This window comes from Kitasatospora sp. NPDC041988 (assembly GCF_055588525.1).
Map to the genome: position 1 here is coordinate 65000 of NZ_JBVJCO010000003.1, position 54780 is coordinate 119779.

The 54780-nt window shown below is 73.9% G+C and carries 54 protein-coding genes, 2 pseudogenes and 1 riboswitch (1 of these 57 running past the window's edge); of the genes and pseudogenes, 20 read left to right on the forward strand and 36 right to left on the reverse strand.

From position 1 onward, the window contains the following. Nucleotides 1–184 precede the first annotated feature (184 nt). Complete coding sequence (locus tag ACZ6NC_RS04975) at nt 185–2284, reverse strand: transglycosylase domain-containing protein (RefSeq protein ID WP_465729059.1); 2100 nt, start codon at nt 2282–2284, stop codon at nt 185–187. An 863-nt stretch (nt 2285–3147) separates the two neighbouring features. Next, on the reverse strand, nt 3148–3885 hold the full coding sequence (locus ACZ6NC_RS04980) for a dienelactone hydrolase family protein (protein ID WP_465729061.1): 738 nt from the start codon (nt 3883–3885) through the stop codon (nt 3148–3150). A 438-nt stretch (nt 3886–4323) separates the two neighbouring features. On the opposite strand from ACZ6NC_RS04980, the gene ACZ6NC_RS04985 reads away from it, so the two are divergent. After that, entirely contained in the window at nt 4324–5154 is an 831-nt protein-coding gene (locus tag ACZ6NC_RS04985; protein ID WP_465729063.1) for a helix-turn-helix transcriptional regulator, read from the forward strand. Here the strand turns inward: ACZ6NC_RS04985 and ACZ6NC_RS04990 are convergent. The 3 genes from ACZ6NC_RS04990 to ACZ6NC_RS05000 form a co-directional block, all read right to left on the reverse strand. Further along, nucleotides 5141–6727 carry an MFS transporter gene (locus ACZ6NC_RS04990; protein WP_465729065.1) on the reverse strand — a complete coding sequence of 529 codons (1587 nt, stop codon included), beginning with the start codon at nt 6725–6727 and terminating at the stop codon, nt 5141–5143. The genes ACZ6NC_RS04985 and ACZ6NC_RS04990 overlap by 14 nt on opposite strands. Before the next feature lie 313 nt (nt 6728–7040). After that, on the reverse strand, nt 7041–8294 hold the full coding sequence (locus ACZ6NC_RS04995; RefSeq protein ID WP_465729067.1) for a glycosyltransferase 87 family protein: 1254 nt from the start codon (nt 8292–8294) through the stop codon (nt 7041–7043). 451 nt (nt 8295–8745) lie between these two features. Further along, nucleotides 8746–9141: a RidA family protein gene (locus ACZ6NC_RS05000; RefSeq protein WP_465729069.1), complete on the reverse strand. Its 396-nt coding sequence runs from the start codon at nt 9139–9141 to the stop codon at nt 8746–8748. Nucleotides 9142–9213: 72 nt separating this feature from the next. Between ACZ6NC_RS05000 and ACZ6NC_RS05005 the strand changes: the two genes are divergently transcribed. Together ACZ6NC_RS05005 and ACZ6NC_RS05010 are read left to right on the forward strand one after the other, a co-directional pair. Further along, on the forward strand, nt 9214–10137 hold the full coding sequence (locus ACZ6NC_RS05005) for a LysR family transcriptional regulator (protein ID WP_465729071.1): 924 nt from the start codon (nt 9214–9216) through the stop codon (nt 10135–10137). Nucleotides 10138–10457: 320 nt separating this feature from the next. Next, nucleotides 10458–12788 carry a calcium-binding protein gene (locus ACZ6NC_RS05010; RefSeq protein WP_465729073.1) on the forward strand — a complete coding sequence of 777 codons (2331 nt, stop codon included), beginning with the start codon at nt 10458–10460 and terminating at the stop codon, nt 12786–12788. Nucleotides 12789–12911: 123 nt separating this feature from the next. On the opposite strand, the gene ACZ6NC_RS05015 is transcribed toward ACZ6NC_RS05010, so the two are convergent. Together ACZ6NC_RS05015 and ACZ6NC_RS05020 are read right to left on the reverse strand one after the other, a co-directional pair. Continuing rightward, a complete protein-coding gene (locus ACZ6NC_RS05015) occupies nt 12912–14123 on the reverse strand; it encodes an ROK family transcriptional regulator (RefSeq protein ID WP_465729075.1) in 1212 nt (403 codons plus the stop codon). A 302-nt stretch (nt 14124–14425) separates the two neighbouring features. After that, entirely contained in the window at nt 14426–15271 is an 846-nt protein-coding gene (locus ACZ6NC_RS05020) for an SDR family NAD(P)-dependent oxidoreductase (protein WP_465729077.1), read from the reverse strand. Between the two features lie 88 nt (nt 15272–15359). On the opposite strand from ACZ6NC_RS05020, the gene ACZ6NC_RS05025 reads away from it, so the two are divergent. Then, nucleotides 15360–15830, forward strand: a complete 471-nt coding sequence (locus ACZ6NC_RS05025) for a MarR family winged helix-turn-helix transcriptional regulator (RefSeq protein WP_465729079.1) — start codon at nt 15360–15362, stop codon at nt 15828–15830. Nucleotides 15831–15957: 127 nt separating this feature from the next. After that, the gene (locus tag ACZ6NC_RS05030) at nt 15958–17772 is read left to right on the forward strand and encodes a SpoIIE family protein phosphatase (protein WP_465729081.1); all 1815 of its coding nucleotides are present in this window, start codon (nt 15958–15960) and stop codon (nt 17770–17772) included. Between the two features lie 44 nt (nt 17773–17816). Here ACZ6NC_RS05030 and ACZ6NC_RS05035 read toward each other — a convergent pair whose 3' ends face one another. After that, entirely contained in the window at nt 17817–18281 is a 465-nt protein-coding gene (locus tag ACZ6NC_RS05035) for a cupin domain-containing protein (protein ID WP_465729083.1), read from the reverse strand. Between the two features lie 77 nt (nt 18282–18358). Here ACZ6NC_RS05035 and ACZ6NC_RS05040 point away from each other — a divergent pair, with 77 nt between their 5' ends. Further along, nucleotides 18359–18949, forward strand: a complete 591-nt coding sequence (locus ACZ6NC_RS05040; protein ID WP_465729085.1) for a TetR/AcrR family transcriptional regulator — start codon at nt 18359–18361, stop codon at nt 18947–18949. A 121-nt stretch (nt 18950–19070) separates the two neighbouring features. Here ACZ6NC_RS05040 and ACZ6NC_RS05045 read toward each other — a convergent pair whose 3' ends face one another. Then, nucleotides 19071–20264: a trans-sulfuration enzyme family protein gene (locus ACZ6NC_RS05045; RefSeq protein WP_465729087.1), complete on the reverse strand. Its 1194-nt coding sequence runs from the start codon at nt 20262–20264 to the stop codon at nt 19071–19073. A gap of 152 nt (nt 20265–20416) precedes the next feature. Here ACZ6NC_RS05045 and ACZ6NC_RS05050 point away from each other — a divergent pair, with 152 nt between their 5' ends. After that, nucleotides 20417–20851, forward strand: a complete 435-nt coding sequence (locus tag ACZ6NC_RS05050; protein ID WP_465729089.1) for a VOC family protein — start codon at nt 20417–20419, stop codon at nt 20849–20851. Nucleotides 20852–21030: 179 nt separating this feature from the next. On the opposite strand, the gene lepB is transcribed toward ACZ6NC_RS05050, so the two are convergent. After that, nucleotides 21031–22089: a signal peptidase I gene (gene lepB, locus ACZ6NC_RS05055; RefSeq protein WP_465729091.1), complete on the reverse strand. Its 1059-nt coding sequence runs from the start codon at nt 22087–22089 to the stop codon at nt 21031–21033. Between the two features lie 52 nt (nt 22090–22141). Continuing rightward, nucleotides 22142–22780, reverse strand: coding sequence for a helix-turn-helix domain-containing protein (locus ACZ6NC_RS05060; protein WP_465729093.1), 639 nt, complete (start codon nt 22778–22780; stop codon nt 22142–22144). A gap of 168 nt (nt 22781–22948) precedes the next feature. On the opposite strand from ACZ6NC_RS05060, the gene ACZ6NC_RS05065 reads away from it, so the two are divergent. Beyond that, on the forward strand, nt 22949–23311 hold the full coding sequence (locus ACZ6NC_RS05065; RefSeq protein WP_465729095.1) for a hypothetical protein: 363 nt from the start codon (nt 22949–22951) through the stop codon (nt 23309–23311). Between the two features lie 209 nt (nt 23312–23520). On the opposite strand, the gene ACZ6NC_RS05070 is transcribed toward ACZ6NC_RS05065, so the two are convergent. From ACZ6NC_RS05070 to ACZ6NC_RS05120, 11 genes are all read right to left on the reverse strand, one after another. Beyond that, nucleotides 23521–24129 carry a TetR/AcrR family transcriptional regulator gene (locus ACZ6NC_RS05070; protein WP_465729097.1) on the reverse strand — a complete coding sequence of 203 codons (609 nt, stop codon included), beginning with the start codon at nt 24127–24129 and terminating at the stop codon, nt 23521–23523. Nucleotides 24130–24262: 133 nt separating this feature from the next. Continuing rightward, on the reverse strand, nt 24263–25615 hold the full coding sequence (locus tag ACZ6NC_RS05075; protein WP_465729099.1) for an MFS transporter: 1353 nt from the start codon (nt 25613–25615) through the stop codon (nt 24263–24265). 240 nt (nt 25616–25855) lie between these two features. Continuing rightward, nucleotides 25856–27325, reverse strand: a complete 1470-nt coding sequence (locus tag ACZ6NC_RS05080) for a hypothetical protein (protein ID WP_465729101.1) — start codon at nt 27323–27325, stop codon at nt 25856–25858. Between the two features lie 262 nt (nt 27326–27587). Next, a complete protein-coding gene (locus ACZ6NC_RS05085) occupies nt 27588–28760 on the reverse strand; it encodes a magnesium and cobalt transport protein CorA (RefSeq protein WP_465729103.1) in 1173 nt (390 codons plus the stop codon). A 375-nt stretch (nt 28761–29135) separates the two neighbouring features. Further along, nucleotides 29136–29309, reverse strand: a riboswitch (M-box (ykoK) riboswitch). Nucleotides 29310–29456: 147 nt separating this feature from the next. Further along, nucleotides 29457–30488: an ATP-grasp domain-containing protein gene (locus ACZ6NC_RS05090; RefSeq protein ID WP_465729105.1), complete on the reverse strand. Its 1032-nt coding sequence runs from the start codon at nt 30486–30488 to the stop codon at nt 29457–29459. Between the two features lie 183 nt (nt 30489–30671). Further along, entirely contained in the window at nt 30672–32285 is a 1614-nt protein-coding gene (locus tag ACZ6NC_RS05095) for an MFS transporter (protein WP_465729107.1), read from the reverse strand. 149 nt (nt 32286–32434) lie between these two features. Then, complete coding sequence (locus ACZ6NC_RS05100) at nt 32435–32719, reverse strand: SHOCT domain-containing protein (RefSeq protein ID WP_465729109.1); 285 nt, start codon at nt 32717–32719, stop codon at nt 32435–32437. 62 nt (nt 32720–32781) lie between these two features. After that, on the reverse strand, nt 32782–33243 hold the full coding sequence (locus ACZ6NC_RS05105; protein WP_465729111.1) for a DUF6325 family protein: 462 nt from the start codon (nt 33241–33243) through the stop codon (nt 32782–32784). 334 nt (nt 33244–33577) lie between these two features. Then, entirely contained in the window at nt 33578–34336 is a 759-nt protein-coding gene (locus ACZ6NC_RS05110) for a class I SAM-dependent methyltransferase (RefSeq protein WP_465729113.1), read from the reverse strand. Nucleotides 34337–34401: 65 nt separating this feature from the next. After that, nucleotides 34402–34611 (reverse strand): hypothetical protein, encoded by a 210-nt coding sequence (locus tag ACZ6NC_RS05115; protein ID WP_465729115.1) that lies wholly within the window; start codon nt 34609–34611, stop codon nt 34402–34404. 23 nt (nt 34612–34634) lie between these two features. Beyond that, nucleotides 34635–35279 carry a lysophospholipid acyltransferase family protein gene (locus ACZ6NC_RS05120; RefSeq protein ID WP_465729117.1) on the reverse strand — a complete coding sequence of 215 codons (645 nt, stop codon included), beginning with the start codon at nt 35277–35279 and terminating at the stop codon, nt 34635–34637. 443 nt (nt 35280–35722) lie between these two features. On the opposite strand from ACZ6NC_RS05120, the pseudogene ACZ6NC_RS05125 reads away from it, so the two are divergent. From ACZ6NC_RS05125 to ACZ6NC_RS05135, 3 genes and pseudogenes are all read left to right on the forward strand, one after another. Continuing rightward, a pseudogene (locus ACZ6NC_RS05125) lies at nt 35723–35986 on the forward strand (phosphatase PAP2 family protein); the annotation flags it as partial. A gap of 457 nt (nt 35987–36443) precedes the next feature. Further along, nucleotides 36444–37001, forward strand: coding sequence for a diacylglycerol/lipid kinase family protein (locus ACZ6NC_RS05130; protein ID WP_465729119.1), 558 nt, complete (start codon nt 36444–36446; stop codon nt 36999–37001). Between the two features lie 260 nt (nt 37002–37261). After that, nucleotides 37262–37471 (forward strand): hypothetical protein, encoded by a 210-nt coding sequence (locus ACZ6NC_RS05135; protein WP_465729121.1) that lies wholly within the window; start codon nt 37262–37264, stop codon nt 37469–37471. Nucleotides 37472–37575: 104 nt separating this feature from the next. Here the strand turns inward: ACZ6NC_RS05135 and ACZ6NC_RS05140 are convergent, their stop codons facing one another. Together ACZ6NC_RS05140 and ACZ6NC_RS05145 are read right to left on the reverse strand one after the other, a co-directional pair. Further along, nucleotides 37576–38802 carry a glycosyltransferase gene (locus ACZ6NC_RS05140; RefSeq protein ID WP_465729123.1) on the reverse strand — a complete coding sequence of 409 codons (1227 nt, stop codon included), beginning with the start codon at nt 38800–38802 and terminating at the stop codon, nt 37576–37578. Continuing rightward, nucleotides 38799–39605 (reverse strand): MerR family transcriptional regulator, encoded by an 807-nt coding sequence (locus ACZ6NC_RS05145; protein ID WP_465729125.1) that lies wholly within the window; start codon nt 39603–39605, stop codon nt 38799–38801. The genes ACZ6NC_RS05140 and ACZ6NC_RS05145 overlap by 4 nt, the downstream gene beginning before the upstream one ends. 256 nt (nt 39606–39861) lie before the next feature. On the opposite strand from ACZ6NC_RS05145, the gene ACZ6NC_RS05150 reads away from it, so the two are divergent. The 4 genes from ACZ6NC_RS05150 to ACZ6NC_RS05165 all read left to right on the forward strand — a co-directional run bounded on the left by ACZ6NC_RS05150 (nt 39862) and on the right by ACZ6NC_RS05165 (nt 42592). After that, on the forward strand, nt 39862–40008 hold the full coding sequence (locus ACZ6NC_RS05150) for a hypothetical protein (protein WP_465729127.1): 147 nt from the start codon (nt 39862–39864) through the stop codon (nt 40006–40008). 106 nt (nt 40009–40114) lie between these two features. Continuing rightward, entirely contained in the window at nt 40115–40501 is a 387-nt protein-coding gene (locus tag ACZ6NC_RS05155; RefSeq protein ID WP_465729129.1) for a VOC family protein, read from the forward strand. Between the two features lie 178 nt (nt 40502–40679). Beyond that, on the forward strand, nt 40680–41723 hold the full coding sequence (locus ACZ6NC_RS05160; protein WP_465729131.1) for a hypothetical protein: 1044 nt from the start codon (nt 40680–40682) through the stop codon (nt 41721–41723). Nucleotides 41724–42025: 302 nt separating this feature from the next. Further along, on the forward strand, nt 42026–42592 hold the full coding sequence (locus ACZ6NC_RS05165) for a DinB family protein (RefSeq protein ID WP_465729133.1): 567 nt from the start codon (nt 42026–42028) through the stop codon (nt 42590–42592). A gap of 115 nt (nt 42593–42707) precedes the next feature. On the opposite strand, the gene ACZ6NC_RS05170 is transcribed toward ACZ6NC_RS05165, so the two are convergent. From ACZ6NC_RS05170 to ACZ6NC_RS05185, 4 genes and pseudogenes are all read right to left on the reverse strand, one after another. After that, nucleotides 42708–43550, reverse strand: coding sequence for a class I SAM-dependent methyltransferase (locus ACZ6NC_RS05170; protein WP_465729135.1), 843 nt, complete (start codon nt 43548–43550; stop codon nt 42708–42710). A gap of 189 nt (nt 43551–43739) precedes the next feature. After that, nucleotides 43740–44360, reverse strand: coding sequence for a 2'-5' RNA ligase family protein (locus tag ACZ6NC_RS05175; protein ID WP_465729137.1), 621 nt, complete (start codon nt 44358–44360; stop codon nt 43740–43742). A gap of 97 nt (nt 44361–44457) precedes the next feature. Next, a complete protein-coding gene (locus tag ACZ6NC_RS05180; RefSeq protein ID WP_465729139.1) occupies nt 44458–45159 on the reverse strand; it encodes a sensor histidine kinase in 702 nt (233 codons plus the stop codon). 39 nt (nt 45160–45198) lie between these two features. Next, nucleotides 45199–45264, reverse strand: a pseudogene (locus tag ACZ6NC_RS05185) (hypothetical protein); the annotation flags it as partial. Between ACZ6NC_RS05185 and ACZ6NC_RS05190 the strand changes: the two are divergent. After that, complete coding sequence (locus tag ACZ6NC_RS05190; RefSeq protein ID WP_465729141.1) at nt 45242–45409, forward strand: hypothetical protein; 168 nt, start codon at nt 45242–45244, stop codon at nt 45407–45409. The pseudogene ACZ6NC_RS05185 and the gene ACZ6NC_RS05190 sit on opposite strands and share 23 nt — an antisense overlap. Before the next feature lie 40 nt (nt 45410–45449). On the opposite strand, the gene ACZ6NC_RS05195 is transcribed toward ACZ6NC_RS05190, so the two are convergent. Together ACZ6NC_RS05195 and ACZ6NC_RS05200 are read right to left on the reverse strand one after the other, a co-directional pair. Further along, the gene (locus tag ACZ6NC_RS05195; protein WP_465729143.1) at nt 45450–45962 is read right to left on the reverse strand and encodes a hypothetical protein; all 513 of its coding nucleotides are present in this window, start codon (nt 45960–45962) and stop codon (nt 45450–45452) included. 2 nt (nt 45963–45964) lie between these two features. After that, nucleotides 45965–46639 carry a response regulator transcription factor gene (locus tag ACZ6NC_RS05200; protein ID WP_465729145.1) on the reverse strand — a complete coding sequence of 225 codons (675 nt, stop codon included), beginning with the start codon at nt 46637–46639 and terminating at the stop codon, nt 45965–45967. Nucleotides 46640–46766: 127 nt separating this feature from the next. Here ACZ6NC_RS05200 and ACZ6NC_RS05205 point away from each other — a divergent pair, with 127 nt between their 5' ends. Next, a complete protein-coding gene (locus ACZ6NC_RS05205; protein WP_465729147.1) occupies nt 46767–47462 on the forward strand; it encodes a hypothetical protein in 696 nt (231 codons plus the stop codon). A gap of 138 nt (nt 47463–47600) precedes the next feature. On the opposite strand, the gene ACZ6NC_RS05210 is transcribed toward ACZ6NC_RS05205, so the two are convergent. Both ACZ6NC_RS05210 and ACZ6NC_RS05215 read right to left on the reverse strand, forming a co-directional pair. Beyond that, nucleotides 47601–50315, reverse strand: a complete 2715-nt coding sequence (locus tag ACZ6NC_RS05210) for a M4 family metallopeptidase (protein ID WP_465729149.1) — start codon at nt 50313–50315, stop codon at nt 47601–47603. A 461-nt stretch (nt 50316–50776) separates the two neighbouring features. Then, nucleotides 50777–50968 carry a hypothetical protein gene (locus ACZ6NC_RS05215; RefSeq protein ID WP_148640780.1) on the reverse strand — a complete coding sequence of 64 codons (192 nt, stop codon included), beginning with the start codon at nt 50966–50968 and terminating at the stop codon, nt 50777–50779. 398 nt (nt 50969–51366) lie between these two features. Between ACZ6NC_RS05215 and ACZ6NC_RS05220 the strand changes: the two genes are divergently transcribed. Beyond that, the gene (locus tag ACZ6NC_RS05220) at nt 51367–51726 is read left to right on the forward strand and encodes a UBP-type zinc finger domain-containing protein (protein WP_465729150.1); all 360 of its coding nucleotides are present in this window, start codon (nt 51367–51369) and stop codon (nt 51724–51726) included. 123 nt (nt 51727–51849) lie between these two features. On the opposite strand, the gene ACZ6NC_RS05225 is transcribed toward ACZ6NC_RS05220, so the two are convergent. After that, on the reverse strand, nt 51850–52362 hold the full coding sequence (locus tag ACZ6NC_RS05225; protein WP_465729151.1) for a MarR family winged helix-turn-helix transcriptional regulator: 513 nt from the start codon (nt 52360–52362) through the stop codon (nt 51850–51852). A gap of 137 nt (nt 52363–52499) precedes the next feature. On the opposite strand from ACZ6NC_RS05225, the gene ACZ6NC_RS05230 reads away from it, so the two are divergent. Continuing rightward, nucleotides 52500–52910: an organic hydroperoxide resistance protein gene (locus ACZ6NC_RS05230; protein ID WP_465729153.1), complete on the forward strand. Its 411-nt coding sequence runs from the start codon at nt 52500–52502 to the stop codon at nt 52908–52910. Nucleotides 52911–52968: 58 nt separating this feature from the next. On the opposite strand, the gene ACZ6NC_RS05235 is transcribed toward ACZ6NC_RS05230, so the two are convergent. Next, nucleotides 52969–53322 carry an SHOCT domain-containing protein gene (locus tag ACZ6NC_RS05235; RefSeq protein WP_465729155.1) on the reverse strand — a complete coding sequence of 118 codons (354 nt, stop codon included), beginning with the start codon at nt 53320–53322 and terminating at the stop codon, nt 52969–52971. A gap of 182 nt (nt 53323–53504) precedes the next feature. Here ACZ6NC_RS05235 and ACZ6NC_RS05240 point away from each other — a divergent pair, with 182 nt between their 5' ends. Next, entirely contained in the window at nt 53505–53876 is a 372-nt protein-coding gene (locus ACZ6NC_RS05240) for a hypothetical protein (RefSeq protein WP_465729157.1), read from the forward strand. 45 nt (nt 53877–53921) lie between these two features. On the opposite strand, the gene ACZ6NC_RS05245 is transcribed toward ACZ6NC_RS05240, so the two are convergent. Further along, entirely contained in the window at nt 53922–54572 is a 651-nt protein-coding gene (locus ACZ6NC_RS05245) for a LamG domain-containing protein (protein WP_465729159.1), read from the reverse strand. Between the two features lie 126 nt (nt 54573–54698). Continuing rightward, a protein-coding gene (locus ACZ6NC_RS05250; RefSeq protein WP_465729161.1) for a CBS domain-containing protein crosses the window boundary here: on the reverse strand, nt 54699–54780 show its end. Its footprint extends 578 nt past the window's final position; only the last 82 of its 660 coding nucleotides appear in the window; its start codon lies beyond the right edge, outside the window; it ends in the stop codon at nt 54699–54701.

The following is a 54780-nucleotide window of genomic DNA, read 5'->3' on the forward strand; positions in this document are numbered from 1 at the left end:
GGGCACTTCAGTGGGCGCCTTCAGGAAGGCCTTGTCCTTGGCTTGTGTGCCCCCCCCCCCCCTCCCCTCCCAGCGGGGGGCCGGGCCCCCGGGGCCTGGCGGGGACAGCCCGCGCGGGACCGGTCCCCGGACCCCGGACCGCGGACAGCGGCGCCGCCGCCGGCGGCCCCGGGGGTCACCGCTGTCAGTGCTGCGTGGCGGGCGGGGTGGTGGGCGGGGTGGTGGCCGGCGAGCCCGTACCGGTCTCGGTGGAGGTCGGGTCGGTCTTGGGGGCCGGGTCGGGGATGTCGGCCATCGGCAGGGACTGCTGGGGCGTGCCTCGCAGGGCCTTGTTCATGGCGTCCCGCCAGATCGGTCCGGGGCCGTCGGCGCCGAACACCTCGGTGCGGTACTTCCCGTTGATGGTGATGCCGCGCATCTCGACGCCGCCGTCGGGGCCGCCGAGCCAGACGGCGGTGGCGAGTTGCGGGGTGTAGCCGTTGAACCAGGCGGCCTTCTTGTGGTCCGAGGTGCCGGTCTTGCCGGCGATCTGTCGGCCGCCCTCCAGGCTGAGCGCCGCGCCGGTGCCGTTGTTCTCGGTCACGCCGTTCAGGATCGTGTTGATCGCTTGCGCCGTCTGCTCGGAGAACGCCTTCTCGCAGCGGCCGGCCGGGGTGGGGACGTCCTTGCCGTCCACCGTGGTGATCTTGTTGATAGCGATCGGGGCGCAGTGCGTGCCTTGGGCGGCGAAGGTCGCGTAGACGTTGGCCATGGTCAGCGGGCTCATCTCCTCGACGCCCAGGGCCATCGCGGGGACCTCCTCCAGGGGCTTGCCGCTGGCCTTGGCGGTGACGCCGAGCTTGTTGGCCATCTGCTTGACCGAGCAGAGGCCGATCTCCTGCTCCATCTGCACGAAGTAGGTGTTGACCGAGAGCGCCATCGCCTGCTTCAGCTGGTACGGGCCCTTCTCGTTCGCGGATTCGTTGGGCACCACCGCCTTGGGCCTGGCCTCGTTCCTCCAGGTCCCCTCGCAGGTCTTCATCGTCGGGTACTCGAGCCTGTTCGGGGACGAGTACTCCCGGGTCGCCGGCAGCCCCGCCTCCAGCGCCGCGGCCGCGACGACCGGCTTGAACGTGGACCCGGGCTGGAAGCCGTTGCCGCCGCCCATCGCCGCGTCGACGTTGAGGTTGACGACGGTCTCGTTCTTGCTCGTCGCAAGGCCGTACGGGCGGGTCTGGGCCATCGCCAATATCTTGCCGCTGCCCGGCTCGACCATGGTGGCGGCGGCCGAGACGCTGTCGGTGATCCGCACGTTGTCGCTCACAGCGCTCTGGGCGGCGGCCTGCTTGGCGGGGTCGAGGGTGGTGTAGATGTTCAAGCCGCCCTGGTCCCAGAACTTCTTCCGGTCGGCGGCGGTCTTGCCGAACACCGGGTCCTGCTTGACCACATGGCGCACGTAGTCGCAGAAGAAGCCCATCCCGGCGTTGGCGGTGATGCAGCCGTGCTGCGGCTCCTTGTACTTCAGGCCCAGCGGGGCGGCCTTGGCCTCCTTGGCCTGGTCCGCGGTGATGTGCTTGTTCTCCAGCAGCTTGTCGATCACCACGTCACGGCGGTTCTGCGCGGCCTGCGGGTGCAGCTTCGGATCGTAGGCCGACGGGTTCTGCACCAGCCCGGCCAGCGTGGCGGCCTCGGCGATGGTCAGATCCTTGTTGCTCTTGCTGAAGTACCGCTGGGAGGCGGCCTCCACGCCGTAGGCGCCGTTCCCGTAGTACGTGATGTTGAGGTAGTTGGTGAGGATCTGCTCCTTGGTCAGCTCCTCCTCCAGCTTGATCGAGACCTTCAGCTCCTGGATCTTGCGACCGAGGGTCTTGCGCTGGGCCTCGCGGACGGCGGCCTGGTCCTCGCCGGCCTGCTCGACGTTGACGTTCTTCACGTACTGCTGGGTCAGCGTCGAGGCGCCCTGCGAGGCGGTGCCGCTCTCCGCGTTCTTGCCGATCGCGCGGAGCACGCCCTTGAGGTCGACGGCGCCGTGCTCGTAGAAGCGGGCGTCCTCGATGTCGACCTGCGCCTGCCGCATGAACGGCGACATCTGGTCGGCGGCGAGCACCGTGCGGTCGCGCTCGTAGACCTTGGCGATCAGCCCGCCCTTGGCGTCGAAGATCTGGGTGGCCTGGGTCAGCGGCGGGGTCTTGAAGTCGTCCGGAATGTCGTCGAACCCCTCCGCGGTCTCCTTCGCGGCCAGTCCGAGCGCCCCGGCGGCGGGCAGGGCCATGCCGGCGAGCAGTGCGCCGGACACCACGCTCACACCCAGGAAGGTCGCCCCGTAGCGGGCCAGCCGAAGCGGCGAATTGCGAGACGGGCGGGGAGCCGCGCTATCGGATGAATTCCATATCGGGGGGAGATTCGATTCCATGTCGAAATGCTAGCCTTCGCACCCCGCGGATCGAACGGTTTGTCACACGGGGCTGTCACAGCTGTGCAACAGACATGGGAAGTCGATCCCGGAACATCAAGTCGTATACGTACTCAATGGACGTGCCGGAAATGCGGGCTGCCTGCAACCAATTCATCCCCGGTCAGCGACATGGACCCGGAGGAATCCTGTGGAGGAATCCGTCGACGGCGAATGCACGCCGGCCCCTGCTGCTCACCTGCTGCTCACCCGTGCGTCCGTGGCTTCGCGTACGGCGTCCCTCCCTCTCACGGCCCTGACATCACTTGGATGCCGCGAGTGGGGCGAAAGGTTGCGTACGCCCGGGAATCCCCGCGGCCGACTTCGGGCGGCCCGTCGCCCACCCGCTCCGCCGGGGCGCTCGACGCGTCCTTGAGACCGAGGCAGCGCCCCGTCGTTCGCCCTTGTCCGGCCGATGGCGCCAACTGTCCTGCCGGGCGCGGGCCCGGGGTCGGGCGGGGCAAACCCGGACCGACCGGGGCGGGTGGTGGAAATCACCCGCGAATTTGTCCGGCCGGGCCGCGCGATTATCCTGCTGCCCCCTCCGACGCCGGGTCGACGACATGCCGCCATGACGACTCCAGTTCGCGCCGGAACAGCCCGAAGGGGCAATCCGAAGTGCCCCGCGGGGCCACTGTCGCAGTGCGACGTCCGGCTGCCCCCCGCCGCATCGGCGCGGGGCAGCCGGGTGCCCCGGTCACCGTGGGGCCGCGGCCCTAACCGAGCTGCCGTGCGAAGAACTGCAGCGAGCTGTCCGTCTCGAACGCGGGGATCTCCCCGTGCTTGCCGGGGTTGGCGTGCAGTGTCTTCTCGGTCGACGCCAGGGCGTCGAACAGAGCCAGGCCCTGGGCCCGCGGGACCAGGTGGTCGTCCCACTGGAGCAGAAACTGCACCGGGGCGGTGACCTTGGCTGCGGTGTCGGCCAGCCCGTGTACGCCGAGCAGGCCCAGGACGGCCGCGCGGATCCGGGGTTCCGCGGCGAGCAGCGGCAGACCGAGGCCGCAGCCCATCGACATGCCCCAGTAGCCGACCGGGCCGGCTCCCACGTGGTCGAGTTCCTGGACCGCGGTGATGACCGCCTGCCAGTCGGCGACGACCTGGCCGGCCAGGAGGTCGTGCAGGCCGGCGACCAGCGCGGTCGGGTCCTCGCCGGCGACCATCCGGGCCCGCATCTCGGTCGTGACCCGGACGAACTCCTCGCCCTTCGGCCGGTCGCCGTGGTTCGGCGCGTCGATCGCGGCGACGGCATAGCCGCCTTCGGTGACGAAGTGGGCCGCGCGGGCCTGGATACCGGGGGCCTTCTTGTGCTGCCCGCCGCCGTGCCCCATCAGGATCAGGGGGCGGGGGTCCACTGCGTGTTCCGGCGTCCACAGCACACCGGGAATCTCACCGATGGTGAACAGCTGCTCGGTGACGCCGTCCGACGACGTCTCGGAGATGGAGGTGAAGCGCATAGCGTTGCAAAGCCTTTCGGGATGCCTTTGCGGGCGCTCCCTAGACCATGCAAGGGAGGGAGCCCCGACCTGTGACAGCGTTGATCGGTCTCACCTCCTTGGGTATGCAGTAGTGCACGGCGACGCCGAAGGTATCACACAGACATCGCAGGGCAAACGTCGTTTGACGTGGCACCAGCTCGCCGGGCCGACCGCGAAGTTACCGAACCGGACGATCAACCGGACGTTTCGGACCGGACGGTCTCCGACACGTCGGCGGGCAGCCCGCATTCAGCGGCCAGGGGCCGGACGTTGGCGTCATTGCGCATCCTGAAGAGGCGTCCGAACACGTCGTGGTTCCTGGTGATGTCGAGGAGGAAGAGGGAGATGATCGCCCTCCTCGTGGAAGTGTTCCCACCGCCGGCGGTCATCCGTTGAGCCACAAGTAGAGTTGGGGCTGTGATCGGTGAAACGCACTTCACTGTCGATTGTCCGGCCTTCGCCGTCGCGAGCATGGTCGTCGCGCTCGAGCCGGGAACCAACATCCCCGCCCATGAACACCCTCAGCATCAGCTGACTTGGGCGCCGAGCGGCCCGCTCACGATCGAGGTCGACAACTTGCGCTGGGTGGTCCAGCGTTCGCGCGCATTGTGGATACCCGGCGGTGTGGACCACGCCGTCGTCCCAAGCTCCTCCTCCGCGATGTTTTCGCTGTACTTCGAGCCGGACGACTGCCCGCTGCGCTGGAAAGCCCCGACCGTCATCGACGCCACCGGACTGGTCGGACCGCTGCTGTCCCACCTCGTGGAACTCGGCGGAGGCGCCGTGGAGCATCGTGCCCGGGTCACGGCCGTGCTGTGGGACCTGATGAAGCCCATGTCGGTCGCCACGATCCCGACCATCCTCCCCACCGATCCCCTGGCCCTCCGGGTCGCGCTCGCCATCAAGCAGGACCCCGCCGACCCCCGGGATCTGGAGGAGTGGGGCCGGGAGGTCGGCGCGTCGCCGCGCACCCTCTCGCGCCGGTTCCGCGCCGAGACCGGGGTGAGCTTCAGCAGTTGGCGGACCAACGAACGGCTCAACGCGGCGCTGCCCATGCTGGGCATGGGACAGCCGATCTCCCGGGTCGCCCGCGCGGTCGGCTACCAGAGCGCCAGCGCCTTCATCACCGCGTTCCGACGGGAAGTGGGCACCACTCCCGCCGCGTACTTCAGCGGGAGTGGTGCCACATCCGCGATCACACAGGCGCCGGCTCCGACTCCTGTTCAGACGCCTGCTACTGCCGGCTGACCCGGCCGCGGTCGATGGCGAAGGCGATTGCCGCGATCACCACGGAGACCGCACCGATGACCGCGCCCAGGGTCGTCATGGAGTTCAGCGCGTCGATCGATGCGCTGTCGGCGACGCGGGTCAGCGCGGGCACGGCGTCGTGGAACTGCGACGGCACCGCCTCGACCACCTCATGTCCGGCCCCGGACCCGACCTGGTGGACGAACTGTTCCTTCAGCTCCTGCGGCACCGCGCCGACCCCGGGGACCGCCGCGAGCCCGGACTCCGCCTTGTCCTCGGCGACGTGGCTGAAGATCGCACCGAGCCCGGCAATACCCATGGCCATGCCGACCTGCCGCAGGGTGCCGAAGGTGGCACTGGCCATACCCGCGTTCTCCTGCGAGGCGAAGGTCAGCGACGCGGCCTGGTTGAGCGCGGTGAGCGCGCCGATGCCCACACCACCGATGATCATGCCGGGCAGGAAGTGGATCCAGCTGTCGTCGTGACCGAAGTTGCCCAACAGGTACATGCCCGCGGTCACCAACACCATCGTGCCCGTCAGCCCGACCCCGATCGACACACGCTTGGCGAAGATGGCGGTCACGGGTGCGGCGATCATCGCGCAGAGGCTGATCGGCAGCAACCGCAGGCCCATCTCCAACGGCGTGCAGCCGAGCGCGCCCATCAGGAACAGCGCCAGGTAGGTGGCCGCGGCCATCAGTGTGGCCATGTGCGCGATCGACACGATCGCGGTGCCGGTGAAGCCGGGCTTCTTCGCCATCGAGATGTCGAAGAGCGGGTACTTGGCCCGCGTCTGCCAGACCAGGAATGCGATCAGCAGGACGACCCCGATGACGATCAGGGAGATGACCGTCCCCGACGTCCAGCCGAGCGCGTGACTCCGCGTCAGGGCGAACACGCCGGCCACGAGGCCCCCGGTGAGCAGCAGCGAACCCAGCCAGTCGGCGCGGTGGTCCGGGGTACTCGCCGTCTCGGGCATCTTCAGCGCGGCCAGCACGGTGATGGCGATGCCGATCGGCACGTTGATGAGGAAGATCGAGCGCCAGCCGAACTGAGTGACCAGCGCACCGCCGATGACCGGGCCGAGGACGGTCGCGCTCGCCATGACGGCCCCGTAGATGCCGATCGCCTTCGCCCGGGCCCCGGTCTCGGGGAACGCGACCGCCAGCAGCGGCAGCGCGGTGGCGAACAGCATGGCGGCGCCGATGCCCTGCACCACCCGTAGGACGTCGAGCTGCACGATGCTGCCCGCCAGCGTCATCGCCAGCGACGAAGCGGTGAACACGAGCATGCCGGCCACGTACATACGCCTGCGTCCGAACCGGTCGCCGAGCGTGGCGAAGGTCAGCAGAACGCCGGCCAGCGGGATCGAGTAGGCGTCGACAACCCACTGCAGCCCGTCGATGGAGGCGTCGAAGTCCGAGCGGATCTCGCCGAGCGCGGCGGAGACGACCATTGCGTCGAGCATCAGCATGAAGATCGCGACGCAGACCATGAACAGCACCAGCCCGGGTCGGCGTGGCGCGACGTCGACCGGCGTTGAACCGCGCGCAGTCGTCGCAGTCGAGGACATGAGGACTCCCTGGAATCAGGCATGGATGTCAGCTGCGGAGAAAGCACCTGTGCACCGGGGCTGCCGCCCTGATCACGCTAGATCCTCAAGAGGTCTGACAGGAACGGCGTATGAGGACAGCCGATTTCGCGTAGCGGACACCTTCAGCCCGGGAGAGCTGGGCGATTTCGCGTAGCGGACACGCGGCGACACCGTCGTCAGCTGCCCGTGGCGACGACCCGTCCCTCGCCCGGTGAACGTCCGCGTCCCGGCCGGCACCCTTCGCGAGGGGCCGGCCGGGACGGCCGCGATGACGCCGGGGAGGCGTTGAGGGTCAGCTCTGGGCCCACTCCTGGGCGCGGCCGACGGGCGACGCGGGCGAGCCCCTGAACTCCACGGCCGTGGCCCGGAGTACGGCCATCAATGCCAGCAGCATCAGCACGCCGTGAGCCGGCATCGACAGGTAGGGCGACACGTCGGGGGCGATGAACTTGAGGTAGCTGCCGAGGGACGACAACTGCACCAGGACCGGCACGTACCAGAGTTGCCGGGGCCGCTGGAAGGCGACGATCACACTGAGCACGTCGGCGACGTAGAAGTAGCGCTCGTGCATGGACGGCAGCAGGAACGGCACCGCGATCGCGGAGGCGGTGGCCAGCAGCAGGACCTTGGTGTCCGTGAGCGCCGGCCTCCCGTCCCGGCCCGCCGCACCGCCGGCCCGCCGGACGGACCACACCGCCAGCCCGACCAGTACCAGCACCACCGCGCCCGCGACCAGGACGCCGGCGCCCCGAACGGCATCCTCATCAGCCTGCGGCACGGAGACGAACTGGTAGACGGACGGCGCGTTGAGCGTGAGCTGCTTGTACGTGTCCGGCTGCCGGGTGTACACCGTCAGCAGCTGCCACGGGTCGGCGCCGAGCAGGAAGGCGGGGACGTCGAGCGCCACATACGCCGCCGGGACGGCCAGCAGGCTCGACCAGGGGATCCGCTTCACCAGGACCAGCACCAGCAGGAGCGGGAAAAGGAAGACCGCCTGGAGCTTGAACGCCAGCGCGATCCCGAAGAACGCGCACGCCCACCAGGGCCGGTCGCGGAGCACGTGGTAGACGCCGCCGACCAGGAAGGTCGTGAAGATCGCGTCGGCCTGGCCCCACCAGCCGCTGTTGGTCACGACCGTGGGCAGGAAGAGGACGACCACCGCCGCACCGACGGCGTACCCGGGCCGCTGCGGCCGCCGCAGGGCGACGATGCGGAACGCGTAGGACGCCAGCGCCAGGTCGAACAGGATCGAGATCCACTTGATGCCCGCCAGCGCCGGCACCGGCAGGTAGGTGAGCGCGGCCATGAGGTAGAGGTACGGGACGTTGTAGTCCGAGAAATCCGCGTTGCTGAGGGCGCCGAACCCGCCGTGATCCGCGATGTACTGGTACCAGGGGCCGAGGAAGTAGTAGTAGTCCGACGACTCGCTGTCCAGCAGGAGGATTCTGACCAAGAGCGCGGCCATCACTGCGGATATCGCGGTCAGAGCCAAGACCGTCGGGTCGGCCGCACCTCGGCGCGGCTCCTCGGCGGTTATGTCGGACATCGGACTCCATTCGGGTCGGCGCGACGCCCCCTGTGGTGCGCGCTGGAAAAGGGGAAGGGCTCGTCGCGAATCCGGCCACCGCCTCGCAGAGAGTCTGCGGGCTGTCGCACGGCCTTTCGGGCCGAGGCCCCCGTCCCCAGGACAACCGGACCTGGCCCACCGGTTCCCACCTCGATCGCGGCGTCCGGCGGGTGCCACCGCATGGCGGTGTCCTCAGGCCGGCCCAAGGATGCATGTCTACCGGCGCCGCCGCGGTCCCGGGAGGTCCACAAGGGCAGGGAAGAGGGCACCACTTCGCACCCGATCGGGCACTTCCTTCCGATCGCCGGCCCGCCTCGTCCGACCTTACCCGGCCTCACAGGGGCTTTCTGACGGTCCGGACGGCTTGGTGGGGCGGGCACGATCAGAGGGCCGGTGGTCAAATGCCGGGCGCGGATACTCCTGCGGAGTTTCAGGCCTTCCGGAGGGCACGCCGGGCGTACACCTCGATCTCGATCCTCATGCGGGGATCGGCGAGGCCGCACACGAGCATCGTCGCCGCCGGCCTGATGTCTCCGAAACAGCGGCGCAGGACCGGCCAGCAGGGCTCGAAGTCCTCCCGCTCGGGCAGCAGATACCGCACCCGCACGACATCGGCGAATCCGCACCCCGCTTCGGCGAGTGCCGCTCCGATGTTGCGCAGGCACTGCTCGGCCTGCTCCACCACCTCGTCGGAGATCGTCATGGTGGCGTAGTCGAATCCGGTGGTGCCGGACACGTGCACCCAGTCGCCGTCGACCACGGCGCGGGCGTAGCCGATCTGTTCCTCGAAGGTCGAACCGCTGAGGATCGCACGTCGCTCTGTCATGCGCCGAACGCTAGGAGGCCTGCACTGATACGTCCAATACACCCACGGCCATCGTCTGATATCCCTGGGCGTATGGAGCGCCCCGAACTTCCCCTGCCGCAGCTGCACGCCTTCACCGTTCTCGCCGAGGAACTCCACTTCGGCCATGCGGCCGCGCGCCTGGGCATCGCGCAGCCGCCCCTGAGCCAGCAGATCCGCCGTCTTGAGGACAAGGTCGGCCACCCGCTGTTCAGCCGGGAACCGGGGCGCATCGCCCTCACCGCGGCGGGCCGTCAACTCCTGCCCGCCGCCCAGCGGGCCCTCACGGACCTCGCCGACGGGCTGGCGGCGGCGCGGGCCGCCGGCAGCGGGAAGGCCGGCCTGCTCCGGATCGGCTTCGCCGCCTCCCTCGCCCTCACCGTCCTGCCCGGCCTGCTGCGCACCTACCGGGAGCGGTTCCCCGGTGTGCACCTGGACATCCGCGAGATGACCACCGCGCCGCAGATCCGCGCCCTGCACGAGGGGAGCATCGACATCGGACTGCTGCGCGAACCACCTGACGAGGAGCGAGAGTTGGGCTTCGAGACCGTCCTGACGGAGAGCTTCGTGGCCGTCCTGCCCTCCGCGCACCCCCTGGCGTCCCAGCGAACCGTCCGCGTCGCCCGGCTGGCGGACTCGCCGTTCGTCCTCCTGCCCCGCGAGGTCGGCCCGCGGCTCTACGACCAGATCACCGGTCTGTGCGTCGCCGCCGGCTTCTCGCCCCGGGTGGCCCAGCACGCGACCGAATGGCAGACCGTCTGCGCGCTGGTGGAAACCGGACTTGGTGTCTCCCTGGCCCCGGCCGGCATCCGGCGGATCAGACTCAAGGGCGTGGCCTTCCGCAGGATCGAGCCCGACACGGCCCGCACCCGAGTCGCCGTCGCCTGGCGCAGGAACGACCGGAGCCCCCTGGTCACCAACCTTCTCGCGGCCGTCCTCCAGGATCCACCACACGGGGCCCGGAGCAGCGGGCCCTGACGCCGGGTCCGCTGCTCCGGGCCGTGGGCGGTCCTCACTCGTGCGGGTGGAATCCGGCCGCCAGTGGGCGCAGCGTGGCCCGGCCGTGGGGAGCCGCGGCAACGGCGGCCAGAAGCATGGCGGCCAACGCTCCGGGGCGGGGCGCTCGTCAGCCGAACGTCCGGCCCGGGGCGGCGGGTGCGTGGGGTACCCGCGAGGAGACACCGCCGCCGTGATGGTCACCGGACGCTGTGGCCGGCTGCATGACGATGAGAGGCAGAGTGGACCGCATGTCCATGCCCCTGTCCATTTCCGGTCCGCGACCAGGGTCCGGGCGAGCCTTGCCACACCGACGCAGGTCGCAGGCCGGCCGGGCCGGGGTGACGGCGGCCGCCGCCCTGGTGCTCGCACTGTCCCTCCCCGCGGTCGCGGTGGCCGCACCGGGTGACCTGGATGCCGGGTTCGGCGCGGGCGGGAAGGTCACGACGGACTTCAGCGGTGGCTCGGACGAGGCGCGCGCCGTGGCGGTGCAGACCGACGGCAAGATCGTCGCGGTCGGCTACGCCAGCGCCTTCGACGACTTCGCGCTGGCCCGCTACAACGCCGACGGCAGCCTCGACAGCGGGTTCGGCACCGGCGGCAAGGTGACCACCGACTTCAACGGCGGCTCGGACGAGGCCCGCGGGGTGGCCGTCCAGGGCGACGGGAAGATCGTCGTGGTCGGCCGCAGCGAGGTGCCCGAGGGCGGGATCGGCTGGTTCTCGCTGGCCCGCTACAACACCGACGGCAGCCTGGACGGCGGCTTCGGCACCGGCGGCAAGGTGCTCGTCGACTTCGGCAGCGGCGGCGCCGACGACGCCTACGGGGTCGCGGTGCAGACCGACGGGAAGATCGTCGCCGCCGGCACGACGGCCGGTGACTTCGCGCTGGCCCGCCTCACCGCCACCGGCGGCCTGGACGGCGGCTTCGGCGCCGGCGGCAAGGTGACCACCGACTTCAACGGCGGGGCCGACGCGGCGCGCGGGGTGGCTCTGCAGTCGGACGGGCGGATCGTCGCCGCCGGCTACACCGGCAACAACGTCGGCAACTACGACTTCGCGCTGGCCCGTTACAACACCGACGGCAGCCCCGACACCGGCTTCGACACCGACGGCAAGGTCACCACCGACTTCGGTGACGTGGAGTTCGGGCACGCGGTGGCCCTGCAGTCCGACGGACGCATCGTCACCGCCGGCTACACCGGCACCGATTTCGCGCTGGCCCGCTACAACACCAACGGCAGCCTCGACACCACCTTCAGCAGCGACGGCAAGGTCACCACCGACTTCGGGCGCAGCGAGATCGCCTACGGGGTGGCGGTCCAGCCCGACGGCCGGATCGTCGCCGCCGGCGACACCGTGGGCGTGGACTTCAGCGACTTCGCGCTGGCCCGCTACAACAGCGACGGCAGCCTGGACACCGGGTTCAGCGGTGACGGCAAGGCGACCACCGACTTCGGCGGCGGCCTCGACCACGCCCTCGGCGTGGCACTTCAGACGGACGGCAAGATCGTCGCCGCGGGCTTCAGCGGCGACGACTTCGCGTTGGCCCGCTACGAGGGTGGTGGCACGGCCCCGGTCAGCGTGGACCTCTCGGTCACCAAGACCGGACCGGCCACCGTCACCCAGGGCGCTCAGGCCGCCTACACGGTGACGGTCACCAACAACAGCACCACGTCCGCCACCGGCGTCACCCTCACCGACAGCCTCACCGGGCCGGCCACCGTGGTGTCGGCCACGCCCAGCCAGGGCACCTGCACCACCGCCTCCACCAGCGCCGGTTGCGCCCTCGGCACCCTCGCCGCCGGCGCCTCCGCCACGGTCACCGTCACCGTCGCCACCACGGCCGCGGGCACCGTCTCCGACACCGCCACCGTCAACGCCAGCCAGTCCGACCCCGTCCCCGCCAACAACACCGCCACCGCGACCACCACCGTGAACAGCGCCCCCGCCGGGGTGGACCTGTCGGTCACCAAGACCGGGCCGACCACCGCCAGCGTGGGCGACACCCCCTCCTACACGGTGACGGTCACCAACAACAGCACCGCGCCCGCCACCGGCGTCACCCTCACCGACAGCCTCACCGGGCCCGCCACCGTGGTGTCGGCCACGCCCAGCCAGGGCACCTGCACCACCAGCGCCGGTTGCGCCCTCGGCACCCTCGCCGCCGGCGCCTCCGCCACGGTCACCATCACCGTCGAACCCAGGGCCACGGGCACCGTCTCCGACACCGCCACCGTCAGCGCCACCCAGTCCGACCCCGTCCCCGCCAACAACACCGCCACCGCGACCACCACCGTGAACAACGGCCACGGCTGCACGATCATCGGCACCAGCAACGCCGACAACCTCTTCGGCACCGGCGGCAACGACGTGATCTGCGCCCTCGGCGGCAACGACTCCATCAGCGCGGGCGGCGGCAACGACACCGTCTACGCCGGTTCCGGGAACGACATGGTCGACGGCGGCGCCGGCAACGACACCCTGATCGGCGGGCCGGGAACCGACACCCTGAGCGGCGGCCTCGGCAACGACTCGCTCGACGGCGGCCCCGGCAACGACGTCCTCAACGGCGGGTCCGGCTTCGACACCTGCACCACCACCCCCGGCGACACCGTCGTCAGCTGCCCGTAGCGACGAGAAGGACACGCGGGGACCCCGTCCGATCCCCGACCGCCCCTCCTCCCGCAGGCAGGGGCGGTCGCCCGGCTCGGGAGGACGCCGCCCGTCCCGCTTGGTCAGAACGCCGAACAGGCCTCAGCCGACCAGCGCCGAGCGCCGTTCGAAGACCTCGGGGCGGGCGGTCTCCAGCGCCGTCGCGACGGCGCCCAGCAGGACCGCCTCCTCGCCCAGCTCGCTCGGGGCGAGCTTCGGCCGCAGGGGGGTGAGGCGCTGCAGTGCGCGCTCCAGGGGTTCCAGCAGCAGATCGGCGCTGTTGCCGAGACCGCCGCCGAGGACGACCAGGTCCGGGTCGAGCACGGCCGACAGGACGGCGACGGCATAGGCGAGCTGCTCGGCCTCGCGGCGCACCGCCTCCGCGGCGAGGGGGTCGCCGGAGCGGGCCGCGTCGAAGACCTGCTTGGCCGTCAGCGGGCCGCGCATGCCGAGCTCCAGTGCCGTCCGGACCACCGCGTCCGCCGCGGCCGCCTGTTCGATCGTCCCGCCCGGTTCGCCGTCGGGCCGGGCGGGCAGCGGCACGAGGCCGACCTCGCCGGCCGCGCCGTGGGCACCGGAGAGGAGTTCGCCGTCCTTCAGCACGCCCACGCCGAGGCCGGTGCCGATCAGCAGGTAGGCGAACATCCGGCTGCCGCGGCCGGCGCCGAGGGTGAACTCGCCGAGGGCGGCGAGGTTGGCGTCGTTGGCCACGGTGATCCCGGTCTCCAGGCCCTCCCCGATCCGGTCGAACAGCCCGCGTCTGCCCCAGCCGGGCAGGCTGGTGGCGTACCGGACGCCGCGCCGCTGCTCGTCCCAGACGCCGGGCGTGCCGATCACCGCGTGGACGATCTCGGCGGCGGCCAGGCCCGCCTCGGCGGTGGTCTCGCGGGCCGCGGCCACCACCGCGTCGGCCACCGCGTTGGCGGTGCGGCCCTTGTTCGGGATGTCCCGGCGGGCGACGATCCGCCCGGCGAGGTCGGCCACCGCGACGCGCAGCCGGGCCCGGCCGATGTCCACGCCGAGGACGTGGCCAGCGGTCGGGTCGGGCTCGTACAGCACGGCGGTGCGGCCTCGCTCGGGTACGAAGCGGCCGGCCTCCCGGGCCAGTCCGGCCTGTTCCAGCGCGGCGAGCGCGGTGGAGACGGTGGGCTTGGAGAGGCCGGTGTCCCGGGCGAGCTGGGCGCGCGAGGAGGGGCCGCCGGTGCGCAGCAGTTCGAGCAGCAGCCACTCGTTGTTGCTGCGCAGCCGCTGCCGGTTCCACGGTTGCGCCGGCGCCCCGCCCGGCGGAACGGTGGTCGGCAGGTGGCGGCTCATCGGGTCCTCCGGGCTGGGCGTGCTCCGCGGGCCCCGGTGGTCGGCGGCGCGCGGCGGCGCTCGGGCTCGGGCGCCGCCGCCCAAGTATGACCGGTGACCGGCCCCGCCACCGGGCTGCGGGGCAGGTGGCCCACGGGGTGGGACGCCGCCCCGGTCGCGTCAGCCGCCGGGCCGGAGCGAGCCGTTGACGGTGAGCCGGTACGGCGCGGCCGACAGGCTCCGCCCGGCCGGTTCGTCGTGGGCGACGATCGCGGCGACCGTGCCGGTCGAACCGTCGGGGACGAGCCCGCCGCCGGCCGCGGTCAGCGGACCCAGGCGCCGGTGACCTGCTGGACGGCCGAGCCGTCCAGGTCGGCGAGCTTGGCACCGACGAAGGCGCGCGCCCGGTCGGAGGTCTGCACCCGGAACGGCGGCCGCTCGGCGGTCAGGGCGTCGACCACCGTCTCGGCGGCCTCGGCGGAGGTCTGGGCCTGGTCGAAGGCGGCCCGGGTGCGCTCGACGTACACGCTCAGCGCGGGGGCGTAGGGGCCGGCGGCGGTCAGCAGCGCGGGGAGGTCGATGCCCTGGCTGGCGACGAACTCGCTGGCGACGGCGCCCGGTTCGACCACGGTGACGTGGACGCCGACGGTCGCGGCGACCGGGGCGAGCGACTCCATGAAGCCCTCGACGGCGAACTTGGCCGCGCAGTAGGCCTCGTTGAAGGGCTGGCCGACGACGCCGCCGACGCTGGTGACGGTGACGACCCGGCCGCCGGTGGCCCGCAGGTGCGGCAGCGCAGCCCGGGTGACGTCGACGACGCCGAAGAAGTTGACCTCCATCGCGGCACGGACGGGGTCGAGGCCGTCCTGTTCGATGGTGCCGACATAGCCGGCGCCCGCGTTGTTGACCACGGCGTCGAGCCGGCCGTGCCGGGCGACAACCCCGGCCAGGCAGTCGGCGACGGAGGCGGGGTCGGTGACGTCCAGCCGGGCGACCTCGACCAGGTCGGCGACGCCGGCCTCGGCGGCGGCCGCGCGCAGGGCGTCGGAGCGGCCGGGGTCGCGCATGGTCGCGACGACGTGGTAGCCGGCGCGGGCGGCGGCCACGGCGGCGGCGAGGCCGATGCCGGAGGAGGTGCCGGTGATCAGGACGGTGCGGGTGGTGGTCATGCGGAGCGCTCCCAAGCGACAGGTATGTGCGTGCACACACACCATAGGCACTATGTGCGCGCACACGCAAACAGGTAGAGTGCCGGGCATGGCGCGCACAAACCTCACCCTGGGAGACCTCACCGCCCGCGACCACGCCTTCTACGGCCTGGTCTGGGCCGGCACCACCCTCAGCGCGCGCGTCGACCAGGCCCTGGCCAAGGCCCACGACCTGCCGCTCTCCTGGTTCGAGGTGATGCTCTGGCTGCAGGGCCAGGACGAGCCGGTCGCCGCCTCCGACCTCGGCGCGAAGACCCTGCTCAGCCGCAGCCAGGTCTCCCGGGTCGCCGACTCGCTCCAGGCCCGCGGCCTGGTCGAGCGCGCCCCCTCCCCCACCGACGCCCGCTCGGTCCGCATCGCGCTCACCGCCGAGGGCCGCCGGCTCTTCGCCGAGGCCGACGCCACCCGGCGCGCCGCGCTCGCCGAGGCCTTCGACGACCGGCTGGACGACGCGGACATCGCCGCGCTGGAAACCGTCTGGGCCAAGCTGAAGCAGCCGCCCACCGGGCACGGGGCCTGAACCGGGGCGGCCGCGGGCCCCAACCGGTGACACCGCGAAGCCCGAGCCGGTTACAACATCACTACCGGCGAGTCAAAGTTTCGCCGGTCTCTGGGCGCGCCGCGGCCCGGCGCGTGATCATGGGCGTATGCGGTTCCGGTACGGCAACGGAGGAGAGGGCGCCGCCCCCGCGGGTCCGGACAGCCGGTCACTGGCGGCGGCAGCGGCGGCCCCGGCCGCGAGCGGCGAGCCCGTCACGGTGGGTGACAGCCCGGATCTGCTCCGCGAGGTCCTCGCCGCCGCTCCGGTCGGGGTCGCGCTGCTGGACGACCGGCTGCGCTGGCAGTACGTCAACGCCGCATTCGCCACCGCCACCGGGCTGCGCCGGGCCGACCTGCTCGGCCGGCCGGTCGAGAGCACGGCGTTCGCGGGCGCGGCCGGCACGCTGCGCCACGTCCTGGCCGACGGCCGCGGCCGCGAGCATGCCACCGGCGGGCCGAACGGCGCGGGCGCCCCGGTGCCGGCCGGCCTGCTGGTCCGCTACCGGCCGCTGGAGACCGGCGGGCGCGTCATCGGCGTGGTGGTCGTCGTGCTGGACGACCCCGGTCCGGAGCAGGAGCTGCGGCGCGAACTGGCACAGGCCCGGGCCCGGCTGGCGCTGCTGGACGCGGCCGCCGAGCGGATCGGCACCACGCTCGACGTCGACACCACCTGCGCCGAGCTGGCCGCCTTCGCCGTGCCCCGGCTCGCCGAGCTGGTGACCGTCGACGTCCTGCCGCCCGACTCCACCGCCCACACCGGCCGGACCGGCGGGCTGCGGCTCCACCGTGCCGCCGTCCACTGCACCGGGCGCCTGCGCGAGGCGGCGGCGGAGCCCGCCCGGCCCGGCGAGTCCGTGCGGTACCGGGAGGGATCGGCCGCCGCCCGCGCCCTGGCCGCCGGCGTCGCGGTGCTCGCGGACGGGCTCGCGGACGAGGAACTCGCCGTTGCCGCGCCCGATCCGGCCGCCCTGGCCGCCTACCGGGCCGCCGGGCTGACCTCGCTGCTCGCGGTGCCGCTGTCCGCCCGCGGCCGGCTGGTCGGCCTGCTGACCCTGGCCCGCACCGCCGCCTCGCCCGGCTTCACCCCGGACGAGGCCGCCCTCATCGGCGACCTCGCCGCCCGCGCCGCCACCGGCATCGACAACGCCCGCCGCTACACCCGCTCCCAGGGCATCGCCCTCGAACTCCAGCGGGCCCTGCTCAGCGAGCCCGGCAGCCCGCACCAGAACCTCGAACTCGCCTCCCGCTACCTGCCGTCCGGCTCCAGCTCGGTGGTCGGCGGCGACTGGTACGAGACGGTCCGGCTGCCGTTCGGCCGGACCCTGCTGGTGATGGGCGACGTCATGGGCCACGGCGTCGAGGCGGCCGTCGACATGAGCACCTACCGCTCCACCCTGCGCGACGTGGCGGGCATGGACCTGCCGCCGCACCGGATCCTGCGTCAGCTCGACACCGTCATCGCCGCCAACGAGTCCGCCCGCCCGGCGACCTGCCTGCTCGCCCTCGCCGACCCGGGCCGCGGCCGCTGGACCCTCTCCAGCGCCGGCCACCTCCCGCCCGCCCTGATCTCCCCCGGCCGCCCGACCGAACTGCTGCAGATCCCCACCGGCCCGCCCCTCGGCACCGGCCTCGGCGGCTACGAGCAGACCACCCGCGAACTGCTGCCCGGCGAAACGCTGTTGCTGTACACCGACGGCCTGGTCGAACGACGGAACGAGGACATCGACGCCTCCCTCGCCCGCCTCGCCGCCCTCCGTCTGCCCGCAGGCGGCGAGCTGGACGACCTGCTCGACGCCGTCCTGCACGCCCTCGCCCCCACCGGCCCGACCGCCCCGGCCGCCGAGGACGACATCGCCGTCCTGGCGGCCCGGCCACGACCACGGGCGGACGGGTCGGGGCCTGCGGCGGCCGCACTGCGCTGACCGCCCACGGAGCGACGACGGTGACCGCCCTCGTGCGGGGGCGCTCAGTCCCGCTCGTCGTAGCTGATGTGGTGCCGGGCCGCGATCGGGTTGATCTTCGCCGGGTCCAGCTCTCCGTCGGTGAGGACGGTGGGCCCGGCCTCGATGAGGTCCTCGACGTACTGCTCCCAACCGCCGGGCGAGGAGATCTGCAGGACGCGCGGGGGCGGGTCGGAGGCGCGGCGGAGCGCGTGCGGGATGCCGCGCGGCAGCAGGGCGAACGTTCCCTTCGGCGCCAGGTGCGTCACCTCGTCGAACTCGATCGCGAGGACACCGTCCAGCACGTAGACGCACTCGTCCGCCTGGTGGTGGGTGTGTCGCGGGATGTCCTTCGCGACGGTCACCTCCAGGAGCGAGAGCCGGCCCTCGGTGTCGGTGGTCGACGCCTTGACGGCGAACGCGGGCGGCAGCGGGATCCGCCCCGGGCGGGCGGCACCCGGTTCGAGCAGGATGAAACGACCTTCGGACATGGCTCAGCCTCTCCTCGCATGGCATAATCGGAACCGGAATCCGATTCCGTTTAGATTTAGACAGGAGAGTGGTCGCGTTGTCAACGCCGCCGACGCCCTCAACACCCGGTGCCCGCAAGCCGCGTGCCGACGCCGAACGCAACCGTGCCCGCGTCCTGGCAGCCGCGCGCGCCCTGTTCGAGGAACGCGGCGACGACGTCCAGATGCCGGAGGTGGCACGCGCCGCCGGGGTCGGCATGGGCACCGTGTACCGGCACTTCCCGACCCGGCAGGCCCTGGTCGAGGCCACCGCGGAGCACCGGTTCGCCGAGATCCTCGAATTCGCCCGCACCGAAGGCCTGCGCGACCCCGAGTCCGGACAGGGGCTGGTCCGGTACCTCCACCACGTCGGCCGGATGCTCGCCGAGGACCGGGGGCTGTCCGCGTCCCTCGCGGCGGCAGTGGGCACGTCGGCGCCCAGGGGCGAGATGCTCGCCCAACTCGAAAGCGCGGTCGGGGCACTGATCGACCAGGGGCGTGCGAGCGGCACCCTCCGGCACGATCTCACCGTCGCCGATGTCTACACCCTCGTGGGCTGCATGTCCGGAGCCATCCGCACCGGCCACGGCGACTGGCGCCGCTTCATCGAACTCGCCCTCGACGGCATCCGCCCGCGCGGGGACGCCTGACGCGGGAACGCCTGATCACGTGATCACGCGCGTCCCGGGCGGGAGCGGATGCCGTCGGGGCCTTACGGCGCAAGGCAAGCACTGCCGACGGCCGCGCCCCCGCCCGGGTGCTGACGCCTGGTCAGAGCTTGGCGAGTGCCTGGTCGAGGTCGGTCCAGAGGTCCTCGGGGTGCTCGATCCCGACCGCGAGGCGGACGGTGCCGGGGCCGATGCCGGCGGCGGCCAGTTCGGCGTCGCCCAGCTGACGGTGCGAGGTGCTGGCCGGGTGGATGATCAGGGTGTGCACGCCGCCGAGGGAGGGGGCGAGGGAGGCGAGCCGGACCGACTCGGTGAGGGCGCGGGCCGCCTCGCGGCCGCCGGCCAGGTCGAAGGCGAGCACGCCGCCGTGGCCCTCGGGCAGCAGACGGCGGGCCAACTCGTGGTCGGGGTGCGCGGGCAGGCCCGGGTAGTGGACGGCGGTGACGGCCGGGTGCGCGGCGAGCCGGCCGGCCAGGTCGAGCGCGGTGTCGCAGTGGCGGCGCATCCGCAGTGCCAGCGTCTGCATTCCACGCAGGGTCAGCCAGGCCGCGTACGGGTCGGCCGAGGCGCCCAGTTCGGTGGCGTAGTGCCAGACGGCGCGGTGCAGTTCGGGGTCGGCGAAGACGGCGACGCCCGCCAGTACGTCACCGTGGCCGCCGAGGTACTTGGTGGCGGAGTGGATCACGATGTCGGCACCGTGCTCGATGGGCCGGCAGAGCAGCGGACTGGCGAAGGTGTTGTCGACCACGCCGACCACCCCGGCCTCGCGGGCGACGGCGAGCAGAGCGGGCAGGTCGGTGACCCGGGTGGTCGGGTTGGAGATGGTCTCCAGGTGCAGCAGCCGGGTGTTGGGGCGCAGCGCGGCCCGCACCTCGGCGGGGTCGTCGCCGCGGACGTGGGTGACCTCGATGCCCCAGCGCCGGGTCAGGTCGGCGAGCATCGCGAAGGTGCCGCCATAGAGGCTCTGCTGGGCGATGACGTGGTCCCCGGAGCGCAGCAGGGCGAGCAGGACGGTGTTGATCGCGCCCATGCCGGAGGCGGTGGCGATCGCGCCTGCGCCGCCCTCCAGGCCGGCCACCGCGGTCTCCAGCGAGCGGACGGTCGGGTTGCCGAACCGGTTGTAGAAGAACGCCTGGTCCGGGGCGGTGAAGGCCTGGACCAGCGAGTCGGAGTCCTCGAAGGCGAACAGGTGGCCCTGGTGGAGCGGCACCCCCAGCGGGCGGCTGCCGGTCACCTCCTGGACGGGCGGGTGGACGGTCCGGCTCTCGGGGCGCAGCGCGCCGGGGAAGTCGTTCATGCCACCCATCCTCGACGGATGCGGGGCGCGGCGGCCAGGGCCAATCCCGGCCAGGTGGACCGGACGGCGCCCGCCGGCCGGCAGCAGCACCCCGGGCCGTGAGTCCTTCAACTCGACGGTCCGACGAAAGACCCCGCCTCTATGATGGGCCGATGCCATCGATCAAGCAGGTCCAGATCACCTTCGACTGCGCATCGCCTGAGCGCGTCGCTCGTTTCTGGTGCGAGGTGTTGGGGTACGTCGTCCCGCCGCCGCCGGAGGGGTTTGCCACCTGGGACGACTTCAATCTCTCACTGCCGCCTGAGCGTCAGGACTCGGGGTTCGTCTGCATGGATCCCTCGGGTGTGGGCCCGCGCATGTACTTCCAGCGCGTTCCTGAAGGCAAGGTCGTCAAGAACCGGGTGCATCTCGACGTGCGGGTCGGCACCGGGCTCGTGGGTGAGGAGCGCCTCGCCGTACTCGAGGCCGAATGCGCACGACTGGTCGCGCTCGGCGCGGTACGCGGGAAACTGCTGCTTGCCGATGACGAGAACGAGTCGTGCCAGTTGATGCAGGACGTCGAGGGCAACGAGTTCTGTCTCGACTGAGTGGTGTACATGCGCGATCGTGATCGGCATGGACGTCCTGCGTCCACGCGCGATGCCCTCGCGGACTGACGAGGACCCGGTCTGATCACTGGTGAGGTCGACTCTCGGCGAACGCGGCGCCCGTCGGAACCTCCCGGCCGCAGGCGAGGCGGGCCCGTCGCGTCCTTGAGCCGAGGCGGTCAGGACGTCGCACTGCCCGCCTCCTTGGCATCCGTCCGGCGGGCGGCCCGGCGGCGCTGCCAGAGGGCCGGCGGGACGACGGCAGCGAGCGCGGCGGCCTCCGGAGCCGGCAGCCCCTCCAGCGGGTCGGCGCCGCCGGCCCCGCCCACCGCACCCGTACCGGCCTGCGCCTGCTGGTTGTCGAGGGCCTTCCGGTCGAAGGTGCCGGGGACGGACAGGGTGTCCCAGTGACCCACCGGCCAGGCGACGACGAAGGCGCGCCCGATCACGTTGTCCACCGGGACGAAGCCGCCGCCGGGCTCGCTGACGTGGTAGCGGGAGTCGCGGGAGGCATTGCGGTGGTCGCCCATCACCCAGATCCGGCCCTTGGGGACCTTGACCGTGCCGACCGGCGCCTCGCCGCAGGGCGTCGCCCCCGGGTAGATGTACGGCTCGTCCAGCGCGACGCCGTTCACCTTCACCGGGCTGCCGGCGTTGCACTCGACGGTGTCGCCGCCGACCGCGATCACCCGCTTGATCAGGTCCTTCTCGTCCTGCGAGGGCATCAGGCCGACCAGGCTGAGCGCCTTCCTGATGCCCCGGACGACGGAGTTGCCGGACTCCTCCGGCGCCGTCTCCAGCCAGCCGCCCGGGTCGCGGAAGACCACCACTTCACCGCGCTCGGGCGTGGCCCCGAACCACGGGGTCAGCTTGTCGACCAGCACCCGGTCGCCCTTCTCCAGGGTGTGCTGCATCGAACCCGAGGGGATCGAGAACGCCTGCACGAAGAAGGTCTTGATGCCCAGTGAGAGCAGCAGGGCGACCACCACCAGGATCGGCAGCTCCTGCCAGAACGGGCGCTTCCTGCGCTCCGACCGACCGCGCTCCGGCTCCCCGTCGGCGTCGGGCTCAGCCCCGGTCCCAGGCTCCGGGGTGCTTCCGGACTCCGCCACGCTCTCGGACTCCGCACCGCCGCCCGCCAGTTCGTCGGTGACGATCACCTCGCTCCGGCCGGCCGCACCGCCCGGGTCCGATGCCCCACCCGCCCCGCCGGTCTCCGCAGTGTTCTCGCCACTCATCCCGGGCCCCTCCCAACGGCCTGCGGGGTCCGGACGGAACCCCCGCTGTCAGCTAACGATCGGAGGTTCCCGGCCGCGCCCGGACGTGCATGCGCTCGCCCTGGGCGCCGAACAGACTGAGGAACTCGACCGCGTTCGGCCCGGCGTTGCCGAAGGCGTGCGGGATCCGGGTGTCGAACTCGGCCGCCTCACCCGCCGTCAGCACCAAGTCCTGCAAGCCGAGCAGCAGGCGCAGCCGGCCGGCCAGGACGTACACCCACTCGTGGCCCTCGTGCACCTTGGGTTCCACCTCGGGGCCGGCCCGGAAGCCCGGGGGCATGATCTGCTTGTAGGCGTGCAGCCCGCCGAGGTGGCGGGTGAGTGGGACGAAGGTCTGGCCGCCCCGGGTGAACGGGCGGGCGTGGACCCGCGGGTCCCCGGTGGCCGGGGCGCCGACCAGCTCGTCCAGGGGGACCCGGTACTCCCGGGCCAGCGGCAGCAGCAGTTCCAGGGTGGGCTTGCGCCCGCCGGACTCCAGGCGGGAGAGGGTGCTCAGGGAGATCCCGGTGGCCTCGCTCAACCGGGCCAGGGTGGTGCCCCGTTCACGCCGCAGCGCCCGCAGCCGGGGGCCCACCGCGTCCAGGACGCTGGAGAGCTCCTCGGTGGCACCGGGTGTGTCCGCGGCATCGTCGGTGTGGTGGGAATGGGCCATGCCTACTATCTGCCGCTCCGGCAAGCGGGTTTGTCAAACGGGCAGCACCCGGGCGAGGCGGCGGATCCGCAGGCCGGATCCGACGCCACTGACGCCGTTTCACCCGGTAGCTCCCCCGGTCACACCATCACCGGGGAACATCGGACCCCACTCGTCTAGGCTGCCCGCATGAGAGTCCAACTGACCCGGGACAGCGTCGCGATGGGCGACGACGTGTCGGCGCCGCACGCCGGAACGCTGGACGTTCCGGACGGCACCTCCGTCCAGTCGCTCGTCGACGGGATCCTGGCCTCCGGCTACCTCGCCTCCATCGCCGGCGGGCGGGCCACCTGGATCGCGACAGCCGGTGACGGCGCGCCGCTCGCCGTCCTCGCCCAGCAGTGGAAGGCCTCTCGGCTGCTCCCGGCCGGCGCGGCCCCGCTCACCGCCTTCGCCGGCCCGGACGGCACCCTGCCACTGCACTTCGACTACCGGGCGCAGCTCGACCCGGAGGCCGAGTTCGCCCGCCTGGCCGGCGAGGCCGCCGGGTAGCACGGCCTCTCGGGGGCTCCGCCGACAGCTGTGGACCGCCATCGCCCCGCTCCTCGCGCTCCCCCACGGCTGCCCCTCACTGCCCCCGGCTCGCCGGTCCCCCGGTCCCCCGGTCCCCGGTCCATCGAGCATCCCGGCCCGGACGCACGAGCGCCGGCCAACGAACGTACAGCGAGCCCGAGTTGTGACTCGGCCGGCGACCGCCCGCGCTACCGCCCGTGCGGCGAGTACGGGGCGAGCAGGCCCAGGACCGTCGAGGTCAGGGTGGCGGCCGCGTCCTCGGCCGGCAGGCGGCCACTCTCGATCTCGCCGATGAGGGCGTGGACGAGGGCGTAGATGCTGGTGATGAGCCAGGGGCGCGGGAGGTCGCGGCGGAAGGCGCCCTCGTCCTGGCCGCGGGCGATCAGGTGGTCGAGGCGTTGGAGGACGGGGTCGTGCCGGCGCCGGACGTCCTCCGGGCCGAGGTGGCGGACGGCGGCGGCGTGGAGGCCGGAGAAGCGTTCGAGGAGGTGGGGCGTGCCGAGGAGCCGGCCCAGGGCGTCGGCCGCCGGGCCGGTCTCCAGGCCGACGGTGTCGGCGGCGGCGTCGATCTCGGCGAGGGTGCGTTCCAGGAGCGCGTCGAGCACGGCCTCACGGGAGTTGAAGTGCCCGTACAGGGTGACCCGGCCGACGCCCGCCGCCTTCGCGATCTCGGTCATCGTCGCGTCGGGGCTGCGGCCGAAGCAGACCAGGGCGGCGTCGAGGATCGCGGTGATGCTGCGTTCCGCGTCGGCGCGCCGTGCGGTCGGCGTGCGGCGCGGGCTGTCGGTCGGTGTCATGGCGGCAGCCTACGCGGGGATCGGGTCGGGCCCCGCGGAGCTCAGGCGCCCGCCGGGCCTGCGGCGTCAAGTGCCCGCCTGGCCTGCCGAGGCCGGGTGGGACCCGGCGGGACCCGGCCGGGCCCGGCGGGGCTCAGTGGGCGAACACCGGGCCGTCGGTCGCCTCCGGCCGGCCCGGCGGTACCAGCCGGAGGGCGAGCGCCGCCGTGACGACGGCGGTGACCGCCGCTACCGCGAAGGCTGTGCGGAGGCCGGACAGGCCGTCGGTGCCGGCGAGGCTCGATCCGGCGAGGAGCGAGGCTAGTGCGACGCCGAGGGCGCCGCCGAGTTCGTGGCCGGTGTTGACGAGGCCGGAGACCAGCCCGGCGTTGTCGTGCCCGACGCCGTTCATCGCCGTCGTGGTGGCGCTGACGAATCCGGCGCCCAGCCCCACCGCGAGCAGCGTGAACCCGGGCAGGAAGTCCACCACCGCACTGCCGTCGCCCGGCAGCCGGGCCAGCAGTGCCGCACCCGCGCCGGCCACCGTGAAGCCGGTCACGGCGGTCGGCCGGAACCCGAACCGGCCGAGGGCGTGGGCCGCGCCGTGCGCGCCGACGATCGTGCCGACGGCGGCGGGGAGGAAGAGCAGTCCCGTCCCGAGCGGGGTGCGGCCGAGTCGGTGCTGCACGTACCAGGAGGAGAGGAAGAAGCCGGCGAGCAGCAGGCCGGAGGCGAGGAGCATGAGCACCGTTCCACCGGTGACCCGCCGGTCCCTCAGCAGGCCCAGCGGGAGGAGTGGTTGGGGCACCCGGCGCTCGACGAGCACGAAGGCGGCGGCGGCTGTCGCGGCGGCGGCCAGCGGGGCGAGGACGCCGGGGCTGCGCCAGCCCGCCTCGCCCGCGCGCACCAGGCCGTAGACGAGCAGCGCGACGGCGGCCGTGCCGGTGACGGCGCCCGGGAGGTCGATCGCGGGCGGCCGCGGCTCGCCCTGGGGCCGGGGAGCCTGGGCGGGGACGAGGCGCGGCAGGAGCGCCAGAACGGCGAGGCCGACGGGGACGTTGACGAAGAAGGTCCAGGCCCAGCCGGGCCCGTCCGTCAGGATGCCGCCGATGAGCACGCCGAGCGCCGCCCCGCTGCCGCCGACCGCGCCCCAGATGCCGAGGGCCCGGTGGCGTTCGGGCCCGTGGAAGGTCGTGGTGATGATCGACATGGCGGCCGGGGAGAGCAGCGCCGCGCCGACGCCCTGGGCGGCGCGGGCGGCGATCAGGGCGCCGCCGCTCCAGGCGAGCCCGGAGAGCAGCGAGGCCGTGGTGAAGACCGTCAGTCCGGCCAGGAAGGCACGCCGACGGCCCAGTTGGTCGGCGAGCCGCCCGCCGAGGAGCAGCAGTCCGCCGAAGGTGAGTGCGTAGGCGGCGACGACCCAGGTCAGGCCGGATCGGCCGAGCGCGAGGTCCTCGGCGATCGACGGAAGGGCTACGTTCACGACCGTCACGTCGACGATCAGCATGAACTAGGCCGCGCAGAGCAGTGCGAGCGCACGCCACCTCGCCGGGCCGGGGACGGGGCCGGCGTGCGGCGGCGCCACCGGGTGGCTGTGGGCGTGCGTGGGTCCGTGCGTGGGTCCGTGCATGAAGAGCCCCCTAACTCGAACAGTTATGTTCGGTTTAGGTTAGCCACGGTCGACCGATAAGTCGAACACCTTTGTTCAGTTTGATGCGGCCGGCCCCTCCGCGCACCCGTCCACGCCCTACCGGTACTCCCGCAGTCGCGGGCGGACACCCACCGCCGTCAGGGCGAGCGCCGCCGCCAGCACCAGCGCGCCGAGGGCGGCCGTGGTGGTGTCGAGGTCCGAGTCGGTCGCCGCGACGGCCTCGTCCATGGCCCGGGCGTTGACGTCGAGGGTGTCCCCGATCGCGCGCCCCAGCCGCTCGAAGTCGTAGTTGGACTGCCCGGGCGCCAGGCCCGTGTTGAGCGTGACCGCCTCCTTCAACCGCCCGGCGTCGCGCAGTTCGCGGATCCGCCGGTCGTCCAGCTGGTACGCCTGGAACGCCGCGAGCACCCGCTCGGCGGCCTCCTGCTCGCCGGGGAAGGTGACGTTGCGCAGCTCGGTGCCGAGGAAACCGCCGAACGGGACGACCGCATGGTCGGCGCGGTGGCGGCCCGCGGCGGTGGCCAGAAGGGCGTTGTAGTCGGCGAGCGTCGCACCGTCGACCCGGGCGACGGCCTGGGTCTTGTCCAGGAAGCTCTGCTGGTACGCGGCGGCGCGGGCCGGGTCGGTGAGGTAGCGGCTCTCGTCGGCGTTCAGGTCGTACGCGACCGCGCGGGCCCGGCTGAGCGCGATCACCGAGTCATAGGCATTGCTCTTGGCGACCACCAGATGCTCGTCCGCCCGGGTCACCAGGTGGAGCCCGACCGCCAGGGCCACGGCAGTCAGCAGGGTGACGACGGCGAGCGGCGGGTTGACCAGGCGGCGGTAGCGCACCGTCAGCAGCCGCTGGAGCCCGGCGAGGGCGGCCAGCGCGAGCAGGCCGGTGCCGAGCAGCCACCAGCGGCCGGTGGCGAGACCGGCGCGTCCCTCGTTGTAGACGCGGTCCACGGTGGCGCCGCTCGCCGCGCCCACCTCGTCGGCGGCGGGCAGCAGCCGCTGCCGCAACAGGTCGGTGGCCTGGCGGTAGGCGTCCAGCGCGGCCGGGGAGGGCTGCCCGGCCGGGGCGCCGGCCTGCTCCTCCAGCAGTTCGGCGCGGGCCACCAGCGCTTCGTAGCCACCGAGTTGGCCGAGCGCGGTCTGCACAGCGCGTTGTCCGGCCGGGTCGCCGGCCGCGGCCTCGGCGGCCCGCTGGAGGTCCGCGTCCGCCTGGGTGCGGCGCTGCTCGTAGGTGTCGAGCGTCTGGCGGCGCAGCGGCGCGAAGTCCGGGTCGGCGCCGAGCAGCAGGAGGTTGGCGGCCTGGGCGTCCATGTCGCTGAGCGCGAAGTAGAGGTCCGCGGCGCGGGTTGCCTGCGGGGCGTCGCGGTGGCCGATGGTGTCGGTGTCGGCGCGGGCGCCGGTCAGCACGGCGGCAGCCGCTGCGCCCGAACCGAGCAGGGCAGCCAGGCAGAGCGCGGTGAGGGCGCGGACCAGGCGCGGGGTGGTCCAGGGCAGCGGCCGGCCGGCGCGGAGCCGGAGGACGCGCGCCGTGGTCGCGGCCCGGGGTGCGATGGCGGCCGGTCCGGGCGCCACCTCCCCCGGTGGGCCTGTCCTGCCCGAGCCGGCCATCGTGCCCGCACCCGCTGTACCCGAACCCGCCGTGGCCATGGCCGCGCGTCCCCCTCCCCCGTAGAACGGCCCCGCTCGTGCTCCCCCACGAAGCAGAAGCGGAACCGTTTCCTCACCACCGACGCTATGCCCGGGCGATCGGGGGCCGGGCCGTCCTGACGCCTCCTTGACGCCGCCGGCCCTCCCTCTTGACGCCTTCTTGACGCGCGCCGGCGGTGAGACCGGGTCAGAGCCAGTTGCGGCGCTTGAACACCAGGTAGAGCCCGGTGCAGACGAGCGCCATCAGGGCGATCGCGAACGGGTAGCCGAAGGCCCACTTCAGCTCCGGCATGCGGTCGAAGTTCATGCCGTAGATCGTTCCCACCAGCGTGGGTGCGAACAGGATGGCGGCCCACGAGGAGATCTTCTTGATCTCGTCGTTCTGCATGTGCCCGGCCTCGGCGAGCTGCTTCATCTCCTCGTTCTGCCGCTGCGAGACCAGGGTCGCGTTGACGGTGAGGATGTTCTGCAGCATCTGCCGGAAGCCGTCCACCCGCTCGGCGGCGTAGGTGGCGTGGTCGGCCACGTCGCGCAGGTAGCGCTGGAGCTCGTCGTCGGTGCCGTACTTGCCGAAGCCGGCCTCCAGGCTCTTCATGATCTCCAGCAGTGGCCGGGTGGCCCGCTGGAGCTCGATGACCTCGCGGGAGAGCTCGTAGATGCGCCGGGAGACTTGCGGGTCGCCGCCGAACACCTCGGTCTCGATCTCGTCGATGTCGTGCTGGAGTCCGGCGATCACCGGCGCGTAGCCGTCGACCACCGCATCCAGCACCGCGTACAGCACCGCCTCGGGGCCGAGTGCGAGCAGCTCCGGGTCGGCCTCCAGCCGGCTGCGGACGGCGGACAGGTCGGGCGCCTGCGAGTGGCGCACGGTGAGGACGAAGTCGGGGCCGACGAAGAGGTGGATCTCGCCGAAGTCGACCTCCTCCACGTCGTCCAGGTACCGGGCGGCGCGCAGCACGACGAAGAGGGTGTCGCCGTAGCGCTCCAGCTTGGGCCGCTGGTGGGCGACGATGGCGTCCTCGACGGCCAGTTCGTGCAGGCCGAACCTCTCGGCGGCCTCCAGCAGCTGGGCCTCGGCTGGCCGGAACAGCCCGATCCAGGCCATCGTGCCGGGCTTGCCGGGCAGCTGGCGGTAGACGTCGGCCAGGCCGGCCGGCTCCCCGACCCGGTGGCCGTCGCGGTAGACCGCCGCGTCCACGACGGAACGCTCCAGCGTCACCGGCTCGGTGGGCTGCTCGTGCCGCGGGTCCATCGAGTGCTCGGGCGCCGGCTGGGCGTCACCGCTGCCGGCGGTGGCGGTGACGGGACGGGAGAACGGACGCTTGCTCGCGCGCACGGCGCGCACACGCCAGTCGGACATGGCGGGTACCTCCACGGTTCGGTGGCCGCCGCTCCGGGGACCGTGGTCGCCGGGCGGGGCAGGAAGGGGAGGCGCCCGGCCGTCCTCCACCGCGCACGGCGCCCGGCCGCGCGGCGGCGCCCGAGATGTCAGCGGGCGGCGCGGCGGCAGGAGGCGGGAGCGGTACGGGAGGAGGGGTGCCGGGTGCCAGGAGATGAGGGGGACATCCTGGGACGGGGCCGACTTCGGCCCGGACTACTGGAATCCACAGCTCTCACCTCCTTGCCGTCGGGCGCCCGCACACCGGGTCGCCGTTACCGGGCCTTCATCGCCGTTACCGGGCCTTCAGGAGGATCCACCCCGCGCGGCCACGGGCACACAGGGCCGCGGGACGGGTGGGCACCCCTGATCTCGTCAGAGCTTTGGCACGCCACGGCGTAGCACCCGGGGGTGCAGCCACTTGGGGTCACCCCTTAGGCCGGGGAGACCTGTCCTGAACCTGGGCGTCTCTCGACGTCGTGGGGTCAGTGGCCTGTGTCCATGGCGACGCCTCACCGAACGAGGTGCCTTCACAACCTCACCGAGTCTAGTACCCTCCCGGCCCTCCCCTCGACCATCCTCCCTCCGGCCGGGGGCCGGGAGCCGACCGGGCGGGGACGGTCGCGGACCGGGCGGGGGCCAGTCGCGGACCGGGAACGACGCCTCGCAGCCGGCCCGCTACCGCGGCGCGAGGTGGGCCGCGGCGTACGGGACGGCGACGGTCTCCAGGCCGCCGACGGTGCCGAACACCGGGTGGACGTTGACCTCGAAGACCACCCCGCCGTTCTCCGCCGCGAGGTCCACCCCGGCCAGCGGAAGGCCCAGCGACTTGGTCGCGGACACCGCCAACTCGGCGAGTCCGGCGGGCAGTTCTGACTCATTCAGCAGGGTGGAGACGGCGCCCTGGCACTCGTTGCAGGGCGCGTCCGGGTCCGGCTGCACATGCTCCACCGCGCGGACGACCCGCCCGTTGAGCACCACCACACGGTACTGGTGGCGACGGCCGTCGGCGGTGAAGTTCCCGGCGTCGCGGGCGAGCAGCCAGTCGGCGCCCGCCGCGGCGTAGTGGCGTGCGGCGGCGGCGAGTTGGGCGAGGGTGGTGACGTGGAAGACGTCGTTGCCGCCCATGCCGACGGTCGGGCGTGCCCAGACGTCTCCGCCGAGCCGGTCGAACGCCTCGGCGGCGGCCTCGGGGCTCGGCCGGGAGAGCGCGATGGTGGGCATCTGCGGAATGCCGTCGCGGGCGAACCGCTCGACGGTGCGGTTCTTCTCGGTGGCCGCCCGCCAGGCGTCGGTGTCCGTGCCGAGCGACCGGGCGCCGTACTCGCGCAACTGCCGCTGGCACGCCTCGAAGTCGCGGCGCCGGTGCGGCGGGATCTCGTAGACGAGCACCGCCTCCGCCGTCACCGCGACGCCCTCGGCGGGCACCTCCAGACGGACGGCGCCGCCGTGTCCGGACCAGCCCGGTGCCGCGCCGTCCGGCGTGACGCCGTCGTGCTCGGCGTCGTCGTGCCCGGCGCCGCCCTGCCCGGCGCCGTTCTGCCCCGCGCCGTCCTGCACCGCGCCGTCCTGCCCCGCCCGGATGATCCGTCCGGTGCCGCCGGTCATGAAGTGCCGCGCGTCGAGCTGGACGGGCTCTCGGCCGGTGAGCAGCCGTACGGCGGCGGACAGGGTCTCCCGGCTACCCTCGGTCGAGCTGTGATCGGTCATCAGAACGAGCTCGCGTGGACCCATGCCGTCATGGAAGCGCTGCCCCGCCCGTCCCGGCAAGACCGCCTATCCCGCCGGTTCCCGCCCCGCTGGCCGAAACCACCCGGTCCGGCGTCCGACCGCACGGGGATTACCGCGTGGCGGTCGGTCGTACCCTGCTGCCCCGGTTCCCGCCCGCTCCGGTCATTCCCCGTGCGGCGGGGCGCCGGCGGCGGCTCGGCGCGGGACGGACCGGGACGGAAGGTTTCCGGTGAACAGGAAGCTCGCGGCGGTGATCCCGGCACAGGCAAGGACGGCGGCCTTGAGACCGGTGATCTGCGCGTCCTGGTAGGCCTCGACGATCGCGGCGGCCTCCTGCGGCGGCACATCGGGCCGCCCGGCCAGAGCCGTGGCCACCTGGTCGGCGGGGACGAAGGAGACGCCCGCCTCGACGTGGACGGCCGCCTGCCCGGCGACGGCCTCCGAGATCCGCGGATCGCTCTCGATCCGTCCGGTCACGGACCCGGCCAGGGCACCGATGAGGATCGCGCCGATCAGCGCCGTCCCGAGCGAGGAACCGAGGTTCTGCGCGGTGTACTGCAGGCCGCCGGCCTCGCTGCGGTCCGCCTCTCCGACGCTGGACTGCACGGTGTTGCCGAGCTGGGAGGCGAGCATGCCCATCCCCAGGCCCAGCAGGGCCATCGACCCGGAGAACGAGGCGCCCTCCAGATCCGGGCCGATCGCGGTGATGAGCCACAGGCTGGAGGCCAGCAGGACGAGCAGTCCCGCACGGACGATGGCCCGCGGTGAGGCGATGCGCAGCAGCAGGGAGCCGCACATCGACGCGCCGAGCATGGTGATCGAGACCGGAAGGAGCCGGAGCCCGGTCTCGAAGGCGTCGAGCCCCTGGACGACCTGAAGATAGAGCGGGATGACGAAGAACGTGCCCAGCAGGATGGTGTTCTGGTTGAACAGCGTCGCCAGCCCCGCGCGCAGCGGCCGGTTGCCGAACAGGTCGAGCGAGACCAGGGGTTCGAGGCCGTGCGCTTCACGACGGCGCTGGTGCACGCAGAACAGGTACAGCAGCAGGCCGCCGAGCGCGACGACGAACAAGGTGGGGGCGAATCCGAGGACGGTGAACGGCGGATTGCGCGGAGTCACCCAGCCCCAGGTGCCGCTCTGCAGCACCGCGAGGACGATCAGGGCGAGGCCGGCCGCCGACAGCACCACACCGCCCGCGTCGAGCCGGACGCGGTCGGCCGGCGCGGCCTCGGGCGGGATCCAGCGCATCAGGAGCAGGATCAGCACGACGAGGACGACCTCACCGGCGAACACCAGCCGCCAGGTCAGGTACGTGGTGACCCAGCCCCCCAGCAGCGGGCCGACGGCGATGCCCGCGCCCGCGACGCCGCCGATGACGCCGTAGGCCGTGGCCCTGGCGCGGCCGGTGTAGGAGCCGGCCACCAGTGCGGCGAGAGCGGGCAGGACCAGGGCCGCACCGAGGCCCTCGATGACCGACCAGCCGATCGCGAGCATCCAGACGGTGGGCGCGACCGCGGTCAGCGCGGACCCGACCCCGTACACGACCAGGCCCAGGGCGAACATGCGGCGCCGGCCGAACATGTCGCCGAGCTTGCCGCCGGTCAGCATGAAGGCGGCCATCACCAGCGTGTACAGGGTGATGACCGCCTGGATCGCGGTGACCTCGGTGTCGAAGTCCTCGACCAGCTGGCTGATCGAGACGTTCATCACCGAGGCGTCGAGCACCATCACGAACTGCGCGATCGCGAGCACGATCAGGGGCTTCCACCGGTCCATGTCGGCTCCAGGTCGTCCGTGCGGTCGTCCGGCACGGGCCCGCGCCAGTGGCGGGCCCGGCCCCGTGGCGGGCCCGCCGGATGCCGTCGGTACGGCGTGTTGCAGGTCTCGGTCGGCGGCTCTGGCGGCGGCTCAGCCCGCGCCCCGTGTCAGCCGCCGAGGATGCGGGCCTTCTGGGCGGCGAACTCCTCCTCCGTGAGGATGCCCTGTTCCTTGAGGGCGGCGAGTTCCTTGAGCTGGCTGACCTTCTCGTCCATGGAGACGGGTGCCGGGGCCGCCGGGGGCGGCGGCTCGGTGTAGGCCTGCTGCTGGGCCGCGGCCGGTTCCTGCTGGGCCCAGCGGCCGGCCTGACGGCGGGAGACGCGGTTGGAGACCGCGGTGGCCGTTCCGGCGACGACCGCGGTACGAGCGACTCCCCGAAGTAGTCCGGGCATGGCTTCCTGCCAGTGGTGTGAGAAAGGGACGGTACGAGTATCGGACCTGTCGTTGCGGCCGGTCAGGTCGTGGAGTCGAGCACCTCCAGCGCCTCGATGACGTCCTGGACCGGAACACGGCCGCCTGCGATCATGCGGGCCCCCGCGCGGCGCAGGGCCGCCGCCAGGGGCGCGGCCCACAGGTTCTCGTAGAGGAGGACGGCGGCGGAGTCGCCGGGCGCGAGCAGGGTCCCGGCCTCGGTGAGGTCGCCCTCGTCGAACAGGCCGGAGGAGGCGCCCTCGAAAACGGTGAGGTCGAGCTCCCCGTCGCCGGTCACGTCGGCCAGCTCGAGTCCGGTCACCGTGCCGTCGTCCTGCTTGGTGACGAACGTCAGGTCGAGGATCCGAATGATGCCGCGATCGACCAGGTCGACCAGGAGCGGCATCCCCTCACCGGTCAACCGGCTGCCGGGGAATTCGATGACCACGTAGTCGATGGGGCCGGGTTCGTCCAGCTCGCCCGATCCGCTGGGTTCGTTGCTCACAACAGCTCCTGGATTCCTGGGCGGTGAGGCCGGGTGACCGGGACCGGGGCGCGGATGGCCCCGCCGAAGGGGGCACACGGTGGCGGGCGGCCGGCGCATCCGCGCGCCTCGGCCAACCGCCCTCGATCCGCACGCCACTGCCCGGACCGGCGGCCTCGACCGGTTCGGGCCCGGGGCCGCGGCCGGGAGCCACACGGACCCGCCCGTCAGGCCGGCCCCTCCCACCAGGCTAGCCCGCCGTCCCGAACCCGGCCTCACCTGTCGGGGGTGACCCGGGCGCCCGACCGGAAGACGGAAGACCTGGAGACCCGAAGACCGACGACAGGGTGCCGGCTCAGACCGGCTTGCGCGCCTCGAACAGGACGCGGGCCGAGTACGCGACGAACGGCCCCTCCGCCCGGATCAGCGCGTCGAGTTCGCGCAGCCGGTCGCGGTAGGCGTCGACGGTGAAGCCGGGCACCATCCAGATCACCTTCCGCAGGAAGTAGACCACCGCCCCGATGTCGAAGAACTCGATACGCAGCCGCTCCGACCGCAGGTCCACCACCTCCAGACCGGCCGCCCGCGCGCCGGCGCTCTCGCCGTCGGGGTGCCGGCCGAGGCGCGCCTCGGGCTGCGGCCCGAGGAAGTACTCGACCAGCTCGAACACCGACGCCGGCCCGACGTGCTGCGCGAAGTAGGTGCCGCCGGGCTGCAGCACGCGGGCGATCTCCGCCCACCAGACCGTCGCCGGATGCCGGCTGGTCACCAGGTCGAACGCCTCGTCGGCGAAGGGCAGTGGCGGCTCGTCCGGGTCGGCGACCACGATCGCGCCCCGCGGGTGCAGCAGCCTCGTCGCCTTGGCGATGTTCGGCGGCCACGACTCGGTGGCGACCATGGCCGGCGGGAAGCTCCCGGCCCCGGCCAGCACCTCGCCGCCGCCGGTCTGGATGTCCAGTGCGGCCGAGGCCGATCCCAGCCGCTCCCCCAGCAGCCGCTGGTACCCCCAGGACGGCCGCTGCTCGGTGGCCCTCCCGTCCAGCCAGGAGAAGTCCCAGCCGTCGACGGAAACGGCCTCGGCCTCGGCAATCAGCTCTTCGAACGTACGCGACATACCCGCATCATCCCGGCGCCCGACCGCCCCGGCCAACCCGTTTTTCGCCCGCCCGAACCGGGTCCTCACCGGCTCTGACGTCCTGCGCCGGGTGAAGATCGCCGGGTGAAGATCCTGCTACCTGCTCGCGCCCCGTCCGGGCGACGACGGGTCTCTGCCGCGTAGACCAGGGCGGTCCGGCCTTCCTCGGGCGTGGCGTACTGGTCCAGGACCAGACGCTTGCCGGCGGCGTCCACCTGCAGCCGCTGGCCCCTGGCCTTCCACACCTCGCCCATGCCGCCGCCTCCCGCCCGCCCCGTCAGCGGGCCGCGGCCTCCGCTGCCACCTGCCAGGCCGCCGTCACCGCGCCGTGGACCACCGCCGTCGCGGCGACCGGGTCGCCACCGAGCCGCAGCGGTGCGCCGAGGTGGACGTGCAGGGACGGCCGGCGGGCGGGGGCGGTGGCGAGCCCGGCCAGCTGCTTCAGCGCGCCGCCGGACGCGACGCGGCGGGCGCCGGCCTGGCCGAGTGGGACGACGGGCGCGCCGGTGGCCGCCGCGAGCCGGGCGAGGCCGGTGCGGAACGGGCCGGGCGGCCGCTCGCCGGAGTCGCGGCGCCGGGGCAGCCCGCCCTCGCCGTAGATCAGCACCACGCGCCCGGCGGCGAGCGCGTCGGCGGCCGCGTCGAGGGCCTCGGCCGCGCGCCCGGTACCGCGGTGGACGGGGATGTGCCCGTCCCGCCGCAGCAGCCGGCCGAGCACCGGCGCGTGCCAGAGGCCGGCCGCCGCGAGCACCACCGGCCGCGCGTCGAGGCGGCGCAGGGCGGCGAGCACGATCGCCGGGTCGGCGAGCGCGGTGTGGTTGGCCGCGACGATGCTCCCGGGCGCGAGGGCGGCGCCCGGGTCGGCGGTGACCCGCAGGGTGCCGACGGCGGGGACGAGGAGGGCTGCGGCGCGGCTGAGCATGGCGGTGACGTGTTCCTCCGATGGGCGGATGAGCTGCCGACCAGTCTTCGCCGCACCCCGGCGCCGCACCTGAGTACCCGTACTCAACCGGATACTCGACCCGGGGCCACAACGGCCGGGGGAGAGGTCGGCGCTCCGCACGCAGCCCACGGCCCTGACGAACTCCGCCCCGCCGAGCCGGCGCTCCCCGCCCCGGGGCCGCCACACCTGCCGACCCGCGCCCGTCGCCCTAGGCTCGCCGTATGAGGCGACTCGATGCGGTGGACCGGGCCCTGTTCGACCGGGTGGCGCTGGCGCGCCTGCGAGGCACCCGGCCGTGGCTGCGCGGGCTGAGCCATGCCGCCGACCACGGGGTGCTCTGGCTGGGCACGGCGGCCGTGCTCGGCGCGGTCGGCGGGCGGGAGGGGCGGCGGGCGGCCCTGCGCGGGATCGGCTCGCTGGCGATGGCCTCGACGGCGGCCAACATCGCCGCCAAGCAGCTGACCCGGCGGCCCCGCCCGGTGCTCGACCAGGTGCCTGCCGTCCGGCGGCTGCTGCGGCAGCCGGTGACGACCTCCTTCCCGTCCGGGCACTCGGCCTCGGCGGCGGCCTTCGTGACCGGCGTCGCGATCGAGGCGCCGCTGCTGGGCGCCGCGCTGGCACCGGTGGCGGCGGCCGTCGGGGCCTCCCGGGTCTACACCGGGGCGCACTACCCGGGTGACGTGCTGGCCGGGTTCGGGCTCGGTGCGGCTCTGGCGGCGGTGACCCTGCGCTGGTGGCCCCGGTCGAACGACCGGCCGCCGCCCGCCGGCCCGCCCCGCCGATCGGCCCCGGCCCTGCCCGAGGGGGCGGGCCTGTCGGTGGTGGTGAACAGCGGCTCCGGCGGCGGCGCCCTGCTGCCCGCCGACCCGGAGGAGACGGTGGCCGGGCTGCGCGCCCTGCTCCCCCGGGCCGACGTGCGCCTCTGCGGCCCGGACGACGACCTGCCCGCGCTGCTCGCCGAGGCCGCCGACCGCGCGGCCGCGGCCGGCGGCGCACTCGGGGTCTGCGGCGGCGACGGCAGCGTCCCTCGCCGCCTCGCTGGCTGCGGAACGCGACCTGCCACTGGCCGTCTTCCCCGGCGGCACGCTCGACCACTTCGCGCTGGACCTCGGGATCGACACGCCCGAGGCGACGGCAGAGGCGGTGGCGGCCGGTTCGGCGTGCGGGGTCGATCTCGGGCTGGCGGTGGACGACACCGGGCGGCGGGTCTTCCTGAACACCTTCAGCCTCGGTGTCTACCCCGAACTCGTCCGGCTGCGCGAGTCGTTGGAGGGCCGACTGGGCAAGTGGCCGGCCCTCGCGGTGGCCGTCGCCCGGGCCCTGGCCGCCGCCGAACCGGTCACCGTCGAGGCCGGCGGCCGCAGCCGCCGTGTCTGGCTGCTGTTCGCGGGCAACGGCGCGTACGACCCGCCCGGGTTCGCCCCCACCCGCCGGACCGGCCTGGCCGACGGCCTGCTCGACATCCGGGTGGTCGACGGAGGCAGCCCGTTCGCCCGCACCAGGCTCACCGCCGCCTTCCTCTCCGGCACCCTCGCCCGTTCCCGCGTCTACCACTCCGCCCGGCTGACCGCGCTCGGCCTCGACTCGCTCGGCACCGCGGACCGGATCGCCGTCGACGGCGAGAGCGTCCCGGCGGCCGGCGCACTCCGGCTCGCCAAATCACCCAACGGCCTGACGGTGTACCGGCCTTCGGGCCTGTAGAGCGCCAGGGCGGCGCCCGGGCCGCTTCGGGGCGGTGGGCCCGTCCGCCGGGCACCGAGGGTCGACGGCGGCGAGGGCAGCGGCGGCCGGCACCGATCCACTCCCCGCCCCCAGCGGTTTCACCACCCTCCTCGGCGTGGGGGCGACCAAGCCCTCCCCGGGACGACACGCCAGACTCCCCGTCCGAGTGACATTCCCCCCGGGGCAGCGCCGCGAGTCCCTACCGTGCAGAGCAAGTTGGCCCACGAAGGGATTACGCCATGTACCGCACCGTCCGCACCCTCGCCGTCCTCCTCGCCGCCGTCGGCGCCGCCGCGGCCGTCCCGGCCCAGGCCTTCGCCGACGGGCCGACCGTGACCACCACGACCATCACCGTCATCGGCACCGCCAACCAGCTCGCCGGCGGCGACATCTTCAACACCGGTGGTGACAACGTGGTCGGCTCCTTCAACGGCAACGGGCCCTCCTGACGCCCCGTTGCACCCCGCCACCGCCCGCGCCCCCTCCGGCGCGGGCGGTGTGGCATGTGCGCAAGACGCTCCGCTGCGCCGAAGATGCACCGCCGGACCGCAAATCACCCGCCGGCGAGCCTCTCGACCGCCTCGCCGACCCGCGCCGCGCCGTCCTCACCCGCCATCGCCCGGGCGGCGGCCCGCGCCCGCGTGCGGCAGGACCCGCCCTCGACTGCCTGCCGGATGCCGGCCGCGAGGCGGTCGACCGTCAGCTCGGCGAACGGGACGGGCGCGGTGGCGGCCCCGAGGCGGGCCAGGCGGGCGGCCCAGAACGGCTGGTCGGCCATGACGGGAACGGGGACCGCCGGCACGCCCGCGCGCAGGCCGGCGGCGGACGTGCCCGCGCCGCAGTGGTGGACGACGGCGGCGGTACGCGGGAGGAGGTGGGCGTGCGGGAGTTCGCCGACGGTCAGGACATCGTCGCCGGTGGCGGCCAGGCCGGCCCAGCCGGACTGGAGGACGCCGCGCACGCCCGCCCGCCTGAGTGCCTGGACGGCGAGCCCGCCCAGCCGTTCCCCGTCCCCGGCGGCCATGCTGCCGAAGCCTACCAACACCGGCGGCGGCCCGGCCTGGAGGAAGTCCTCGACCTCGCGCGGAAGTTGATGGTCCGACGGTGCACAGGGCCACCAGTTGCCGACCACCTCCAGCCCCGGCCGCCAGTCCGCCGGACGGGGCAGCAGGGTGGGGCTGAAGCCGTGCAGGACCGGCCAGTTCTGCTGTTCCCGACGGCGGCGCTGCGCGCTCTGCGCGAGGGCGGGCAGGCCGAGGCGCTCGCGCAGGCGGCGGGCCGCGTCGGCGTGCAGGCGGTCGACGACGCGCTGGCCGAGCGCGCCGGCCGCGCGGTTGCCCCAGCGGCCGAACGACCGGGTGCCGCCGACCACCGGGGGGAACTCGCCGGTGGGCAGCACGGGTTGCAGGTACACGCCGATGCTGGGGAGGCGCAGGGACTCGGCGAGGTGCCAGCCGAGCGGGGCGGTGGTGGCGGAGAGCAGCAGCAGGTCGGCGCCGGGGGCGACGGCATCGGCGAGCCCGTCGCCGAGACGGTCGATGAAGGCGGCCGCCTTGGCGAGGAGGGACGAACGCCTGCCACCGGCCTGGCCGCCGGCCGGATCCGCCCGGGGATCGGCCGGGAGCGGGCGGAAGTCGAGACCGCTCCCGCCCACCAGCGCGGCGAACTCCTCCGGTGCGGCGAGGGCCACCTCGTGGCCGGCCGCGCTCAGGTGGGCGCCGAGGCCGGTGTAGGGGGCGACGTCACCGTGCGAACCGGCCGCCATGATGAGGATCCTCACTGCTCGCCCCCGGGGTGGGCCGTGGTGGCGCCGCCGGCCAGGCGCCGGGCGTTGGCGCCGATGGCGGCGCGGAGGTAGGGCGCGAGGCCCGGCTGCTGCTCCGCCGGCGGGACGACCAGGGCGAAGGCCCGGGCGTCCGCCTCGTAGTCGTCGGCGATCCGGCAGTGCATCTCGGGCGGGCATGGGGTGAACCAGCGGCCGATGTGCTGCCGGTGCTCCTCCGCGAGGTCCAGGACCTGTTCGCTGTCGGGAGCCGCGCCCTCCGCGAAGGCCGCCAGCAGCTGGGTGCGCCAGGCGGCGGCCTCGGCCATCAGCCGGCGCCAGTCCTCCTTGGAGTGCCCGGCCGCGCGGGCCAGGGCCTGCTGGTGGCCCTCGCGCTCGCCCCATTTGAGGTGGGCCTCGGTGGCGTAGCTGAGGTCGAAGACGACGTCCCCGAACACCTCGAACCGCTCCTCGGGCGTCAGCTCGACGCCGGTGCGCCGCACTTCGATGGCCCGCTCGGCGACCTCGACCAGCTTCTGCAGCCGGGTGATCTGCTCGGCGAGGGCCTCGCGCCGGGCCCGCAGGTGGTCGACGGCGTTGGCCTGCGGGTCCGCCAGGATGGTGGCGATCTCGTCGAGCGGGAAGCCGAGCTCCCGGTAGAAGAGGATCTGCTGGAGCCGGGCCAGGTCGGCGCTGCTGTAGAGGCGGTAGCCTGCCGGGCTGCGTTCGCCGGGCGACAGCAGCCCCGACCGGTCGTAGTGGTGCAGCGTCCGTACCGTGACCCCGGCAAAGCCGGAAACCTGTCCGACCGACCAACTCATCCGTCCCACCTCGTACCCGTGTTGGCGCTGTGCCCTTGCTCCCCTCACGGTCCGGCCTGACGTGGGGTCAGGGTCAAGGCTCGCAGGTCGCGGACACGAGCCCGGGCCCGGCCGGGCCCCGCCGGGCGGACCCGCCGCCCCTGCACTGACCGGGCCCCGCCGGGCGGACCAGACGCCCCTGCACTGACCGGGCACTCCTGCTCCGAGCCCCGTCCACCCCGAACACTCTCCGTAGCCAGGTTCTCCACGCGCCGAGATGGGCCTGCGCACGACGCCCGAGGAGGCGCGGCGGCGCCACCTCGTCCAGTCGCTGCTCCAGGCCGAGGGCATGCCGCCGGCGGGCGGCCCGCAGCGGGCCCGCACCGCCGAGGTGACCTCCCCTGGCACCTCGCGCCGGGCCTGACACCCCCGCCCACCGACGGCCCCGCCGCACCCACCCCGCCGCCCCCGTCGCACCGGCACCGCGCGCCGCCGCGCCGAGGTCCCTAGCCTGGAAGGAGGAGGAGGCGATGGCAATGCTTGGAGACGCACCGCTGGTGGCCATCATCCCGGCCGCCGACATGGCCCGGGCGAAGAGCTTCTACACCGACACTCTCGGCCTGAAGCTCAGCGAGGAGACCCCGCAGGACCTCATCTTCGAGTGCGGCGGGACGGAGTTCGGCCTCTACGAGACGCCGAGCGCCGGGCAGGCCGCCCACACGCTGGCGAGCTTCAAGGTCGCGGACCTCGATGCCGAGATGGCGACACTGCGCGGCCGCGGCATCACGTTCGAGGAGTACGACCTGCCGGGGCTGAAGACCGTCAACGGCGTCGCGGAGGCCGAGGGCATGCGCGCGGCCTGGTTCAAGGACAGCGAAGGGAACATCCTCTGCGTGAACGAGCGGACCAGCACATAGCCCCCGCCCACCCCACGCGGCACCCGGCCGCCGGGCCTCCCGCCCACCGCGGGACCGTCCCGGCGGCCTCCTGCTTCCTGTGGGCGACAGCTCTGCCACGACGGGGAGCCGCGGCGGCCGGCCCGGCATCGGCCGCGTCCGTTCGCGCGGTGGGCGGGCTGTTGCTCATAGTGGGGGCGTGAGCGACTTCCCCCGCGCCCCCGGGCGGCGGACGGTGCTGGCCGGCGGGCTGGCGGTGCTGCTCGGCGCGGCCGGCTGCGGCAGCGGCGGCCACTCCGCAGCCCCGTCGACCGGCCCCGCCACCCCGGCCACCTCGTCCGGCACCCCTGCCCCCGCGGCTTCCCCGGCTACGGCGGCTCCTTCCGCGTCTCCCTCCGCCGCGGCGGCGCTGCCCGCCACCACGCCCTGGGAGCCCGGCCCGGGCGAGGTCAGTCCGGACGTCAAACGCCGTGCCGTCGAGGTCGTCCAGGCCCTCGGGGCGTGGGGCGCCGGCGGCCAGGGCGCTGCGGCGGCGCAGCAGCGGGTGGCGGCACTCGGGCTGCCGGCGGCTCTCGCGGACCAGGCCGGGGCCCTGCTGCCCGCCGCGCCGCAGGCCGCGCTCCAGGTGGTCGACGCCCAGTACGGCGGGATCCTCACCGACTCGGCGAGCGTGCTGGTGGTCTGCCGGCAGTGGACCCTGGCCGCCGACGGCACGCTGACCCCGGGCGGCACCACGGTGGACGTACGGCTCAGCCGGGCCGAGCCGCGCTGGACGGTCACCGCCCTGCACCCGGCCGAGCCCGGGCAGGCCGCGGCCACCCTGCCGACGGCCGCCGGGCTGGTCCTCGCCGAGCAGCGCATCCAGCTGCCGCCGGCGGCCGTCGCGGACCTGCGCAGCGGCACCATCCACGACAGCGTGCTGCAGGCGATGCTGGCCCTCGCCCGTGACCACACCTTCCAGGTCACCGTGGTGCGCTCCGGCCACCCGCTGGACGTCTTCGGCACCACCCGCCCCAGCGACCACCCGCAGGGCCGGGCCTTCGACACCTGGCAGATCGACGGCCATCCGGTCGTCGACCCGGCCACCCCGACCGACCTCGTCGACGGCTTCATGCGTGCGGCGGCCGCCGCGGGTTCCTACAACGTCGGCGGGCCGCGGCAGTTGAGCGGCGGCCGCACCGCCAACCAGTTCTTCTCGGACCCCACCCACCGCGACCACGTCCACGCCGGCTTCCTCACCTGAGGCCGGCCCCGGCCGCCCGTCCGGAGTGCCGGCCGCGCCGAACACCGGCCCGCCGTCCAGGCCCTCCGCGCACTCGGCGAGCGGACCAGCCCAGCCGACCCGGTGGTCACGGCCCCGTACCTGGGTCACTACGAAGGCGGAGGCGGATACGAGCTCATCCAGGACTGGAGACGGTGCGCCGGACGGTCGGACTGCGGCAGGCGACGTTCTCCTGATCTTCTGTCAACTAGGACATGATCTGACCCACATGGCCCCTATCGTAGTTCTCGGCCAGGAAAACATGACCTACGAAGGCGGAGACCATGACCGACACCACGACCGGCACCGAGCAGACCACCCCCGAGCAGGCCGGCGCCGCGGCCGGCGGGGAGCGCGCCGACCTGCTGGCGGTGCTGGGCAAGCACCGGCACTTCCTGCGCGTCACCACCCGCGACCTCACCGACGAGCAGGCCGGACTCCGCACCACCGCCAGCGAGCTCTGCCTGGGCGGCCTGATCAAGCACGTCAGCTCGGTCGAGCGCGGATGGGTCGACTTCATCCTGGAAGGCCCGACGGCGCTGGGCGACTTCAGCGCCATGACCGAGGCCGACTTCGCACGGCGGGCCGACGAGTTCCGGATGCTGCCCGGCGAGACCCTCGCCGGTGTGCTGGCCGACTACGCCGACACGGCCCGCCGCACCGACGAGCTCATCGCCGTCCTGCCCGACCTGGACGCCTCCCACCCGCTGCCGAAGGCCCCCTGGTTCGAGCCCGGCGTGCGCTGGTCGGCCCGGCGGGTGCTGCTGCACATCTGCGCCGAGACCGCGCAGCACGCCGGCCACGCCGACATCATCCGCGAGGCCCTGGACGGCTCGAAGACCATGGGCTGACCGCCCGCACCCGGCCGAGATGCGGCCACGACCCGGCCCCTGCGCGCTTCGGCGCAGGGGCCGGGGGAATGCCGGAGCGGGGGACGTCGGCGGCTGGACCCCGGGACGTCGGGGGCTACGCGCGGGCGCCGACCAGCCAGCAGGCCGCGGTGAAGCGGACCTCGGGGCCGTGCACGAAGGGGTCGAAGGCCGCGCGGACCGTTTCGACGACCTGGGCACGGGTCCGCTCGTCGGCTCCGGGCAGGACCAGACCGACCGGTCCGAACCGGGTGAAGTACGGGACCAGCTCCCGCTCGGGCAGGGTGCAGACCACGTCGACCGGCCGGAGGTCGATCCCCGCCCAGCCGCTCTCCCCCAGCACGTGGTGGATCCGGTCCGGATCCGCGAGGGCGAACTGCCCCGGCTCGTCCGGCCGGCGGGCGGGGACGTCCGGCAGGAGCGGCGCCGCGGCGCGCTCGGCCGTCGTCATGAACGGGTTCTCCTCGACGCCGCGCCAGCAGAGGAACCGTAGCTCGGCGCCGCGCCGCGCGGCACGCCGCAGGTTCGCGAAGGCCCGGACGGAGTCGTCGAAGAACATGACGCCGAAGCGGGAGACGATCGCGTCGAAGGCGGCGGGCTCGAACGCGTACTCCTGGGCGTCGGCGCGGACGAAGCCGGCCTGTGAGCCCTCCCGCCCGGCGCGCGCCCGGGCCGCGGTGACCATGGGCTCGGAGATGTCGATGCCGACACACCTGCCCTGCGCGCCGACCAGCCGGGCGAGGACCACCGTCGTGCCGCCGGTGCCGCAACCGACGTCGAGCACCCGGTCGCCCGCTCCGACGGAGACCGCTCCCACGAGCACGTCCTCCAGGGGCTTGAGCAGCCCGTCCAGCACGGCCTGGGCCTCGACCCAGGCGCGGCCGCCGGGGCCGTTCCACCGTGCCGCCTGCCCGTCGCCGGGCTTCTGCGTGTTGTCCATGGCCGTCTCCTGTCGCTTGCGCCCAGCCTCCGCGAAAACCCGGCGTTCCGCCGCATCCTGCGGGCCGCCTCGGCCGGTTCGCTCCGGGTGGAGGGGAAGAGGGCTCCGCACCCACCGTGTGCTGGCCTGGTGCGGTGGGACAACGGGCGGATCGGCCGGCGTCGCACGTGCGGCTCAACCGCGTGCGGCTCAACCGCTTCCGGGCGGGGACGGGTCGGGTGCCCAGCGGAGTTCGCCGCTGCCCAGGGCGACGCTCGCGCGGGGCAGCATCGGATCGTCGCCGCCGCGGCGGGAGAGCAGCACCACCTCCCGCACCTGCGCGGACGCGGTCCCGAGCCGGGCGGCGCACTCGGCGGCGAGGCCCTGCGGATCCCGGCTCCGGCCCAGGGACAGATGCGGGGTGAACCCCGGGCGCCGGCCGCCGCAGCGCGGGAACCGCTCCAGCAGCAGCTGGTACAGCGCCGTCCACGGTGCCGCGCCGGCCGCGGCCGGGTCGAGCCAGACCGTCGCGTACGCCCGGTGCCGGAAGCTGCGCACCCCGTGCAGCCGGGCCGTGAACGGCTGCGTCCCCGCCACCGCGGCGGCGACCGCCGGGGCCGCCCGCCGGAAGTCGGACTCCGGTACGAACCCGAACAGCAGGTTGACGTGCGGCGGCCACCTGCGGACCTGCGGGTCGTGCTCCCAGCGGATGTCCTGGATCGGCGGCCACAGCTCCTCGGGCGGAAGCCACGCCACCGCCGTACGGGCCGTCGGCGCGACCTGGAGCGCACCGGCAGGTCCGGCCCCGCCGTATTCGGGCTCCCGGTCCATACCCGAAGAGTCCCACCTCTGCCGTCCGTCCGGGAAGTCGGCCCGGGAAGTCCGCGCTGGAAGTCCGAGCGTCAGGCCGGGTGGTCAGGCCGGGTGGTCAGGAGTCGCCGGAGGCGAGGGGGAAGGTCGCGGTCAGGGTGGCGCCGGCGGGGGTGTCCGTGACGGTCAGGGTGCCGCCGTGGTGGCGGGCGATGTCGCGGGCGATGGGCAGGCCGAGGCCACTGCCGCCCTCGTCGCGGCTGCGGGCGTCGTCGAGGCGGGTGAAGCGTTCGAAGACGCGCTCGCGGTCGGCCGGCGCGATGCCGGGGCCGTCGTCCTGGACGGCGAGGACGGCGAGCGTCCGGGCCGGGTCGGTGGTGAGGCGGACGTGGACGGTGGCGGCGGCGTGCCGGTCCGCGTTGTCGAGCAGGTTGGTCAGCAGCCGGCCGAGCCAGAGCGGGATGCCGTCGACCTGCACGTCCGGAGCGAGGTCGGTGGTCCGCCGGTGCGGGCCGGTGGGCCGGCCGAGGACGGCGTCGGCGACCAGGGTGGTGAGGTCGACGCGCTGCCGCGGCCGGTCGGCGGTGACGGTGGCGGTGTCGAGGCGGGCGAGCAGCAGCAGGTCGCCGGCCAGCGTCTGCAGACGGTCGGTGTCCAGCAGCGCGCCGTGGACCAGCTCCGCCCGGACCGCCTCGTCCGGGTGGGCGTGGGCGACCTCCAGCTGGGTGCGCAGCACGGCGAGCGGGCTGCGCAGTTCGTGCGAGGCGTCGGCGATGAACTGCCGCTGGCGGTGGCCGGAGGCCTCCAGCCGGTCGAGCATGGCGTTCATGGTGGCGGCGAGGCGGGCGATCTCGTCGGCGGTGGCGGGTTCGGGGACCCTGCGGTGCAGGTCCTTGTCGGTGATGGCCTCGACCTCGGCGCGGATCGCCTCGACCGGGCGAAGCGCCTGGCCGGTGACCCGCCAGGTGACGACGACGCTGGTGAGCAGGAGCAGCGGGCAGGCGACGGCGAGCGCGGCCTCGGTGGTGTCCTGGGCCTGGTCGGCGGCGCGCAGCGAGGTGCCGGCGTAGACGGTGACCGGGCCGGCGGGGGTGTCCGTGGTGACGGCGGTCAGCCGCTGGCGGTGGTGGTCGTGGAGCGGGTCGACGGAGTCGGTGGTGTGCGAGCCGTTGTGGCGGGAGACGGTGAGTGCGGGCCGTCCGGCCAGGTCGGGGCTGGCGGCGAGGACGGTGCCGTGGGCGTCGAGGCCTGCAGGAAGTCGGTGCCGCGGCCCGGGTGCAGGACGGGGGTGAGCCGGCCCTGGGCGGCGAGCTGGGCGACGGAGTCGGCCTGCTCGCGGGTACCGGCCGCGGCGGAGGCGACCAGGTTGGCGTGCAGGACGGCCAGCAGCCCCGCGCTGGCCACGGCGAGGGCGGTGCCGAGGACGGTGCCGGCGGCGGTGGCGCGGGCCCGGACCGTCCTGGGGGTGGCGGCCCGCACCAGCGCCCGCAGCGAGGCGGGCAGGGCCCGGGGCGGGGCGGACGCAACGCTGCGCCGGGCGGACGGAACGCGGAATCGGGCGGACGCAAGGCGGAACCGGGCGGGCAGGACGCGGAGAACGCGCAGCAGGGCGGACCGGGCCACGGTCAGCCGCCGTCGGGGGCGAGCCGGTAGCCGGCGCCGCGCATGGTCTGCAGGGCGGAGCGCCCGTACGGGGTGTCGATCTTGCGGCGCAGGGCGTGGATGTGGACCTCGATGCTGGGGTCGGGGTCGTGGTCCGGGTCCCAGACGTGGTCGAGGATCTCCCGTTTGGAGACGACGGTGCCGGCCCGGGCGGCGAGGTGTTCCAGGATCGCGAACTCGCGGGCGGTGAGGTGGGTGGGGTTGCCGGCCCGGCTGCAGGTGCGGGCGTTGGCGTCGACGACCAGGTCGCCGAGGGTGTGCAGGCGGGGCCGCTGCCGGTCGGTGCGGCGGTGCAGGGCCCGCAGCCGGGCGAGCAGGACGACGAAGGAGAACGGCTTGGAGAGGAAGTCGTCGGCGCCGGTGTCGAGGGCCTCGGCCTCGTCCCATTCGCCGTCCTTGGCGGTGAGCATCAGGATGCCGGCCCGGCAGCCCGCGGCTCGCAGCCGGGCGCAGACCCGGTAGCCGTCGAGGCCGGGAAGCATGATGTCCAGCACGATCACGTCGTAGGGGTGCCGGCCGGCGAGGTCGAGGCCCTGCGGGCCGTTGTGGGCGGTGTCGACGGTGTGGCCGTCGGCCTCCAGCCCCCGGCGCAGGGCCGTGGCCATCCGCTGTTCGTCCTCGACGACGAGTATGTGCATCCGTCCAGGGTGCCAGGCGGGCGTTTGCGGCCCGCACGCGGCTTAAGCGCAGGTTCAGGAACGATCGGCCATGATCGCCGGGCGCGGCCCGGGCGGTTCCGGGCGCCGAGTCACGAGAGGATGCCCGATGACCGACTCCACGTCGTCGACCACCCCGCCCCTGCCCGGCCCGGAGCACGGGGACGGGCCGGACCATGAGCACGGGCCGGAGTACGGGCAGCCCCGTGCGGTGGACGCGGGCCGGGTGAAGCGGTTCCGCCGGTGGGCGGGCCGCAGGGAGCGCCGGATAGCCGCCGGGGTGGCCGCGGTCGCGCTGATCGGTGCGGGCGGGCTGGCGCTCGCGGCGGCGCACGAGGAGCACGGCCGTGAGCACCACATCACGGAGCTGGCGGACGGGCACGGCCGGGGCGGCCACGACGGCGGGCACCGCGGTGGCCGGCACCAGGACGGTGAGCAGCGGGACGGTGGGCGCCAGGACGGGCGGCGCGGGGACGGCGGCCGGCAGGACGACCGCCAGGGGAAGGGACAGCAGGGGCAGCCGCAGACCGGCCGGCACCAGCAGGACGGCGCCCGCCCCGGTGGAGTCGCGCCCGCCCCGCTGCCCTCGCTGGCCGCGTCGGCCGCGCTGGAGAAGGCCCAGGGTGCCGTCCCCGGCGGCCGGGTGGAGTCGCTGAAGCAGGTGGCCCGCCAGGGCGGCGGCAGCGCCTGGGCGGTGGTGGTCCTCGGCCCGGACGGCGTGCGCCACCTGGTGACCCTGGACGACAGCGGCCAGGTGACCGGCAACACCGTGCTCAACGGCACGGGCGACGGCACCGGGCGCTGAGCTGGCGCCCGCCACGACGACGCCCCGCCGCGCCTCCGCCCCCTCCCCCGGCGCACCGGCGGGGGCGGCCCGGATCCGCCGGGGCCCGGCCGGCCGCCGAGGGGTTCGGCGGCCGGCCGGGCCGTGGAGCAGGAGGGGTCAGCAGGAGCCGGCCGGGCGGTCGCGGACCACCAGGTCGGTGCGGCCGGTGGTGGCGTCCAGCCAGATCACCCGGGTGCCCTGGTCCGCTGCGGCCTGGTACTGGCCGCCCCGGTTGCAGGAGAGCCGCTCGGGGGTGCCGCCGCTGAGCGGGAGCTGCCAGAGCTTGGGCAGCGCGGCGTTGGACCAGCCGGTGCTCGGCTTGCTGCTCTGGGACTCGTAGGTGACGGCGCGGTCGGAGGCGGTGATGGTGGTGCTCGGCGCGGCATCCGGCGCGTTGCCGGGCAGCACATCGGTCACACCGGATCCGTCCGGGGCGCCGGACCGGATCGAGTTGCGCTTGGCCCGGTCACCGGGCGTCTCCACCCAGAGCAGCCGTCCGCCCGCGAGCACGGTGGAGGAGATGCTCGCCTTCGGGTCCTGCGGCAGATACTGGGCGGTGACCTTGCCAGCGGCGATCGAGTAGACGGTCGGCGCGTTGACGCGCTCCTCCCCGGCCGTCCAGTACTCGGACCAGCCGAGGGTGCCGTCCTTGAGGGTGAGGCCCGAGACGTTGTGACCGTCGGGCAGCGGGAGTTCCACCGCCGGGGCGCCGTTGTGGGAGAGCTGGACGCGGGACCGGCCGGTGGAGTCGGTCACCGTGAAGGCGATGTCGTTGCCGGAGACCCTGACTTCGCTGGGCTGCTGGGTCGCGGAGCGGAACAGGCTGCGGATCTCGCCGCCGGACAGCGAGCGGGTCAGCACCTCCGACCCCCACTTGCCCTCGGAGTCGCGTCCTTGGACCTGCCACGCGGCGGACGTGCCGTCGGTGGCGGCCGCGATGTGGTAGCGGCCGTCGTCCGGGCTGAGCCGGGTCGGGGCACCGCCGCCGGTGACGGACCCGGTGTACAGCGCGGGCAAGGTCTTGCCCGCCGGATCGCTGTTGGACATCACCCAGCGGCCGTTGGCAGCGGCCGGCGCGGCGAGCATGCTGTTCACGTCACGCAGCACCGTACGGCTGTCCAGGCCGAGCCGGGACTGCCAGCCGGCCCGGATGCCGTGCGCGTCGAACGCCTTCGCCACCGAACGGAGCTGGGACGGGCTGAGGTTGAGCGCCCGCCCGGCGGTGAGCACCGCGTTGCGCCCGTCGACGAAGTCGTCGAGCGGGGTGAGGTAGTCGGCGAGCGCGCGGTAGACGAGCCGGTCGGCGGTGAGCGGGTCGAGGGTGCGCCGGATGTCCCACAACGCGCCGGAGAAGATGGTGGAGTTGAGGTGCACCCCGCCGCCGTCGAGCCCGCGCCCCGCGCCGACGTAGTCGTCCACGGTGGTGCGGCGGTCGTCCAGCCGGCGGTCCGCGCAGGCTTCCGGGGTGCCGGTGCGGCACTTGCTCTCGCCGAGCAGCGCGGCCTTCGGGTCGTTCATCGACAGGCCGCGGGCGGTCGCCTCGATGGCGTTGCCGAAGTAGTCGGCCAGCGCCTCGTCCATCGCGCCGGCCTGCCCCGCGTAGATCAGGTTGGCGGTGTTCTGGACGACGCCGTGGGTCATCTCGTGCCCGGCGATGTCGAGCGCGACGGAGAACGGCTGGTACTTGGCGTCGGCGGCGCCGTAGACCATCTTCTTCCCGTCCCAGTAGGCGTTCGGGAAGGGATCACCGCCGGCGGTCACATTGACCACCGAGGTGATCGCCCCGCCCTTGCCGTCCAGACCGTCCCGGCCGAGCCGGTTGCGGTAGAAGTCGTACACGGTGGCGGCGTTGAGGTGGGCGTCGGTGGCACCGCTGCTGCCGGTGGCGGCCGGGAAGTCCGGCCCCGGGGAGTGGGCCGGGAGGGCGTCGGCGGGGATGCTGCCCTGAAAGTCCCCGGCGTCCCGCCCGGCCGCGTCGTAGGTGGTGATGGTGGCGGGCCGGGTGAGGTCGGTGAGCTGGTAACTCCCGTCCGGGAGGCGGCCGATGTTCACCTTGGCGGTGCGACCGAAAGCGTCCGGGGCGGTACCGGTGGCGGGTTCGACGGCGCCGGCCGTGGCGCGGGTCGTCGCACTGCCCCCGACCTCGTACGGCGCGCGGGCGTCGAAAGCCATGGCGACCGCGCCGGCGGTGGCATCCACGAAGACCTCGCGGACCAGCCGACCACCGGCGGCCGGGTCGGTGCCGCGCAGGGTGAAGTGCCGGGCCAGCCGGCCGGTGCCGCCGGGCAGAATCACCAGGCCGGCGTCCTCGGCGGTGGCTCCGGCGCGGATGCGCAGGTCCGTGAGCGAGCCGAGCGCCAGGTCGCGCAGCGTCGCGGCCGGGACGGCCGGGGTGGTCGGCGCGGTGAGGCCGGTGAAGTACTTGCCGCCGGCCGACTCGACCTTCTGCCCGGCGCCGTCGCCGGTGAGGTGGACGAGGTACTGCGCGCCGAGCACCGGCACGCCGCCGTGGCGCTGCTGGAACCTGACGGTGCGTCGCCCGTCGGAGCTGCGCTCGGTGCCGACCTCGGCCAGCTCCCCGGGGTCGATCCGGTACCGGTCCTGGTGGGCCGCGAGATGGGCCCGGGCGGCGTCGGCCGGGCTGCCGGAGGCCGGCTCGGCCAGGCCGGTGACCAGCTGCGGGGCGGCGGTGCCCTGGCCGGCCACCAGGCCGGGGACGGGGTCGGGGTCCGTGGCCGGTCCGGCCAGGGCGGGTGGCGCGGCCAGGGCGAGGCTCAGGGCGGCGGTTATGCCGACGCCGAACACCTTCGGCGCGCGGGAACGGTGGTGCACTGCGCTCCTCTCGTGGAACACGGATCTGTGCCGGCGACACGCAGGCAGCTGATGAATGGTCACTTCACGCTTGGTCGTGGACGGTCCGCCCGACCGGCCGGGCCGGCCCGGTGGCCTGCCGGCGAGCCGGTAGGCGCGCCGGAGCAGCGGTCACGGGACGTCGGCGAGCAGGGCGTCGGCGGGCACGGGGCCGCTCGACGCCCGTAGCTGACGGTCCGCCACATGAGGAACCATAAGCCATCAACCGAGATATGTCGATTACCTGCATATGCAGGTCAGAAGCGGCCCTTGGGAGGCGACACCACTCGCCCTCACGCTCCAGCGGCGACAGCCCCCGGACATGCCAGAAGGCCCCGCTCCGGTGCGGGGCCTTCTGGGGGGGTGCCGGCTCTTCTGGGGGCGCCGGCTCTTCGCGCGGGTGCCGGCGTTCGGGGGTGGCCGGCATTCCCGCGGGTGGCGGGTCAGGGGAGCAGGCGCTCCACCGCGGCGGCTCCGTACTTGGCGAGGTCCTGGCGGGCCTTCTCGATCAGCGCGGGAGTGGGCTCGCGCCCCGAGGCGCGGACCATGTCCTCGGGGTCGACGGGGTGCTCGGCCCCGGTGTGGAGCAGGTGGTCCGGCGTGGGCATGGAGTCGCTGTCACTGATCCTGGACATGAAGTACCTCCGGGAGAGGAGTGCGGGCCTGCCGCCGGACGGGCGACAAGCTCTTCCCTAGAGTGTGGACCCATATCGCCCGTACCGGACACTGCGAACCACTGTCGATGCCAAAACGCCGACCTCCGGGAGCCGGCCACGGCGCACCCCACCACCCCGGAGGGACCGGCCCGGCCGCTCGACGCGGCACCCTCCCGGCCCGGCACCCGCGCTCGGAGTGGTGCACCCGAACGGGTCCACCGGCCGCTCCGCGCGCCGTTACGATGCAAGGGCGGCCCGGTGCATCCGGCGCCGGACCGTCGTGGCACCGGGGTGCCGGAGTACCCCGGATCGCGGGAGTACCGATCTCGCCGGAGTGCCCGGACCCGAGGCCCAGCCCCACCAGGGAGGCGTACGACATGAGCGACGACGACATCCCGGGCATCGACCCCGCGGCGCGGCCGAGCGGGGACGGATGCGTGGAGTGCCTGGCGGACGACGGACCGGGGTGGTGGCTGCACCTGCGGCGCTGCACCGCGTGCGGCCACATCGGCTGCTGCGACTCCTCACCCTCCCAGCACGCGACGAAGCACGCCCGGGCGGCGGGGCACCCCTTCCTCGCGAGCTTCGAACCCGGCGAGGCGTGGTTCTGGAACGTCGAGACCGAGCAGTACTACGAAGGCCCGCAGCTCGCCCCGCCCGCCGCGCACCCGACCTCCCAGCCCACGCCGGGACCGCGCGGCAAGGTGCCCGCCGACTGGCAGCTCCACCTGCACTGACACCTCAGCGCGACGGGCCCCGCAGGTACGGGTCCGTGATGCCGCCGGGTCAGGCGAGGCCGTCGGCGTCCCAGCCGGCCTGCGGCCCCGGCCTGGTAGGCGCGTTGCCGCGGCTCCGCCGGGTCAGCTGCCGTCGTCGCCCGCGAGGACGGCCGAGTCGAGCGCGCCCGTGACCCGGTCCAGCAGGGACCGCAGGGCGGCGAGGTCCTCGACCGGGAGGCTGGTGGCGGCGAGGAGGCGGCGCGGCACCTGACCCGCCCGTTCGCGCAGGGCCAGCCCGGCGTCGGTCAGGCCGACGGTGACGGACCGCTCGTCCTCGGGGCTGCGCTCACGGCGGACCAGGCCGGCCGCCTCCAGCCGCTTGAACAGCGGGGAGAGGGTGCCGGAGTCCAGCCGCAGGTACTCGCCGATCCGCTTCACGGGCAGTTCGCCGTGCTCCCAGAGCACCAGCATGACCAGGTACTGGGGGTAGGTGAGGCCCAGGTCCTTCAGCAGTACCCGGTAGACGCCACCGAAGGCGCGCGAGGCGGCGTTCAGCGAGAAGCAGATCTGCTGGTCGAGGCGGAGCAGCTCCTCGTCGCGGAGCAGGTCCGCGTCGGTCGACTCGGAGCGAACGGTCTCGGGGAGCTTGGCCATGAACCCCATCGTACCGGCCGCATGCACGATTCAGTTGTGCGCAATTGAATTGCGTGCTCTACTTGAACCCGGAAGGCGGCCCACCCGGCCGCCGAGGACAGAAGCACGACCGACGCAGGACGGAAGGGAACGGACCCATGGACGCGCTCTACACCGCAGTGGCCACCGCGAACGGCCGGGAGGGCCGCACCGTCAGCTCCGACGGACAGCTGGACCTCGCCCTGGCGATGCCGCCCGCCCTCGGCGGCAACGGACAGGGCACCAACCCCGAGCAGCTGTTCGCCGCCGGCTACGCGGCATGCTTCGCGAGCGCCCTGAGCCTGGTCGGCCGGCAGGCGCGGGTCGACACCGGCGAGATCTCGGTCACCGCCGAGGTCTCCATCGGCAAGGACGGCGCCGGCTTCGGCCTCGCGGTCGTCCTGCGCGTCGAGCTGCCGGACGCGCTCGCGGGCGAGAGCGGCGAGCTGCTCGTCAAGCAGGCGCACGAGGTCTGCCCGTACTCCCGGGCCACCCGCGGCAACATCCCGGTCGAGCTGGTCGTCGAGTAACAGCACCCGGCACAAGACGGAGGGCCGCCGCGCGACGACGCGGCGGCCCTCCGCCCGTTCAGCCCGCGCCCCCCGCACCGGGCCCCGGCCCGTCGGCGGCGCGCAGGGTGTCCAGCCGGTGGCGGTACTCCTGTGCATCGATCTCCCCGCGCGCGAACCGCTCGGCGAGCAACTGCTCCGCCGTCGGCGGCGCCGCCCGCCCCGGCGGCACCCCGGCCGCCCCGCCAGGACCGACCCCACCCGGCCCCCACGCGCCGGGCGGCACCGCCCGCGGCGTCCGCGACAGATGGCGGACCAGCGCGACGACGGCCAGCACCAGCACCGCCAGGACCAGCAGCATCGCGATCGCCATCAGCCCCAGGCCCCAGCCACTGAGGGCGTGACCGTGCCCGTGCCCGTGCCAGTGCCTCATGACGACCTCCTCTTCCGGCCCGCCCGGGGCCCGTCGTGGTGGCCGGCGCCCCGTCCACCACGGCACCCCCACCCACCATCGTGCGCCCGGAAACGACCGGGCGGACCTGAGGATTGTCTGAGAATGCCCGGAAATGCTCCCCCGCCCCGCCGGCCGGGCGCACCGGGGTAGCGTTGCGACCCATGGACCACCATCCGCCGGCGGACGACCGCGAGCGGCTCGTCGCGGCCGGGGTGCTGCGCCGGTACGAGGACGGTCACCCGCACCCGGCCCTCGGCCGCTCGCCGATCACCTACGTCTCGACCCGCCTCTGGGACGAGCTCACCGCCCTCGCCATCGCCCCGTCCGCGGCCACCGCGACCGCACACGCGCTGCTGCGCGCCATCGCCGACGACGCGCGTGACGCCGCCCTCGCCCCCGGCAACGAGCAGGCCCCGCGCGACGACCTCTACGTGACGCACCCCGCGTTCATCGGCCGGCACCGCCGGGTGGTCTGGTTCCAGCGCTCCGGCCCGCGCGGCCTGATCACCGCGATGTTCCCGCCGGACGCCTGAAGCCGGGGGCGTGAAGCCGGACGGCCCCGCCGAAGCCCCCCGCCCTCAGCGCTCGACCCGCAGGCTGTGGCAGATCCAGCTGAGCCGGTCGGGCCCGTCCGCAGGCGGGCGGTCGTGGTAGGTGCCGTCCGCCACCGACATGTTGACGATCAGGTACGCGTGCCAGTCCGGCCCGACCCCGCGCCGGTCCGCATGCACCAGCGTGCCGCCGACGAACCAGTCGACCGAGTACGCCCCGAGCACGGCGCGCAGGTCGAAGGTCGCGCCCGGGGCTATGCCGGCGGCGGCGCCGTGCCAGTACCGGAAGCCGCCACGGACGTGGTTGGAGATCTCCAGCAGGTCCGGGTGGTCGGGGTGGTACTCGAAGACGTCCACCTCGTTGCCGCCGTCCCGCCAGGTCCAGATCGCCGGCCAGGCACCCAGCTCGACCGGGAGCGTGACCCGCGCGGCTATCACGTCGCCGGTGCGGACCTGGAAGCCCTCCGCGCTCCCCTCGGTGGTGAGCAGGCTGCACGTCCACAGCTCCCCGCCGTGCCGCCGGGTGGCGGTGAACACCCCGCCCGGGCAGTGGGCGCGGCCGAGGAAGTCGAGCTTGTGGTCGCCCCGGTTGGTCGGCCCCATCCGGGGATAGGCGCTGCTGCGGCCCGCCGTCCACTGCCTGGTCGAAGTGAAGTCCGCATCGAACACGACTGCCACGGCCGCCTCCCCGGTGCCCCTGGGTACCGGCGGCCCGATGCCACCGGTACGCAGAGTGACTTACCCGATACACTCCGCAGTATGCGAAGCGGATCCTCCGGGTCCGCGACCGAAAGCCCGCAGCCGTCAGCCGACCGGGGCCGGCGCCGTGCCGGTGCTGCCGAGCCGGTCGGTGACCGAGACGACGCCGTCCACCGAACGGCACAGG

What these genes read in the sequence shown, in the direction of transcription:
- ACZ6NC_RS04980 (WP_465729061.1), bottom strand. Translation starts at nt 3,885, where the DNA reads ATGCGCTTCACCTCCATCTCCGAGACGTCGTCGGACGGCGTCACCGAG.
- ACZ6NC_RS04990 (WP_465729065.1), bottom strand. Translation starts at nt 6,727, where the DNA reads ATGTCCTCGACTGCGACGACTGCGCGCGGTTCAACGCCGGTCGACGTC.
- ACZ6NC_RS04995 (WP_465729067.1), bottom strand. Translation starts at nt 8,294, where the DNA reads ATGTCCGACATAACCGCCGAGGAGCCGCGCCGAGGTGCGGCCGACCCG.
- ACZ6NC_RS05000 (WP_465729069.1), bottom strand. Translation starts at nt 9,141, where the DNA reads ATGACAGAGCGACGTGCGATCCTCAGCGGTTCGACCTTCGAGGAACAG.
- ACZ6NC_RS05005 (WP_465729071.1), top strand. Translation starts at nt 9,214, where the DNA reads ATGGAGCGCCCCGAACTTCCCCTGCCGCAGCTGCACGCCTTCACCGTT.
- ACZ6NC_RS05015 (WP_465729075.1), bottom strand. Translation starts at nt 14,123, where the DNA reads ATGAGCCGCCACCTGCCGACCACCGTTCCGCCGGGCGGGGCGCCGGCG.
- ACZ6NC_RS05020 (WP_465729077.1), bottom strand. Translation starts at nt 15,271, where the DNA reads ATGACCACCACCCGCACCGTCCTGATCACCGGCACCTCCTCCGGCATC.
- ACZ6NC_RS05025 (WP_465729079.1), top strand. Translation starts at nt 15,360, where the DNA reads ATGGCGCGCACAAACCTCACCCTGGGAGACCTCACCGCCCGCGACCAC.
- ACZ6NC_RS05030 (WP_465729081.1), top strand. Translation starts at nt 15,958, where the DNA reads ATGCGGTTCCGGTACGGCAACGGAGGAGAGGGCGCCGCCCCCGCGGGT.
- ACZ6NC_RS05035 (WP_465729083.1), bottom strand. Translation starts at nt 18,281, where the DNA reads ATGTCCGAAGGTCGTTTCATCCTGCTCGAACCGGGTGCCGCCCGCCCG.
- ACZ6NC_RS05045 (WP_465729087.1), bottom strand. Translation starts at nt 20,264, where the DNA reads ATGAACGACTTCCCCGGCGCGCTGCGCCCCGAGAGCCGGACCGTCCAC.
- ACZ6NC_RS05050 (WP_465729089.1), top strand. Translation starts at nt 20,417, where the DNA reads ATGCCATCGATCAAGCAGGTCCAGATCACCTTCGACTGCGCATCGCCT.
- lepB (WP_465729091.1), bottom strand. Translation starts at nt 22,089, where the DNA reads ATGAGTGGCGAGAACACTGCGGAGACCGGCGGGGCGGGTGGGGCATCG.
- ACZ6NC_RS05060 (WP_465729093.1), bottom strand. Translation starts at nt 22,780, where the DNA reads ATGGCCCATTCCCACCACACCGACGATGCCGCGGACACACCCGGTGCC.
- ACZ6NC_RS05065 (WP_465729095.1), top strand. Translation starts at nt 22,949, where the DNA reads ATGAGAGTCCAACTGACCCGGGACAGCGTCGCGATGGGCGACGACGTG.
- ACZ6NC_RS05070 (WP_465729097.1), bottom strand. Translation starts at nt 24,129, where the DNA reads ATGACACCGACCGACAGCCCGCGCCGCACGCCGACCGCACGGCGCGCC.
- ACZ6NC_RS05075 (WP_465729099.1), bottom strand. Translation starts at nt 25,615, where the DNA reads ATGCTGATCGTCGACGTGACGGTCGTGAACGTAGCCCTTCCGTCGATC.
- ACZ6NC_RS05085 (WP_465729103.1), bottom strand. Translation starts at nt 28,760, where the DNA reads ATGTCCGACTGGCGTGTGCGCGCCGTGCGCGCGAGCAAGCGTCCGTTC.
- ACZ6NC_RS05090 (WP_465729105.1), bottom strand. Translation starts at nt 30,488, where the DNA reads ATGACCGATCACAGCTCGACCGAGGGTAGCCGGGAGACCCTGTCCGCC.
- ACZ6NC_RS05095 (WP_465729107.1), bottom strand. Translation starts at nt 32,285, where the DNA reads ATGGACCGGTGGAAGCCCCTGATCGTGCTCGCGATCGCGCAGTTCGTG.
- ACZ6NC_RS05100 (WP_465729109.1), bottom strand. Translation starts at nt 32,719, where the DNA reads ATGCCCGGACTACTTCGGGGAGTCGCTCGTACCGCGGTCGTCGCCGGA.
- ACZ6NC_RS05110 (WP_465729113.1), bottom strand. Translation starts at nt 34,336, where the DNA reads ATGTCGCGTACGTTCGAAGAGCTGATTGCCGAGGCCGAGGCCGTTTCC.
- ACZ6NC_RS05115 (WP_465729115.1), bottom strand. Translation starts at nt 34,611, where the DNA reads ATGGGCGAGGTGTGGAAGGCCAGGGGCCAGCGGCTGCAGGTGGACGCC.
- ACZ6NC_RS05120 (WP_465729117.1), bottom strand. Translation starts at nt 35,279, where the DNA reads ATGCTCAGCCGCGCCGCAGCCCTCCTCGTCCCCGCCGTCGGCACCCTG.
- ACZ6NC_RS05135 (WP_465729121.1), top strand. Translation starts at nt 37,262, where the DNA reads ATGTACCGCACCGTCCGCACCCTCGCCGTCCTCCTCGCCGCCGTCGGC.
- ACZ6NC_RS05145 (WP_465729125.1), bottom strand. Translation starts at nt 39,605, where the DNA reads ATGAGTTGGTCGGTCGGACAGGTTTCCGGCTTTGCCGGGGTCACGGTA.
- ACZ6NC_RS05150 (WP_465729127.1), top strand. Translation starts at nt 39,862, where the DNA reads ATGGGCCTGCGCACGACGCCCGAGGAGGCGCGGCGGCGCCACCTCGTC.
- ACZ6NC_RS05155 (WP_465729129.1), top strand. Translation starts at nt 40,115, where the DNA reads ATGGCAATGCTTGGAGACGCACCGCTGGTGGCCATCATCCCGGCCGCC.
- ACZ6NC_RS05165 (WP_465729133.1), top strand. Translation starts at nt 42,026, where the DNA reads ATGACCGACACCACGACCGGCACCGAGCAGACCACCCCCGAGCAGGCC.
- ACZ6NC_RS05170 (WP_465729135.1), bottom strand. Translation starts at nt 43,550, where the DNA reads ATGGACAACACGCAGAAGCCCGGCGACGGGCAGGCGGCACGGTGGAAC.
- ACZ6NC_RS05175 (WP_465729137.1), bottom strand. Translation starts at nt 44,360, where the DNA reads ATGGACCGGGAGCCCGAATACGGCGGGGCCGGACCTGCCGGTGCGCTC.
- ACZ6NC_RS05180 (WP_465729139.1), bottom strand. Translation starts at nt 45,159, where the DNA reads ATGCTCGACCGGCTGGAGGCCTCCGGCCACCGCCAGCGGCAGTTCATC.
- ACZ6NC_RS05190 (WP_465729141.1), top strand. Translation starts at nt 45,242, where the DNA reads ATGGCCTCGACCTCGGCGCGGATCGCCTCGACCGGGCGAAGCGCCTGG.
- ACZ6NC_RS05200 (WP_465729145.1), bottom strand. Translation starts at nt 46,639, where the DNA reads ATGCACATACTCGTCGTCGAGGACGAACAGCGGATGGCCACGGCCCTG.
- ACZ6NC_RS05205 (WP_465729147.1), top strand. Translation starts at nt 46,767, where the DNA reads ATGACCGACTCCACGTCGTCGACCACCCCGCCCCTGCCCGGCCCGGAG.
- ACZ6NC_RS05215 (WP_148640780.1), bottom strand. Translation starts at nt 50,968, where the DNA reads ATGTCCAGGATCAGTGACAGCGACTCCATGCCCACGCCGGACCACCTG.
- ACZ6NC_RS05220 (WP_465729150.1), top strand. Translation starts at nt 51,367, where the DNA reads ATGAGCGACGACGACATCCCGGGCATCGACCCCGCGGCGCGGCCGAGC.
- ACZ6NC_RS05225 (WP_465729151.1), bottom strand. Translation starts at nt 52,362, where the DNA reads ATGGCCAAGCTCCCCGAGACCGTTCGCTCCGAGTCGACCGACGCGGAC.
- ACZ6NC_RS05230 (WP_465729153.1), top strand. Translation starts at nt 52,500, where the DNA reads ATGGACGCGCTCTACACCGCAGTGGCCACCGCGAACGGCCGGGAGGGC.
- ACZ6NC_RS05235 (WP_465729155.1), bottom strand. Translation starts at nt 53,322, where the DNA reads ATGAGGCACTGGCACGGGCACGGGCACGGTCACGCCCTCAGTGGCTGG.
- ACZ6NC_RS05240 (WP_465729157.1), top strand. Translation starts at nt 53,505, where the DNA reads ATGGACCACCATCCGCCGGCGGACGACCGCGAGCGGCTCGTCGCGGCC.